Annotated in this window: 49 protein-coding genes and 3 tRNA genes (2 of these 52 cut by a window edge); 27 read left to right on the top strand and 25 right to left on the bottom strand. The window is 69.7% G+C overall.

Going from position 1 to position 57,671, the window contains the following annotated elements:
- The 8 genes in view from H286_RS0108055 to H286_RS0108090 are tightly spaced (at most 35 nt apart) and all read left to right on the top strand, a layout consistent with a single transcriptional unit that may run on beyond the window.
- Positions 1-1,321: the end of an Ig-like domain-containing protein gene (locus H286_RS0108055; protein ID WP_020097736.1), read on the top strand. Its footprint begins 4,784 nt before the window's first position; only the last 1,321 of its 6,105 coding nucleotides appear in the window; the start codon falls outside the window, past its left edge; it ends in the stop codon at positions 1,319-1,321.
- A gap of 35 nt (positions 1,322-1,356) precedes the next feature.
- Complete coding sequence (locus H286_RS0108060) at positions 1,357-2,331, top strand: AAA family ATPase (protein WP_018185813.1); 975 nt, start codon at positions 1,357-1,359, stop codon at positions 2,329-2,331.
- Positions 2,328-3,671 (top strand): DUF58 domain-containing protein, encoded by a 1,344-nt coding sequence (locus H286_RS0108065; protein WP_020097737.1) that lies wholly within the window; start codon positions 2,328-2,330, stop codon positions 3,669-3,671. The genes H286_RS0108060 and H286_RS0108065 overlap by 4 nt, the downstream gene beginning before the upstream one ends.
- Positions 3,668-5,980 (top strand): transglutaminase family protein, encoded by a 2,313-nt coding sequence (locus tag H286_RS0108070; protein WP_020097738.1) that lies wholly within the window; start codon positions 3,668-3,670, stop codon positions 5,978-5,980. The genes H286_RS0108065 and H286_RS0108070 overlap by 4 nt, the downstream gene beginning before the upstream one ends.
- The gene (locus H286_RS15215) at positions 5,977-7,041 is read left to right on the top strand and encodes an RDD family protein (protein WP_028497445.1); all 1,065 of its coding nucleotides are present in this window, start codon (positions 5,977-5,979) and stop codon (positions 7,039-7,041) included. The genes H286_RS0108070 and H286_RS15215 overlap by 4 nt, the downstream gene beginning before the upstream one ends.
- Positions 7,038-7,859, top strand: a complete 822-nt coding sequence (locus H286_RS0108080) for a PP2C family protein-serine/threonine phosphatase (protein ID WP_020097739.1) — start codon at positions 7,038-7,040, stop codon at positions 7,857-7,859. The genes H286_RS15215 and H286_RS0108080 overlap by 4 nt, the downstream gene beginning before the upstream one ends.
- Positions 7,859-9,274, top strand: coding sequence for an FHA domain-containing protein (locus H286_RS0108085; protein WP_020097740.1), 1,416 nt, complete (start codon positions 7,859-7,861; stop codon positions 9,272-9,274). Before H286_RS0108080 ends, H286_RS0108085 begins: the two co-directional genes overlap by 1 nt.
- A complete protein-coding gene (locus tag H286_RS0108090; protein WP_020097741.1) occupies positions 9,271-10,968 on the top strand; it encodes a serine/threonine-protein kinase in 1,698 nt (565 codons plus the stop codon). The genes H286_RS0108085 and H286_RS0108090 overlap by 4 nt, the downstream gene beginning before the upstream one ends.
- Positions 10,969-10,977: 9 nt before the next feature.
- Here H286_RS0108090 and H286_RS0108095 read toward each other — a convergent pair whose 3' ends face one another.
- Complete coding sequence (locus H286_RS0108095) at positions 10,978-11,412, bottom strand: hypothetical protein (RefSeq protein WP_018185806.1); 435 nt, start codon at positions 11,410-11,412, stop codon at positions 10,978-10,980.
- Between the two features lie 157 nt (positions 11,413-11,569).
- Between H286_RS0108095 and ypfJ the strand changes: the two genes are divergently transcribed.
- Positions 11,570-12,442 carry a KPN_02809 family neutral zinc metallopeptidase gene (gene ypfJ / locus H286_RS0108100; protein WP_020097742.1) on the top strand — a complete coding sequence of 291 codons (873 nt, stop codon included), beginning with the start codon at positions 11,570-11,572 and terminating at the stop codon, positions 12,440-12,442.
- Positions 12,443-12,634: 192 nt separating this feature from the next.
- Positions 12,635-14,191 (top strand): DEAD/DEAH box helicase, encoded by a 1,557-nt coding sequence (locus H286_RS0108105; RefSeq protein ID WP_020097743.1) that lies wholly within the window; start codon positions 12,635-12,637, stop codon positions 14,189-14,191.
- Positions 14,192-14,295: 104 nt separating this feature from the next.
- Here the strand turns inward: H286_RS0108105 and H286_RS0108110 are convergent, their stop codons facing one another.
- The 4 genes from H286_RS0108110 to H286_RS0108125 all read right to left on the bottom strand — a co-directional run bounded on the left by H286_RS0108110 (position 14,296) and on the right by H286_RS0108125 (position 17,218).
- Positions 14,296-14,706 (bottom strand): hypothetical protein, encoded by a 411-nt coding sequence (locus tag H286_RS0108110; RefSeq protein WP_020097744.1) that lies wholly within the window; start codon positions 14,704-14,706, stop codon positions 14,296-14,298.
- Positions 14,703-15,164, bottom strand: coding sequence for an adenylyltransferase/cytidyltransferase family protein (locus tag H286_RS0108115; RefSeq protein WP_018185802.1), 462 nt, complete (start codon positions 15,162-15,164; stop codon positions 14,703-14,705). Before H286_RS0108115 ends, H286_RS0108110 begins: the two co-directional genes overlap by 4 nt.
- Before the next feature lie 93 nt (positions 15,165-15,257).
- Entirely contained in the window at positions 15,258-16,196 is a 939-nt protein-coding gene (locus H286_RS14530) for a glycosyltransferase family 2 protein (RefSeq protein WP_020097745.1), read from the bottom strand.
- The gene (locus tag H286_RS0108125) at positions 16,193-17,218 is read right to left on the bottom strand and encodes a glycosyltransferase (RefSeq protein ID WP_020097746.1); all 1,026 of its coding nucleotides are present in this window, start codon (positions 17,216-17,218) and stop codon (positions 16,193-16,195) included. Before H286_RS0108125 ends, H286_RS14530 begins: the two co-directional genes overlap by 4 nt.
- 78 nt (positions 17,219-17,296) lie before the next feature.
- On the opposite strand from H286_RS0108125, the gene H286_RS0108130 reads away from it, so the two are divergent.
- Both H286_RS0108130 and H286_RS0108135 read left to right on the top strand, forming a co-directional pair.
- Positions 17,297-18,028: a CDP-alcohol phosphatidyltransferase family protein gene (locus H286_RS0108130; protein ID WP_020097747.1), complete on the top strand. Its 732-nt coding sequence runs from the start codon at positions 17,297-17,299 to the stop codon at positions 18,026-18,028.
- Entirely contained in the window at positions 18,025-18,936 is a 912-nt protein-coding gene (locus H286_RS0108135; RefSeq protein ID WP_028497446.1) for a glycosyltransferase family 2 protein, read from the top strand. Before H286_RS0108130 ends, H286_RS0108135 begins: the two co-directional genes overlap by 4 nt.
- Here H286_RS0108135 and H286_RS14535 read toward each other — a convergent pair.
- Positions 18,924-19,976, bottom strand: coding sequence for a glycosyltransferase family 4 protein (locus H286_RS14535; RefSeq protein WP_196800635.1), 1,053 nt, complete (start codon positions 19,974-19,976; stop codon positions 18,924-18,926). The genes H286_RS0108135 and H286_RS14535 overlap by 13 nt on opposite strands.
- 216 nt (positions 19,977-20,192) lie before the next feature.
- Between H286_RS14535 and H286_RS0108145 the strand changes: the two genes are divergently transcribed.
- The 5 genes from H286_RS0108145 (at position 20,193) to H286_RS14800 (ending at position 30,089) form a co-directional block, all read left to right on the top strand.
- Positions 20,193-20,756 (top strand): DUF4352 domain-containing protein, encoded by a 564-nt coding sequence (locus H286_RS0108145; protein ID WP_020097750.1) that lies wholly within the window; start codon positions 20,193-20,195, stop codon positions 20,754-20,756.
- Positions 20,756-26,170: a PKD domain-containing protein gene (locus H286_RS0108150; protein WP_020097751.1), complete on the top strand. Its 5,415-nt coding sequence runs from the start codon at positions 20,756-20,758 to the stop codon at positions 26,168-26,170. The genes H286_RS0108145 and H286_RS0108150 overlap by 1 nt, the downstream gene beginning before the upstream one ends.
- Positions 26,171-26,239: 69 nt before the next feature.
- On the top strand, positions 26,240-27,556 hold the full coding sequence (locus H286_RS0108155; RefSeq protein WP_020097752.1) for a hypothetical protein: 1,317 nt from the start codon (positions 26,240-26,242) through the stop codon (positions 27,554-27,556).
- Entirely contained in the window at positions 27,534-29,366 is a 1,833-nt protein-coding gene (locus tag H286_RS0108160; protein ID WP_020097753.1) for an ABC transporter ATP-binding protein, read from the top strand. The genes H286_RS0108155 and H286_RS0108160 overlap by 23 nt, the downstream gene beginning before the upstream one ends.
- Before the next feature lie 63 nt (positions 29,367-29,429).
- Entirely contained in the window at positions 29,430-30,089 is a 660-nt protein-coding gene (locus tag H286_RS14800) for an arsenate reductase/protein-tyrosine-phosphatase family protein (protein ID WP_196800636.1), read from the top strand.
- Positions 30,090-30,098: 9 nt separating this feature from the next.
- Here the strand turns inward: H286_RS14800 and H286_RS0108170 are convergent, their stop codons facing one another.
- On the bottom strand, positions 30,099-31,517 hold the full coding sequence (locus H286_RS0108170) for a polysaccharide biosynthesis tyrosine autokinase (RefSeq protein WP_020097755.1): 1,419 nt from the start codon (positions 31,515-31,517) through the stop codon (positions 30,099-30,101).
- 250 nt (positions 31,518-31,767) lie between these two features.
- On the opposite strand from H286_RS0108170, the gene H286_RS0108175 reads away from it, so the two are divergent.
- Positions 31,768-34,227 (top strand): right-handed parallel beta-helix repeat-containing protein, encoded by a 2,460-nt coding sequence (locus H286_RS0108175; protein WP_155900337.1) that lies wholly within the window; start codon positions 31,768-31,770, stop codon positions 34,225-34,227.
- On the opposite strand, the gene H286_RS0108180 is transcribed toward H286_RS0108175, so the two are convergent.
- The 7 genes from H286_RS0108180 to H286_RS0108210 all read right to left on the bottom strand — a co-directional run bounded on the left by H286_RS0108180 (position 34,164) and on the right by H286_RS0108210 (position 42,506).
- Positions 34,164-35,237, bottom strand: a complete 1,074-nt coding sequence (locus H286_RS0108180) for a DUF6492 family protein (protein WP_020097757.1) — start codon at positions 35,235-35,237, stop codon at positions 34,164-34,166. The two genes, H286_RS0108175 and H286_RS0108180, sit on opposite strands and share 64 nt — an antisense overlap.
- Entirely contained in the window at positions 35,234-36,307 is a 1,074-nt protein-coding gene (locus tag H286_RS0108185) for a polysaccharide pyruvyl transferase family protein (protein ID WP_020097758.1), read from the bottom strand. Before H286_RS0108185 ends, H286_RS0108180 begins: the two co-directional genes overlap by 4 nt.
- A gap of 61 nt (positions 36,308-36,368) precedes the next feature.
- Positions 36,369-37,601, bottom strand: coding sequence for a DUF1972 domain-containing protein (locus H286_RS0108190; protein WP_020097759.1), 1,233 nt, complete (start codon positions 37,599-37,601; stop codon positions 36,369-36,371).
- Entirely contained in the window at positions 37,601-39,124 is a 1,524-nt protein-coding gene (locus H286_RS0108195) for a sugar transferase (protein ID WP_020097760.1), read from the bottom strand. Before H286_RS0108195 ends, H286_RS0108190 begins: the two co-directional genes overlap by 1 nt.
- Positions 39,125-39,404: 280 nt before the next feature.
- Positions 39,405-41,093, bottom strand: a complete 1,689-nt coding sequence (locus tag H286_RS0108200; protein WP_020097761.1) for an aldehyde dehydrogenase family protein — start codon at positions 41,091-41,093, stop codon at positions 39,405-39,407.
- Between the two features lie 19 nt (positions 41,094-41,112).
- Positions 41,113-41,373, bottom strand: a complete 261-nt coding sequence (locus H286_RS0108205; protein WP_028497448.1) for a glutaredoxin family protein — start codon at positions 41,371-41,373, stop codon at positions 41,113-41,115.
- Entirely contained in the window at positions 41,373-42,506 is a 1,134-nt protein-coding gene (locus H286_RS0108210) for a glycosyltransferase (protein WP_020097763.1), read from the bottom strand. The genes H286_RS0108205 and H286_RS0108210 overlap by 1 nt, the downstream gene beginning before the upstream one ends.
- Before the next feature lie 135 nt (positions 42,507-42,641).
- Here H286_RS0108210 and H286_RS0108220 point away from each other — a divergent pair, with 135 nt between their 5' ends.
- Entirely contained in the window at positions 42,642-43,475 is an 834-nt protein-coding gene (locus tag H286_RS0108220) for a hypothetical protein (protein WP_231370918.1), read from the top strand.
- 4 nt (positions 43,476-43,479) lie between these two features.
- Here the strand turns inward: H286_RS0108220 and H286_RS0108225 are convergent, their stop codons facing one another.
- The 6 genes from H286_RS0108225 to H286_RS0108250 form a co-directional block, all read right to left on the bottom strand.
- Positions 43,480-44,328, bottom strand: a complete 849-nt coding sequence (locus H286_RS0108225) for an NAD-dependent epimerase/dehydratase family protein (protein ID WP_020097766.1) — start codon at positions 44,326-44,328, stop codon at positions 43,480-43,482.
- Positions 44,329-44,366: 38 nt separating this feature from the next.
- Complete coding sequence (locus H286_RS0108230) at positions 44,367-44,696, bottom strand: hypothetical protein (RefSeq protein WP_018185775.1); 330 nt, start codon at positions 44,694-44,696, stop codon at positions 44,367-44,369.
- Positions 44,696-45,103 (bottom strand): NAD(+)--rifampin ADP-ribosyltransferase, encoded by a 408-nt coding sequence (gene arr / locus H286_RS0108235; RefSeq protein ID WP_020097767.1) that lies wholly within the window; start codon positions 45,101-45,103, stop codon positions 44,696-44,698. Before arr ends, H286_RS0108230 begins: the two co-directional genes overlap by 1 nt.
- A gap of 22 nt (positions 45,104-45,125) precedes the next feature.
- Positions 45,126-46,370, bottom strand: coding sequence for an alpha-hydroxy acid oxidase (locus tag H286_RS0108240; protein ID WP_020097768.1), 1,245 nt, complete (start codon positions 46,368-46,370; stop codon positions 45,126-45,128).
- A 41-nt stretch (positions 46,371-46,411) separates the two neighbouring features.
- Complete coding sequence (locus tag H286_RS0108245) at positions 46,412-48,454, bottom strand: bifunctional rhamnulose-1-phosphate aldolase/short-chain dehydrogenase (protein WP_020097769.1); 2,043 nt, start codon at positions 48,452-48,454, stop codon at positions 46,412-46,414.
- Positions 48,455-48,515: 61 nt separating this feature from the next.
- Positions 48,516-49,268, bottom strand: coding sequence for a DeoR/GlpR family DNA-binding transcription regulator (locus H286_RS0108250; protein ID WP_020097770.1), 753 nt, complete (start codon positions 49,266-49,268; stop codon positions 48,516-48,518).
- A gap of 44 nt (positions 49,269-49,312) precedes the next feature.
- On the opposite strand from H286_RS0108250, the gene H286_RS15220 reads away from it, so the two are divergent.
- The gene (locus H286_RS15220; RefSeq protein ID WP_256335408.1) at positions 49,313-49,447 is read left to right on the top strand and encodes a hypothetical protein; all 135 of its coding nucleotides are present in this window, start codon (positions 49,313-49,315) and stop codon (positions 49,445-49,447) included.
- Positions 49,448-49,449: 2 nt separating this feature from the next.
- Here the strand turns inward: H286_RS15220 and H286_RS0108260 are convergent, their stop codons facing one another.
- Complete coding sequence (locus H286_RS0108260; protein ID WP_020097771.1) at positions 49,450-50,046, bottom strand: class I SAM-dependent methyltransferase; 597 nt, start codon at positions 50,044-50,046, stop codon at positions 49,450-49,452.
- A 42-nt stretch (positions 50,047-50,088) separates the two neighbouring features.
- Between H286_RS0108260 and H286_RS0108265 the strand changes: the two genes are divergently transcribed.
- The 3 genes from H286_RS0108265 to H286_RS15045 all read left to right on the top strand — a co-directional run bounded on the left by H286_RS0108265 (position 50,089) and on the right by H286_RS15045 (position 52,488).
- Entirely contained in the window at positions 50,089-50,844 is a 756-nt protein-coding gene (locus tag H286_RS0108265; protein WP_020097772.1) for an MBL fold metallo-hydrolase, read from the top strand.
- A gap of 187 nt (positions 50,845-51,031) precedes the next feature.
- Positions 51,032-52,300 (top strand): GmrSD restriction endonuclease domain-containing protein, encoded by a 1,269-nt coding sequence (locus H286_RS0108275; RefSeq protein WP_020097774.1) that lies wholly within the window; start codon positions 51,032-51,034, stop codon positions 52,298-52,300.
- Positions 52,301-52,341: 41 nt separating this feature from the next.
- A complete protein-coding gene (locus H286_RS15045; protein WP_020097775.1) occupies positions 52,342-52,488 on the top strand; it encodes a hypothetical protein in 147 nt (48 codons plus the stop codon).
- 93 nt (positions 52,489-52,581) lie between these two features.
- Here the strand turns inward: H286_RS15045 and H286_RS0108285 are convergent.
- From H286_RS0108285 to H286_RS0108295, 3 genes are all read right to left on the bottom strand, one after another.
- Positions 52,582-52,654: transfer RNA gene (locus H286_RS0108285), tRNA-Phe, on the bottom strand.
- An 82-nt stretch (positions 52,655-52,736) separates the two neighbouring features.
- A tRNA-Asp gene (locus H286_RS0108290) sits at positions 52,737-52,810 on the bottom strand.
- A 21-nt stretch (positions 52,811-52,831) separates the two neighbouring features.
- Positions 52,832-52,904, bottom strand: a tRNA-Glu gene (locus H286_RS0108295).
- A gap of 212 nt (positions 52,905-53,116) precedes the next feature.
- Between H286_RS0108295 and H286_RS0108300 the strand changes: the two genes are divergently transcribed.
- Entirely contained in the window at positions 53,117-54,580 is a 1,464-nt protein-coding gene (locus H286_RS0108300) for a M23 family metallopeptidase (RefSeq protein ID WP_020097776.1), read from the top strand.
- Between the two features lie 65 nt (positions 54,581-54,645).
- Here the strand turns inward: H286_RS0108300 and H286_RS0108305 are convergent, their stop codons facing one another.
- Positions 54,646-55,179: an inorganic diphosphatase gene (locus H286_RS0108305; protein ID WP_020097777.1), complete on the bottom strand. Its 534-nt coding sequence runs from the start codon at positions 55,177-55,179 to the stop codon at positions 54,646-54,648.
- A 172-nt stretch (positions 55,180-55,351) separates the two neighbouring features.
- Between H286_RS0108305 and tilS the strand changes: the two genes are divergently transcribed.
- From tilS to ftsH, 3 genes are all read left to right on the top strand, one after another.
- Entirely contained in the window at positions 55,352-56,347 is a 996-nt protein-coding gene (tilS, locus tag H286_RS0108310; RefSeq protein ID WP_020097778.1) for a tRNA lysidine(34) synthetase TilS, read from the top strand.
- Positions 56,348-56,356: 9 nt separating this feature from the next.
- Positions 56,357-56,908, top strand: a complete 552-nt coding sequence (hpt, locus tag H286_RS0108315; protein WP_018185762.1) for a hypoxanthine phosphoribosyltransferase — start codon at positions 56,357-56,359, stop codon at positions 56,906-56,908.
- Positions 56,909-56,977: 69 nt separating this feature from the next.
- Positions 56,978-57,671: the 5' portion of an ATP-dependent zinc metalloprotease FtsH gene (gene ftsH / locus H286_RS0108320; RefSeq protein WP_020097779.1), read on the top strand. The gene runs 1,310 nt beyond the window's last position; only the first 694 of its 2,004 coding nucleotides appear in the window; the start codon lies at positions 56,978-56,980; its stop codon lies beyond the right edge, outside the window.

A 57,671-nucleotide genomic window follows, 5' to 3' on the forward strand; every position in this document is an offset into this window, starting at 1 on the left:
GCCTTCGGGCGTCGCACAGAAGACAGGCGTGACCGGGAACAAGCTGAAGTGGGACGGTCTGCAGAACGGTACCGAATACCAGGTCCGGGTTCGCGCGCATAACCGCGCACCCGAGCCGTCGGACTTCTCACAGTGGTCCGCGGGAGAGATCCCGGCCGCGCCGCCCGCAGCAGCGGGCGCTCCAACGGTGGCCCGCCTCGAGCCGGTCGGCAACCGGGCGCAGATGCGTGTCTCGTGGAACGCACCGGCCAACAACGGCGACGCCATCGCGGGCTACGAGCTGAGCGTCATCCGCGGCGGCAGCGTCATCCAGAAGATCTCCGTCGCGGCCGGCCAGACCAGCCAGGCGGTCGTCGTCGACACTTCCGAGACGAACTACACCTACAGCGTCCGGGCGAAGAACAAGGCTGGGTGGGGCAAGATGAGCCCGCAGTCGGCTCCGCGCCGTGCCTTCACGCCGCCGGGTGCTCCGTCTGGTGTCACCGCGGGCGAGGGCGACAACCAGGTCACAGTCCAATGGCAGCCGGCCGCGTCGAACGGTGCCACCGCGAACGAGATCCAATACCAGTACAACGTGAACGGCGGCGGGTGGCGTGCCGATTGGGTCGCGGGCGGCGGTTCAGGAACGTCCGGCACGATCGGCAACGGTGTGGTCAACAACAACGGCACATACACCGTTCAGATTCGGGCTGTGGCCACCGCGGACGGCACGACCTACGAGGGACCCGCGTCGGCTGCATCCAACCAGGTCGCGCCGTACGGGCAGATCGGCAACCCGGGAGCATCAGCCTCTGCCGGGGCTACCAACGTCAACGTGAGTTGGTCCCTGCCGACTGCGAATGGGCGTCCCGTCTCCGCCACGGTCAACATCAGCGGTGCAGTCAACGAGACGTTCCAGGTGACCGGCGACGGGTCGCGCTCGTACAACCCCGGGTACAGCAAGAAGGTCGAGATCAATGTCGTCGCCCGGTCCGATGGGAGTCGGGACACGAGCGCGACGGCGTCGGCTACGACTCAGGACGCGCCGCCGCCGCCGAAGCCTCGCGTCTGGGTCACGCGCGGCGATTATGTCTCGGGCTGCGTGAACGGATGCTACAAGTTCGTCGTCAACACGGAGAACTTCGACGGGGGACGGTACACCGTGGCCTGCAAGTACAGCGGCGGCAATGTCAGCGACAACTTCTACGCATACGACATCCCCTCTAACGGTTCGAAGCAGATCGAGTGCTGGCTCGGTGCCGACGGGTACGACGTCTGGGTCGACCTACAGGGCTGGGGTGGGGCCGTCGACACCGAGAAGCAACCCTGGCCGCGTGGATGACGTGACCAACGATTTCGAGAGCAAGGACTGAACGAATGAGCATGACCCCTGAACAGGCGGCCTGGTTCCGCGACACGTTCACGCGACTCGTCGACAACGTCGACCAGGCGCTGATGGGCAAGCGCGAGGTCGTGGGCCTCGTGCTGGCGGCGATGCTCGCCGAAGGCCACGTCCTCCTCGAGGATGCGCCGGGCACGGGCAAGACGAGCCTCGCGAAGGCGCTCGCGGCGAGCGTGCAGGGGTCGTCGACCCGCATCCAGTTCACGCCGGACCTGCTGCCCTCGGACGTGACGGGCGTCACGATCTACGACCAGCAGAACCACAAGTTCGAGTTCCACAAGGGTCCCGTGTTCGCCTCGATCGTCCTCGCCGACGAGATCAACCGCGCCTCGCCGAAGACGCAGTCGGCGCTCCTCGAGGTCATGGAGGAGTCCCGCGTGACGGTCGACGGCGTGCCGCACGAGGTGGGTCGACCGTTCCTCGTCATCGCGACGCAGAACCCCATCGAGCAAGCGGGAACGTACAAGCTCCCCGAGGCGCAGCTCGACCGCTTCATGATCAAGACCTCGATCGGCTACCCGTCGCTCGCCGTCGCCGAGCGGATCCTCGCCGGCGACGTCGACCGCAACCCGTCGGGCAAGCTGAGCCCCGTCATCACGACGAAGGCCGTCGCCGACATGGCCGACCTGGCCGCCACCGTGCACGTCGACCCGGCAGTCGCGCGCTACGCCGCGCAGCTCGTCGAGTCGACCCGCGAATCCGATGCCACGAAGCTCGGCGTCTCGGTGCGTGGCGCGATCTCGATGATGCGGATCGCGCGTGTGGTCGCGGCATCCCAGGGTCGTCACTACGTCATCCCCGACGACGTGAAGGCGCTGGCGGCACCTGTCTGGACCCACCGTCTCGTCCTCGACCCCGAGGCCGAGTTCTCGGGGACGACGTCCGAGTCGGTCATCGAGCGCGCCCTCGGCCAGGTCGAGGCGCCTCTCGCGAGGGCGTCCGCCGAATGACGATGACGCCGGAGACGGTCGCCGAGGCGCCGGACGCGCCCGGCCCCTCCGGCGCGCCCGCGGGCACCGCACCGGACGCCGCGGAGGACGCGGCGCTGCTCGCGCCCCGCGAAGCGACGCGGTGGGAGAAGCTGCGAGAGGATGCCGGGGTGTGGGCGCGCCGCGCGGGTTCCCGCGCGCGGATCATCGCCGAGGTGATCCAGCTCACCGGCTGGGTCGTCATCGCCGCCGCGATCATCCTCTGGATCACGGCGTTCTCGCTCGGCTGGCAGGAGGCGTTCGTTGCGGCGATCGTGGCGACGGTGCTGGCGCTCCTATGCATCGTCTTCCTCTTCGGGCGGACCGCGTACGAGGTCGACCTCGACCTCACCCGCACGCGCGTCGTGGTGGGCGAGCGGGCCGTCGGTGCGCTGAAGCTCGCGAACCTCACGTCCCGCTCGCTGCTGCCCTCCGAGATCGTCCTGCCGGTCGGTTCCGGTCGCGGCGTCTTCCAGGTGCCGCGGCTTCAGGCGGGGGAGGAGCACGAGGAGCTCTTCGCCATCCCGACGACCCACCGCGGCGTGCTCGCCGTCGGTCCGGTGAGCGTCCTCCGCGGCGACCCGCTGGGCCTGTTCGAACGCACGCACGACCGCCGTCAGGCCGTCGACCTTTTCGTACACCCGCGGACGCTGCCGCTCGAGGGGCTCTCGCTCGGGCAGATGCGCGACCTCGAGGGCCTGCCCGATCAGCACCTCGCCCGTGACGACGTCTCGTTCCACGCGCTGCGCGAGTACCAGCCCGGCGACGATCTGCGCCACGTGCACTGGAAGTCCACGGCGCGCACCGGCACGCTCATGGTGCGCGAGTACGAGCAGACCCGTCGCTCGCACTTCGTCGTGGCGCTGTCGACGCACCCCGGCGAGTACCGCGACCCCGAGGAGTTCGAGACCGCGATCTCCGTCGCCGGCTCCGTGGGCCTGCGCGCCCTCCGCGACTCGCGCACCCTGGACGTGCGCACGTCGGCCGGCAAGATCCGCGCCGAGACCGGACGCCGGTACCTCGACTCGCTCTCCGCGCTCGAGAGCACGAAGCCGCGCGACGGCGGGATCGTCGCGCTCGCCGGCATCCTGGCCGCGCACTCCCCGGATGCCGCCGTCGCGGTCCTGCTCTGCGGGTCGACGGTCGACGCCGGACAGTTGCGCCTCGCCTGCTCGCGCGTGCCCTTCGGCGTGCGGACCCTCGCGATCATCGCCGACAGTCGCCTCGAATCGCCGGTCCTCCGCCGCGTGGGCGACGCTGATGTCGTCGCCCTCGGCCACCTCGATCAGCTCCCCAACGCCCTCCGCAAGGTCCTCTCGTGAATCGGCTCGCCTTCCTTCTGCTGTCGGGCGCGACCTGGCGGCGCCTCGTCGCGGACATCGCCGCCGTCGTGCTGCTGCTCGGCGTCGGGATCGTCGGGTTCGCCGCGACCTTCGACGGCCCGGCCTACCTCGTCGCGACGATCGGCGCGCTCGTGTTCGGCCTGGCGCTCGCATGGGTGGGCGCCCGGTGGCGCTGGGGCATCCTGTCCCTGGCCGGGGCGACGATCGCGCTCTACTTCCTGCTCGGCGGTGCCCTGGCCCTGCCGTACACGACCTTCCTCGGGGTCGTGCCGACCCTTGAGACGTGGCGCCAGCTGGCGCTCGGCGCCGTCACCTCGTGGAAGGACCTCCTCACGACGGTGCCGCCGGTCGACCCGGGCGACGGCCACCTGATCGTCCCGTTCCTGATGACCCTCGTCGCGACGGTGCTCACGGCGTCCCTCGCGCTGCGCCTGCGTCGCGCGGCGTGGGCGCTGATCCCGGCATCCGTCTACATCGCCGGTGAGATCCTCCTCGGCACGGCGCAGACCGTGGCGCCGATCGTGCAGGGCGCCCTCTTCGTCGCCGTCGCCGTCGGGTGGCTCGCGCTGCGCACCATGTGGAGCCCGGAGCGCACGGCCGTCGAGGCCGCGACCCCCGGAGCCGACGCCTCGCGCGCCGCTCGGCTGCGCCGTCTGGTGTCGGGCGGGATCGTCCTGGCCCTCGCGACGGGTGCAGGGGCTGCGGTCGCGGCGACCGCCAGCCCGCCCACCCAGCGGTACATCCTGCGCGACTTCGTCGTCCCGCCCTTCGACATCCACGACTACGCGAGCCCGCTGCAGTCCTGGCGGAAGTACGTCCGCGACTTCAAGACCGACCAGCTGTTCACCGTCAGCGGGCTGCCGAAGGACGGCCGCGTGCGCCTCGCGACGATGGACGCCTACGACGGCGTCGTCTACAACGTCGCCGAGGACGGCGCCGGATCCTCGAGCGCCTTCACCTCGATCCGGTCGAACATGTCGCCCGAGGCGACCGGCACCGAGACCAAGGTGCGCGTCGACATCGAGGAGCTGTCCGGCGTGTGGCTCCCCTCCGTCGGATCGGCCCGCGACATCGAGTTCCAGGGAGACCGGGCGACCGATCTCCGTCGCGGCGCCCACTTCAACGATGCGACCGGCACCGCGGTGGTCACCTCGGGCGTCCAGTCCGGTGACGCGTACACGATCGACACGATCATCCCGCCCGTGATCAAGGACGAGCAGCTCGCCGAGACGCCCTTCGCTCCGCTGAAGATGCCCAAGCAGACCGGCATCCCGCAGGCGCTCAGCGAGATCGCCTCGGATGCGACGGAGGACGCCGAGACGCCCATCGACCAGGCGCGCGCGCTCGAGAGCTACCTGAAGACCGACGGATACTTCAGCCACGGTCTCGCCGATGACGTGTACTCGCCGTCCGGTCACGGCTCGGCACGCATCTCGATGCTCGTGAACAACGACCAGATGGTGGGCGACGACGAGCAGTACGCCGTCACGATGGCGCTCATGGCCACCCAGCTCGGCATGCCTGCCCGTGTCGTCATGGGCTGGCATCCCGATGAGGGTGAGAAGGATGCCGGGGGTGTCTTCACCGCGACGGGCGAGAACATGCACGCCTGGGTCGAGATCGCCTTCGAGGGCAAGGGGTGGATCCCCTTCGACCCGACTCCCGACGAGGACAACGAGCCGAGCCAGCAGAACACGAAGCCGCGCGCCAACCCGAAGCCGCAGGTGCTGCAGCCGCCGCCGCCTGCGCAGGAACCGGCCGATCAGCCGCCGGCACTCGCCGAGGAGCGCGATCAGGATGAGGACGAGGAGCCCGGCCCGGACTGGCTCGGACCCGTGCTCCTCTGGACGGGCGTGGGACTCGGCGGCATCCTGCTGCTGATGTCGCCGTTCCTGGTGATCGGGGGGCTCAAGGCGGCTCGTCGCACCCGGCGACTGCGCGCGGAGCGCACCGCCGACCGCGTGTCAGGTGGCTGGGACGAGCTGGTCGACCGTGCGGTCGACTACCGCGTGGCCGTGCCTCCCGGATCGACCCGCGCCGAGAGCGCAACGGTCGTCGGCGACGCGTTCGACGGTTCTCGCGTCGCGACACTCGCGCTGCAGGCCGACGCCGAGGTGTACGGCCCCGGTGACCCGACCCCTGAGGACGTCGACGCCTTCTGGCGCGAGGTCGACGAGATCGTCGCGGGCATGGCCGGCGGTGCCACGTTCTGGCAGCGTCTTCGGGCCCGGCTGAGCCTGCGATCGCTCCGACGCAGTCGGGCGGGTCGATCGGTGCGCCGGCGATGACCGTGGGTGCCCCCGCGACGATGCCTCACCGCGTCGGCGCCGTCGTCATCGACTCCGTCATCGGAGCGGCGGTCGTCGCCGCGGTCGCGGGGGGCGTCCTGGCCGCGTCCGTCCTGTCGGCCGGCGTCGTGGGGATCCTGGTCCTGCTCCCCGCCGTGGCGGGCGCCTCGCTCGGCTGGTTCCTCGTCCACACCGCCCTGCAGGGCGGTCGGGGCTCGATCGGCATGCGCGTCATGGGGCTGCGGCTCGAGCGCGCCGACGAGGGCGACGGGCGGCTCGGCTTCGGCCGCGCACTCGGGCGCAACCTCGTGTGGACGCTCACCTGCAGTGTCGTCGTCGGTCTCTTCTCACCCCTGTTCGACTCGTCTCGGTGGCGGCGGGGATGGCACGACCTGGCTGTGGGGGCCGTCATCGTCCACCCGGCCGACGTCCCGGCGGTGACGCCCGCCGCGCCGGTCGAGCCCGAGCCTGTCGAGCCCGCGCCCGCGACATCGGTCGAACCCGCGCCCGTCCTCATCCCGCAGACCGCGGCGGCCGCGACGGCGCCCGCTCCCCGGCCCGTCGTCTCGGCGGCGGCCACCGGCCACGGCGACCCCCTTCCTGCGCCGTCGTGGGCTCCGGCATCCGTTCCGGCGAACCGGCCGATCCCGCGGACGCTGCCGGTCGACGTGATCTCGACCGTCCCCGGGGTGCCGCACCGCGACGGCCGGCCCGCATCGGCCGAACGGGTCTCGCCGCCCGTGATCGCGATCCTGCGCTGGGATGACGGGACGCGGCACACGATCTACGAGCCGACGCTGTTCGGTCGGGGGCCCGGCCAGCAGGCGGGGCGTCGCAGCACACCCGTCCGCGACGAGACCCTGTCGCTGTCGAAGACGCACTTCGAGGTCGGCGCCGACGAGCGGGGCTCGTGGGTCGTCGACCGTCACTCGCTCAACGGCGTCGTGATCGTCCGCGCCGGTCAGCCGCAGCGGCTCGTCCCGGGTGAACCGGCGCGCATCTGGTCGGGCGACGTCCTCGAACTCGGCGATCGACGACTGACGGTGGAGTCCGCGCGATGATCGCGATGGACGTGCAAGTCGGGGCGGCGACGCACCCGGGCCTCCGTCGACGCGTGAACGAGGACTCCCACCTGGCGGAGTATCCGCTCTTCCTCGTCGCCGACGGCATGGGCGGCCACGATGCGGGCGCCGCGGCGAGCTCCGCCGTCGTGGCGGAGTTCCGCGCCCTCGTCGGTCAGGACTCCGTCGGGATCGACGAGATGCGGGCGGCGCTCGCGCGTGCCCGCGCCGCCGTGCACCGCATCGGTCACGAGGGGCGGGCCGCCGGCACCACCCTCACCGGCGTCGCGGTCACCGAAGTCGGCGGCCATGGATACTGGCTCACCGTCAACGTGGGCGACTCTCGCACCTACCGCTTCGCGGACGGTGAGCTCGAGCAGATCAGCGTCGACCACTCCGTCGTGCAGGAGCTCATCGACGCGGGCGAGCTGACCGGCGAAGCCGCCGGACGGGATTCGCGCCGCAACGAGATCACCCGGGCGATCGGCGCGGGCAGCGGCGGCGAGGCGGACTTCTGGCTCATCGCGGCCGAGCCGGGCGATCGCATGCTGATCTGCTCTGACGGCCTGTCGGGCGAGGTTCCCGAGGACCGCATCAGCGGCATCCTCCGAGAGGTCGTCGACCCGCAGGATGCCGCGACCCGCCTCGTGCACGAGGCGATGCTCCACGGCGGTCGCGACAACATCACGGCCGTGGTGGTCGATGCCGTCCGCGTGGCGGGGCAGGATGATGATGCGTACGACACGGCTCCCGCGGGGGGCGCGTCGTACGCCGAAGAGGACACACGGCCGCGAGCAGCGGCAGGAGGAGACGCCTGATGCGCGCAGTGCGATATCGGCCCGACGGCGCCCCGGAAGCCTGGCGTGCCGCCGTGACCGGCTCGGCGCTCGCCGTGCTGCCCCCGGCTGTCACCCCGCACGCCGTCGAGGGTGTGTGGCGCCGGCTCGAGAACGGCGGGATCGGCGCCGTCCTCGAATCCCTCACAGGGGCGTTCGGCACGTCGCTCGCGGCGATCCCGCCGTTCGGTCTCGCCGTCGCGGAGGGCGACGGGGTGCGCGTCGCAGTCCGCGGTCCGGTGACCCTCGTCGTCGAGACCGCCGACGGCGTCGATGCGGTCTCGGGTGCCGGCGTCGCGACGTGGACCGAGAGGTTCCTGCCGGGCGTCATCCGCGTGAGCGTCGACCTCGGGACAGCCGCGGATGCCGACCTGTTGCCGATCGAGTCGGGCGTCGTCCCCGTCGCCGAGATCATCTTCGACGTCGCAGAGCACGAGACCGCCGCGCCTGTCGCAGCGCCCGTGACGGCGGGGGAGCCCCTCGCCGAGCCGGAGCCGGAACCAGTCGCCGAGCCCGAGCCGGAGCCTGTCGCCGAGCCCGAGCCCGAGCCCGAACCCGAGCCCGCACCGGAGCCCGAGCCCGAGCGAGAGCCCGAGCCGGAGGCATCCACCGTGGCACCTGACGATCTGGGCGAGACCGTCGCCTCGCCGCGCACCCTGGCGAAGGAACCTGAACCGGAATCGGAGCCGGAGACCGAGACGCCGGGGCTGGTCACGGGGGTTCCACCGATCCACACGCTCGGCGGCTCGCCCGTCTCGGTCCCCGTGCCGCACGATGCGCCGCGGCCGCCGGACCCCGGCGAGACGATCTCCGGGCCGGATGAGGACGCCGTCCTCGGGGCGACGATCGTGAGTTCCCGGGTGGCGCCGCAGGGCACCGCGCCCGTCCCCGCCCTGCCCCCGTTCGTGCCGCCGCACCCCGCGCCGCCCGTACCACCGGTTGCGGATGCGTCGGCGCTGGGCGACCACGACGGTGCGACCGTATCCGTCGCCGAAGCGCGCGCGATGCGGTCGGCATCCTTCGATTCGATCGAGGACGTGCCGCCGCGGAGCCCGTCGCGGGGCCGCGTCCGCCTCGCCGACGGCCGCGTCGTCGAACTCGAGCGCACAGTCATCATCGGCCGCCGACCGCGCTCGACGCGACCGGCCGAGAACGAGCTGCCGACCCTCGTCGCCGTGGACGGCCCACAGCACGACATCTCGCGCAACCATGTCGAGATCCGCGCGGAGGGTGAGCACGTGCTCGCCGTCGACCTCGCGAGCACGAACGGCACCGTCCTGCTCCGGGGCGGCCACGACCCGGTGCGGCTGCACCCGAACGAGCCCACCATGGTGATCGACGGCGACGTGCTCGACCTCGGCGACGGCGTCACCCTGACCTTCGAGGACCTTCCGTGAGCTCGAAGCGAGCCCCCGCCGCGCCACCGGAGCTTCCCGGCTTCTCCTACGTCCAGGTGCTCGGCTCCGGCGGATTCGCCGACGTCTACCTGTACGAGCAGGCGTTGCCCAGGCGTCGCGTCGCCGTCAAAGTGCTCCTCGCCGACAAGATGACGAGCGGCGCGGCCGAGCAGTTCCAGGCCGAGGCGAATGTCATGGCGATGCTCTCGACGCATCCCGCGATCGTCACGATCTACCAGGCCGGTGTCGCCGGCGACGGCAGGTCGTATCTCGTCATGGAGTACTGCTCCAAGCCGAACCTGCAGGTCCGCGCCCGCTCGGCCCCCATCTCGGTGGCCGAGGCGCTGCGCGTCGGTATCCAGGTCGCGGCGGCGGTCGAGACCGCTCATCGTGCCGGCATCCTGCACCGCGACATCAAGCCGGCGAACATCCTCGTCACCGAGTACAACCGGCCCGCCCTCACCGACTTCGGCATCGCGACGACGGCGGACGGCATGGATCCGTCTGCGGGGATGTCGATCCCGTGGTCGCCGCCCGAGTCCTTCGCGGACGCGCCGGACTTCACCGTGCGCTCGGACGTGTGGGCACTGGGGGCGTCGGTCTACAACCTGCTCGCGGGACGGTCGCCGTTCGAGGTGCCCGGTGGCCGCAATGGCGGCGCGGACCTGATCCGCCGGATCGAATCCGAGCCACTCGCCCGCCTCGAGCGGGCCGACGTCCCCGCGTCGCTCTTCCAGGTGCTCGAACGGGCGATGTCCAAGCGCCCGGCCGACCGTTTCGAGTCCGCCGTCGCGTTCGCCCGTGCGCTGCAGAAGGTGCAGATCGAGCTGGCCCACTCGGTCACCCCGATCGACATCCTCGACGACGCCCCTCCCCTCGAGGAGCAGGAGGAGGAGGGCGAGCTCACCCGCGTCCGCGGCATCGTCAGCATCGACCCGCACACCTCCCCGGCGGCAGGACCCACGTGGGAGCGGACCGCCCTCGCGGCGGGTCTCGCGACCGGGACGGATGCCACGCAGCACCGCGACACCTCGGGGTGGGCCCCCGGTGCCACGGCCTCCGCGACGGGCGTCGACTCGACCGTCCTGCGACCGCCGACCGCGATCCCGCCGTCGGCCCCCGCCACTGCGGTGTCCGAGCCGGATGACGGCACGATCGTCCGGGGGTCGCAGCGGATCGCTGCCGGCGAGACCCCTCCGGCGACATCACCGACCGCGCCGCCGGCGTCGGCCGGTGAGACCGTCGGTCGGACGGCCGCGCCGGCTCGGTCGCGTCGGGGACTGTGGGTCGGGCTCATCGCCGCTGCCGTTGTCGTCGTCGTGGTGGTCGGCGCGGTCGTCGTCGCATCGCTGCTCGCGCCGCCCGCGACGGAGGCGAAGCCCGCGCAATCCTCGGCCCCGACTCCGAAACCCCAGGAACCCGACGCGGAGTTCATCGCGGCGCCGACCGACGGGTCGAGCCGCATCCAGAACGGCAAGGCGGTCTTCCGGTGGGTCAACCCCGACCCGCAGGACGGCGACACCTACCTGTGGCAGCAGGTGCGCCTCGACGGCGCTGAAGCCACCCCCGCGAACGCCCCCAAGGCGCGCGTGTCCGTTCCTCTCGGGGACGAGACCCAGATCTGCATCGACGTCAGCGTGCGCCGCGAGAACGGCGCGACGAGCGACCCGCTGCGCATCTGCGCGACATCCTGACGGCGGGGATCAGCCCCGGTCGAGCACCTTCACGATGACCGACCGGCGGCGGAGCTCCGCGACCGTGCGGGTCTCCTCGTGCGCGTCGCGGCCGAGGGCCTTCACGTCGGTGACGACGAGCACGTCGCCGGCGCCGAGGCGCCCGAACAGGCGCGTGAGACGTTCCTCCCAGGTCTCGCCGATGTCGGGGGCGGGATGCCGGAACCCCTCGATCGGCACGCCGAACTGCGCGAGCGCGTCACGCTGGGCGACGACGCTCGGCATGTCGGGCCGCGAGACGACGAGCCCCACGAGTCGTGAGCCGGCGGGGAGCGCCAGCCACCACTCCGGGCTGGGGTGCAGGGCGGCGAAGCCGGGGGCATCCGTCGTCGGATCGTCGGGGATCGCGATGAGGCGCGATTCCGCGTAGTCCCCGGGTGCCGGTTCGTCCGCGTGTGCGTCCACTGTGATCTCCTCCGCGAGCGACGATGCGGTCAGCCCCGTCGAAGTCCATTGTGACCGATCGCCCCATTCTGGCCGACGCGCGACCGTCCCGAACACGGTTCGCGGCACGAATGCAACCCGTGTGCCGTGACGTCCGGGGCGGAGTACGGTCCCGGGCATGACCTTCAACCCGAATGCCGACGTGCGGGGCAAGAGCGCGACTCGCCGCGGGGGCCGCGGCGCCGTCGTCGCCGGCGGGGCCGGAGTCGGCGTCATCGGCATCGCCGTCCTGCTGATCAGCCTCTTCACCGGTCAGGACTTCAGCGGGCTCCTGGGCGGGTCGCCCGGCGGGGGCACCGGCTCCGAGGGCGAAGCGCTGCAGAACTGCAGGACAGGCGCCGACGCGAACAACGACGACGCGTGCCGGCTCGACGCCGGCGAGGAGGTCATCAACTCGTACTGGCAGAACGAAGTCGAGGGGTACCGCGCACCCGATCTCGTGCTCGTGGAGCAGCAGACGTCATCGCCCTGCGGCACGGCATCCAATCAGACCGGTCCGTTCTACTGCCCCACCGACGAGACCGTCTACATCGATCCGACGTTCTGGTCGATCCTCCGGAACCAGCTCGGCGCCGAGGGAGGCGAGTTCGCACAGCTGTACGTGCTCGCGCACGAGTACGGCCACCACGTGCAGCACCTCACCGGGATCTTCGAGGACCACCCGCGCGACGGGACCGGCGAGGACAGCAACGCGGTCCGCACCGAGCTGCAGGCCGACTGCTTCGCCGGGGCGTGGGCGGCTGAGGCGCCGAATCAGAAGGATGCCTCCGGTCAGTCCTTCCTGCAGAAGCCGACGCAGGCCCAGATCGACGATGCCCTGTCCGCGGCATCCGCCGTCGGCGATGATCACATCCAGCAGCAGTCCGGACGTGTGAACCCCGAGAGCTGGACGCACGGGTCGAGCGAGCAGCGCCAGCGCTGGTTCATGGCCGGATACACGGGCGGATCCGGCGCCTGCGACACCTTCTCCGTCTCGGGCCAGCAGCTCTGAGAGGCCGGTCCGGGAGCCACCTGATAGGCTGAAGGGGTTGCGGCGCCTTTCCTGGTGCCCCTCGCGTCGTAGAACGCATCATCCGCTGCCGATCCATCGATCGTCGCTGGCGACTCCTTCTCACGGCGAACCCGTCTGCGCACTCGCACTCGGGACACCGATCCGGGCGATCACGCCCGAGTTAGTTCTCTCATGACTGAACCCACGTTCGGCACGCTCGGCGTGCCCGCTCCCCTCGTCGCCGCGCTGGCTGCCGACGGCAAGACCACCGCGTTCCCGATCCAGATCGACACGCTCCCCGACACGCTCGCCGGTCGCGACGTGCTCGGCCGCGGTCGCACCGGCTCGGGCAAGACCCTCGCCTTCTCGATCCCCATGGTCGCCCGCCTCGGGCAGGAGCTCGCCGGCGGCACCCGCCGCCGCGGCCGCATCCTCGGCCTCGTGCTCGCCCCGACCCGCGAGCTCGCGACGCAGATCGACCGCGTGCTCGCTCCGCTGGCAGCCGCCTACGGTATGAAGACCGCCACCGTCTTCGGCGGTGTGAACCAGAACCGTCAGGTCGAGGCCATCCGCGCCGGCGCCGACATCGTCGTGGCCTGCCCGGGCCGCCTCGAGGACCTCATGCAGCAGAAGCTCGTGAGCCTCGACGCCGTCGAGATCACCGTCATCGACGAGGCCGACCACATGGCCGATCTCGGCTTCCTGCCCGGGGTCACCCGCATCCTGAACGCGACCCCGCAGGGTTCGCAGCGCCTGCTGTTCAGCGCCACGCTCGACAACGGCGTGGACAAGCTGGTCAACCGCTTCCTGCAGAACGAGGTGCTCCACTCGGTCGACGAGGCGCACTCGCCCGTCACCGCCATGACCCACCACGTGTTCCACGTGCCCGGCTCCGACGAGAAGAAGGAGCTCGTGCGCTTCCTCGCCTCGGGCACCGGCCGTCGCATCCTGTTCCTTCGCACCAAGCACGCCGCGAAGAAGCTCGCCAAGCAGCTGACGTCGCAGGGCATCCCGTCGGTCGACCTGCACGGCAACCTGTCGCAGCCGCAGCGCGACCGCAACCTCGCAGCCTTCTCCGCCGGCACCGCCCGTGTGCTCGTCGCGACCGACGTCGCCGCCCGCGGTGTGCACGTCGACAACGTCGAGCTCGTCGTCCACGTCGACCCGCCCATGGAGCACAAGGCGTACCTGCACCGTTCGGGCCGCACCGCCCGCGCCGGCGCCGAGGGCGCCGTCGTCACGATCGTCCTGCCCGAGCAGCGTCGCGACGTCGAGTCGCTGCTGCGCAAGGCCGCGATCTCCGTCACGCCCGAGACCGTGACCGCGGCATCCGCCTCGGTCGTCGAGCTCGTCGGCGAGGTCGCCGCGCACGTCACCCCGGCACCCGAGCAGCCGCAGACCCGCGGCGGCGGTCAGAGCCAGGGCGCGAACGCGCAGCGCAAGCGCGCCGCCCGCGAGGGCCAGGGCGACCGCGGTCGCTCCGGCCAGGGCGGCGGACGCGGCGAGGGTGGCCGTGGCCGTGGCCAGGGTCGTGCCGCCGATGCGGCGCGCCGCTCCGCCGACGCGCCGCGCCGTGACGGCCAGCCCGCTCGCACCGCCAGCTCCGGCCAGACCGCGTCGCACGGCGCGCCCAAGGCCGCCCCGGCCGGCGGCGCTCGTCGCACCGGTCGTCGCGCCAGCGGTGGCGGTGCGCTCACCGTCGGGTCGGTCGTCCGGCAGAACGGTGCCGGCCGCCGCAGCGGTCGCTGACCCGCAGCATCCAGGTCGAGAGCCGCACCCCGTCCACAGGGGTGCGGCTCTCGCCGTCTGTCCCGCACGACGGTGGGCGGGACAGGTCTCGAAAAGTCCGGGGCTCAGCCGGCGGCATCCATCAGCGGATCGATGACGGCGCCGGTGACGGTGACCATGCGGCCGGTGATGGAGGCGACGCGGAAGACGGTCGCCTGCGGCGGGGTCGAGGCGTCGAGGGGGAGGATGACGACCTCCACCCGGTAGTCGCCGACGGTCAGGATGCCGTGGCCGGGCGCATCGGCGAGGACGACATAGGTCCGCGCTCGAGCCCGCGCCCAGTCCTGCTCGGCGCGGGAGGAGGCTCTCGGGTCACGGGAGCGGGGGAAGATGCGGCGCAGCGGCGGAGGGTCGAGTCCGCTGGTCGGTCCGCCCAACACCCGCAGGGGGTAGAGGGCGAGGACCTGGCCGACGAACAGTTCGATGACTTCGTCGGGACCCTCGGATCGCGCGCTGTCGTCGCGCGCCGTGGTCACGCCGACTCGGAACGCAGCTCGCGGTCGTACAGCGTCTCGGCCGAGGCGACCTCGAGCGCACGACGCAGCTGGGTGCTCGAGGTGTGCGCCGTGTACGGGAAGTAGACGACCTCGACCCCGACCTCGGCGAACTCCCGTTCGAGACGGTTGCCCTTCTCGGTGCCGCGCCAGTCGTCGCCTTTGAAGAAGTGCGTGAAACCGACCTCGCGCCACACGGCCAGCTTGTCGGGCACGCGCTCGATGTGGACGTGATCCACGAAGCGGATGCCGCGCACGATGTCGGCTCGCTCAGCCGTCGGGATGAACGGGTCGACGCCCTTCACCTCGTGCAGCATCTCGTCGCTGACCACACCGGCGACGAGCATGTCGCAGTTGTCCCTCGCGTGGCGAAGGATGTTCAGATGTCCCACGTGGAACAGATCGAACGCCCCCGCGGCGTAACCGATACGCACAGTCATAGCAAGCTCCCCAGCCAGCTAAATCGAGCCCCAACTCGAACCGAGCCCCCAAAGCCCGATGCGGAGGACACTACACCACGACGGGCGCGGTCGTCACGATCCGGTGCGGGGACGGTACTCGAGGTAGCGGAACCCCACTCCGCCGGCAGCCATGCCGGCGCCGCGGGCGACGAGCCTCGCGCCTCGCGCCCGATGCGTCGTCGAGCGTGTCACGACCCCGATGAGCCAGCGCCCGGCCCCCGCCGCGGAGCGGGCGAGGCCGACGATCAGCCAGCGGGCTCGGCGGACGCTCCGTCTGCTTCTCCCGTCGGTGAGGTGGATGTCGCCGCGGGCGGTCGTCGTCCCCACCCGGAAGGCGCGCCGGAGCACCCATGACGGCGTCGCGCGTTCGGTGGGGACGTGATCGGTCACGAGTGCGTCGGGTGCCGCGACGATCCGCGCGCCACGGCGCGCGAGCGCGGAGGTGAAGTGGATGTCCTCACCCCCGGTGCGACCGAACTCCTCGTCGAATCGGATGCCGGTCGTGCGGAGGGTCCCGACGTCGATCAGCAGGTTGTTCGTCGGGGCCGCGGGCATCCGCTCGCCCGCAGAGAATCCGACTCGCCGGAAGAATCCGCCGGCCACGATCCATGGGTCGGGGGTGACGTCGAACTCCGACTCGACGCGTCCCGACACGAGCTCCGCCGTGCCGGACGACCAGGGGGCGAGGAGGGCTCGGAGCCAGCCCGAGGCGGGCACCTCGTCGTCGTCGATGAAGACGACGGCATCCACGTCGTGAGCGATCGCCTCGTCCAACGCCCGGTTTCGGACCGCCGCGAGCCCGGGTCGTGGCTCCAGCCGGTAGAGGGCCTGTGCCGCCGTGGCAGGCTCGGCGGCGCTGCCCTCCGGGTCGTTGTCGATCACGACGACCTCGACCAGCGTGGGGCTGACGTCGTCGCGCTGCTCCGTCAGGGCCGCGAGCAGCCTCGCGAGTCGATCGGGGCGGCGGTACGACGGGACGGCGATCAGCACGCGGGGGTCGGTTCTGCTCATGCGACGGCTCGCCGGTTTCGGATCGCTCGCTCGTAAGCCTCGCGGTGACGGATGCCGACGAGCGACCATCCGCGATCGTCGAGTTGCGGGTCCGCCTCGGGACGCTCGGTCACGGCGCTCGCGAACCGCTCGAGGTCGGCCGCGGTGAGGTCGCCGTCGAACATCGACACCCAGCCGTCGCCGACTTCCTCGGCCAGCGCCTCGTTGACCTCGTTCCGGGGGACCAGCACGGGACGCGCGAGCGAGAGCGCGGCCAGGGCGGTGCCGGAGTTGTGCATGAACCGGTAGGGCAGCACCACCCCCGTCGCGGACATGACCGCCCGGGCGAAGTCCTCCTCCGAGAGGTATCGGAGATCCAGCGAGATGCGCTCGTCGCCCGACGCGAGCCCGCAGATCTCGTCGGCGAGCTCGCCCGTGGAAGGGTTGCCGGCGATGCGCAGGGCCCAGTCGGGCAGACGTGGCGACGTCTCGCGAAAGCAGGCGATGAGCGACTCGACGCCTTTGTAGCGTCGCACGAGTCCCACGAATCCGAGCGACCGTGGGACGGGCGGCACCGGGTCGACGGAGGCGAACCAGTCGCGGTAATGACCGTGCGGGATCACTGCCGACGGGATGCCGCTCCGCTCCGGGGTCGAGTCGTTGAGACGGATGTGGAAGTCGGCGCGACGGTCGATCCACCGCAGGAGCAACCGCTCCCACCGGGAGTCGACGTCGGGGAGCTCGACGTTGTGCACGGTCCGGACCACGGCGACCCGAGTGAGGCGGAGGCGGACGACCAGAGCAGTGCCGAACAGGCGGCGCACGAACCTCTTCACGGGCGTGGCCCCGCCGAAAAGCGTCTCCGGCCAGTGGAAGTGCAGTGCGTCGTACCGGCCCACCAGGGCGGCCCGGCGGTCGAAGCGCAGGTGCTCCACCCCCGGATCCGCGGTGAGCGCGGCGTCGAGCATGTGGACGTACGGATTGGAGGTGGGCCGTGGCGCACCGAAGGACTGCATCACCCGCAGGCGCTCACCGGTCGACATAGCGGACAGTCTGGCAGGTCGGCGGATCCCCTATGCTCAGTCCCGGGGACATTGCATCCAGTCTGGGGGACGGAGCATATGCGTACATTCGGGGACGCGTACGGACGGTTGGCCGCGGCGCAGAAGGGCCATGCTCGGGGGGCGCCTGCGTACTCGGTCTACGTCAACAGGCGGATCGGCCGGGTCCTGGCCGCTGCCGCCTATCGATGGGGGTTCACGCCCGACGGTGCGACCGCCATCAGTGCCGCGCACACGCTCGCCGCCCTCGTCATCCTGGTGGTCGGGCCGGCCGAATTGTGGACCGGCTTCATCGTGGCGCTGCTGCTCGTGCTCGGCTACGCGTGGGATTCGGCGGACGGTCAGCTCGCCCGGCTGCGCGGAGGAGGGAGTCTCGCGGGCGAGTGGCTCGACCACTTCGTCGACGCTTTCAAGACGGCATCCCTGCATCTGTGCGTACTGGTCGCGCTGTGGTGGCACACCGATGCTCGCGACACGCTCTGGCTCGTCGTTCCGCTCGCGTACTGCGTGATCGCCGTCGTGACGTTCTTCGGCATGCTGCTGAACGATCTGCTCAAGGGCAAGAAAGGCGTCGACTCGACCCACGCGAGGGGCGGCGGTACCGCACTGCGGTCCACGATCCTGCTCCCCACCGACTTCGGGCTGCTGTGCGTCGTGTTCGCGCTGTGGGGCGCTCCGGATGTCTTCCTTGCCGTGTACACGTTGCTCATGATCGCGAACGCGGTCTTCTTGGCGGCCGCCGCGGTCAAGTGGCATCGCGAGATCCGGGCGCTGGACGGAGCGACGGCGTGACGCCGCGGACAGCGGTGGTGATCGTGAACTACGGTGCCGTCGGCATCCTCGAAGCCAACGCGCTGCGGGTCGTCGCCCCCGGCGACGGGTTCGTCATCGTCGTCGACTGCTTCAGTTCCACTCAGGAACGCGAACGAGTCGAGGAGGCATGCGCGCGCCATGGGTGGATCCCCGTGCTGCTCTCGGAGAACGCGGGCTTCGGTGGGGGGACCAATGCGGGCGCGACCGTCGCGGTGCAGCGCGGCGCGGAGGTCATCGTCGGGCTGAATCCGGATGCCTCGATCGATTCCGAGAGCCTTGCGACACTGGCCGCCGCGGCATTCGAGGATCCCCTCGCTCTCGTGACACCGACCATCGTCGACGGCACGGGGTCGGTGTGGTTCCGCGGCAGTGATCTGTATCTCGACGATGGATCGATCGCCGGCGTCTCCCGCAGAGCCGAGCGGGCCGGGAGACCGCGTCACGAATGGTCCACGGGCGCGTGCTTCGCCGTCTCGGGGAGACTGTGGGAACTCCTCGGCGGGTTCGACGAGGACTACTTCCTCTACTGGGAGGATGTCGACCTCTCCCGCCGGGTGCTCGACCTCGGCGGCTCCCTGCGGACGCTCGCCGTCACGGCGGTCCACGACGAGGGGCAGACGCACCCCGATGCGGTCCGTGGCCGCGCCAAGTCCGAGACGTACTACTACCACAACATCCGGAACCGACTCCTCTACGCCGTGAAGCACGGCGACGGTGAGATGGTCGAGCGCTGGTGGCGCGCGACGCCGCGGGTGTCGTGGCAGATCGTCCTCCAGGGCGGTCGTGCGCAGTTGCGGTCGATCGCACCATGGCGCGCGCTTGCGCGCGGGATGCGAGACGGCCGGCGCGCTGTGGTCGACGCGCGCAGCCGACGTCAGAGTCGCTGAGCCGCCGCCCGCAGCCGCTGCACGGCGGAAGACCAGGTGTGGCGGTTCGCCGCATCGTCACGGGCCGCGGCATCCGGTCGTCGTCTCCATGCCCCGTCGATGGCCTCGGCGACCTCTCCGGGAGGCGCCGTCGGTGTGACGAAGTGGGCGTACGAGCCGACGGTCTCGCGGAAGACCGGGATGTCGCTGGCGAGCAACGGCGCACCGAACCAGGCGGCTTCCACGGCGGGGAGACCGAACCCCTCGTCGAGGCTGAGGCTGATGACGAGGGATGCCTCGGAGTAGAGCCAGGCGACCTCCTCATCCGGCAACGAGCCCAGGAACACCACGCGTCGCTCGTCGACGGCGGCGCGCAGGGCCTCCGGGAGCTCCGCGCTCACACCGGAGTGAGCGGACCCGCCGACGATGTACAACGGACTGTGCGGCGTGATGGACGAGGCGAGACGTGCTCCGTCGATGATGGCAGCGAGGTTCTTCCGCACGTTCAGGCGGCCGACGGTGACGGCGAACGCCGTGCCGGCAGGGACGGCATCGGGTCGTCGACGGTGTGCCTGCGTCAAAGCGGTGGGGACGCCGAGCCCGACGGCGAGGGGGGAGAGCGTCGGCGCCAGGCGGGCGATCCGCTCCGCCTCGGTCTCGCTGGAGGTGGTGACCACGGTCGCCTGCTTCGCCCATCGGAGCATCGGCGCGAAGTACAGACGTTCCCGACGAGAGAACCATTCCGGGTTGTCGTGGAACATCGCGTCGTGTACGAAGACGATCGAGCGCCCGGTACGCGGCGCGTAATTGTGGACGATGCTCAGGTCGACGCGAGCGGCCCTCGCGAGGCGAGGAAGTTGCCATCGGTTCGCCGCTGCATGGGGCCAGAGAGTCGTTCGCACGATCTCTGAGCCCGGCGGGACATCCGAGGGGTCAGCGTCTCGGCGCAGCGCCAGGACGATCTCGTCATCCGGGAACACCGCTGCCCAGGCATCGATGAACTCCCTCTGGACCGTCCGGTTCGCACCGGGTCCGCGTCCCCACCAGAATGCGTCGAACATCACCCGCATAGTCGCCCCCTAGGGGTCATCCTATGAGGCTCGGCCCGCTCTGCGGACACACCGCACTTGCGCTGGCGGGCCGTTGGACGTAGGTTGTGCTCGATCCTGCTGGGGGCGGGGTCTCTCGTTGGGGAACGAGAAACGACTTGGGGGTCGGGGATTCTCTTGGGGACTAATGATGCTCGGCGTATCGTGCGCCGATCGAGGCTCGGATCAGTGCTCGCGCTCGCGGGTCTGGTGCTTTTGAGCGGCTGCAGCGCGGTGACGGCTGCCGAACCGGTCGCGGTCGAGGGCGAGGCGACCGCACAGCCGACGCCGATCGACACCGATGCGCCCGCTCCCGAACCATCCGCGGATGCGGATGCGCCGACGAAGGCACCGGCGGCCGATGTCGAAGACGGTGCGATCGACGACTCCATCGCGCTGTCGACAGGACTCGTCATCGACCTCGACTCGGTGACGTCGACGACCGTCGATGCGGAGACCCCGGGCGAGGTATCGGGATCGGCTGTCATCGTCCGCGTGACCGCGCGAAACGACTCGCGCGAAGCAGCCGACCTCGATTCCGCGGTCGTCACGCTCACCGCCGCCGACGGCGAATACGGGGTCGGCACGACGGCCGGTCCTGACAAGCCGCTCTCCGGCGAACTCGAGCCCGGGCGGTCAGCGTCCGGCACCTACGTCTTCATGCTGGAGCGGGCTGCGGATCGCAGTGTGGTCGTGAGCGTCAACTACTCGGCGGGACAGCCTGTCGCCGAATTCTCGGGAAAGACGGACTGATGATGATCCTCGCAACGACTCGGAAGCCGTCGAAGCGCGCGCGGGTGCTCAGCATCCTCGCGGCCGCGGTCCTCGTCGGGACCGGCGTCCTGGCTGTGGCGCCCGCCGCCCAGGCGGCCGATCCGCTCCCGTCGTCGCCGGCGCCCCTGCTGCAGCGCGACACTGACGTCGCCACCGCGGACGCCCTCCCGACCGTGCAGATCGACGACGGATACGTCTGGGCGCAGACGACCATCGGGACCACCGTCTACGCAGCCGGCTCGTTCAAGAACGCACGCGCCGCTCTGGCCGCGCCGGGAACGAGCCTCACCCCGCGGACGAACATCCTCGCCTACGACATCACGACGGGGAACCTGAAGCCGTTCGCGCCGCAGGTCAACGGCGTCATCAAGTCGATCGCAGCCTCACCCGACGGCCGAAGGATCTACATCGGCGGCTCCTTCAGCCAGGTCAATGGTGCGACGCGGTACAACTTCGCCGCCCTCGACGCGTCGTCGGGAGCTCTCGTCGCCGGTTTCGCGCCGTCGGTGGGCGGCTCGGGGGTCTACGGCATCGTCGCCACGGGTGACACGGTGTACGTCGGAGGCCGGTTCACACAGGGCAACGGTGTCGCACGCGCCAACCTCGCTGCGTTCAGCACGACCAACGGTGCCCTCCTTTCCTGGACGCCCTCGACGGACCTCCAGGTCGACGCGATGGTGATGGAGCCCGGCAATCAGAAGGTGATCATCGCCGGCCGCTTCTACACCGTCAACGGTGTCGGCGGGCAGCAGCGAGGTATCGCGGCTCTCGACCCGGCGACCGGTCAGACCGTGCCCTGGGCCGTGACCTCGATCATCAAGAACGGGTGGGCCGAGGGCGGGAACGCCGGGAAGAGCGGCATCTTCACGCTGGCCACGGATGCGGGCGGTGTGTACGGAACAGGATGGACTTTCGCCGATGTAGCCACGGGCAACATCGAAGGCACGTTCGCGGTGAATGCCGGCGCGGGTGACCTCCGCTGGCTCGCCGACTGTCATGGCGATCACTACGGTGTCTGGTCGACGGGGAAGGTCGTCTACTCGACCAGTCACACCCACCAGTGCGACACGGTCGGTCTCTGGCCCGAGCAGCCCACTCGCCAGTACCGCTACCTCGAGGCGTACACGGCCGACGCCCGAGGCACGCTGCCCCGCACGCCGAGCGAGAGCTCGATCTACAAGAACTGGGCGGGCACACCCTCGCCGTCCGCCTACGCCTGGTACCCCGACTTCACGGTCGGAAACACGTCGGGGCTCGGACAGGCGGGCCTGTCGATCACGGGTTCCGGGGACTTCATCTCGGTCGCGGGCGAGTTCGGCAGCGTGAACAACGGTCGCTACCAGGGCATCGTGCGGTTCTCCACGAAGCCGTCCAGCGGTGCGAAGCAGGGACCGCGCGTCGCGACGGCCGCCTGGACCCCGAGTGCACGATCCATCGCCGCGGGCGAAGCCCGCGTGCAGATCCTGGCCAACTGGGACAGAGATGATCTGAACCTCACCTACGAACTCCGCCGCAGCGGACGCGCGACCCCTGTCGCGACGACTTCGGTCGCATCCACGTGGTGGCAGCGCCCGGGGATCGTCCTGAAGGACACCGACGTCACCGCGGGACAGACGTACGCGTACACGGTCGTCGCGAAGGACGCGAACGGGAACACGGTCCAGAGCTCTCCTGCCAGTGTGACGATCGCCTCCGAATCCGCATCGGCGTACGCAACCGCGGTCATCGAGGACAGTGCTGCCCACTATTGGCCCCTCGGAGAGGACTCGGGGTCGGCTGGTTTCGACTGGGCCGGCAGTGACGACCTCACCGTGAAGGGCGCGACCCGGGGTGCACCGGGGCAGAATCAAGCCGCGAGCACCACGACGACGGAGTTCTCCGGCACGGATCAGTCGTTCGCCTCGACAGTCACCTCCGAGGCAGGGCCCAACACCTTCTCCGTCGAGGCGTGGTTCAAGACCACCAGCACTTCCGGCGGAAAGATCATCGGCTTCGGAGACAACGCGGGCGGGACCTCGGGCAGTTACGACCGTCACGTCTACCTGAGCAACGACGGCAGGGTGACGTTCGGCGTCTACCCGAACAGTGTGCAGACGCTCGAAAGCGGAACGGGATTCAACGACGGTGCGTGGCACCATGTCGTCGGAACGCTGTCGTCCTCCGGGATGACTCTGTACCTCGACGGCGCGCTCGTCGGCGGACGAACAGACGTCACTTCGGCCCAGGGCTACAACGGCTATTGGAAGGTCGGCGGCGATAACACCGGCGGCTGGCCGAACGGTGGAAGCAGCAACTACCTGGCGGGCGCCATCTCAGACGTCGCCGTCTACCCGTCGGCTCTGAGCGTCGACGCGGTCAACCGGCACTACCTGGCGAGCGGCCGCGGTACCGCACCCGCGGCGGCTCCGACAGACGCCTACGGTGCAGCTGTCTACGCCCTGAAGCCCTCCGTCTACTGGCGTCTCGACGAGACGTCGGGTGACGCCGCAGCGGACGCGAGCGGGGCGGGATACACCTACCCCGGCACGTACTTCGGCGGCGTCACGAAGGCCGCCCCCAGCGCCCTCGCGACGGGGGCGGGTACGTCGATCCAGTTGAGCCCGAACGGGCAGACGGGCGTCACCGGCAACAAGCAGGTGTTCAATCCGTCGACCTACTCGATGGAGACCTGGTTCAAGACGACGAGCAGGGACGGCGGGAAGCTGATCGGCTTCGGCAGCAACCGCACGGGGGAGAGCGGCAGTTACGACCGGCACGTCTACATGAACGGCGACGGAGTGATCAAGTTCGGTGTCTGGAACGGCTGGGCAGGGATCATCGAGAGCGCTCCGGGGTTCAACGACGGTTCCTGGCACCACGTGGTCGCCTCCCAGTCCGCCGCGGGTATGCGTCTCTACTTGGATGGTCAGCTGGTCGCCCAGAATGACATCACGACCGCGCAGAACTACAGCGGCTACTGGCGAATCGGCGGCGACAACGGGTGGGAAGGCGCGACTTACTGGACGGGTTCGCTGGATGAAGCGGCGGTCTATCCGACAGCGCTCACCGCGGCGCAGGTGACGGATCACTTCCGCATCGGGTCCGGGCAGCAGCCGCCGAACGGCCAGCCGAGGGACGCCGCTCTCACCGCCGAGGCAGCCGGGCTGACCGTCGCCTTCGCCGGGACGGCGACCGATCCGGACGGCGATCCCCTCACCTACCAGTGGAACTTCGGGGACGACGCATCGGACACCGGTGCTACGGTGTCCCACCGCTTCGCTGCCGCGGGCACGTACCGGGTGACGCTCACCGTGACCGACGGACGCGGCGGCTCGACCCAGCGCGCGGAAGACGTCACGGTGACGCACGCAGCGCCGGTGGCGAAGTTCACGTCCACAACGGACGAACTCGCCGTCGCGACGGACGCCTCGGCGTCGGCGGCGTCCGACGATGCGACCCTTACCTACGACTGGAACTGGGGGGATGGGTCCGCTCACTCGAACGGCGCGACCGCATCGCACGTCTACGACAAGGACGGTGACTACACGATCACCCTCACGTTGACCGACAGCCTCGGAGGCACGTCGACCGCGGAGCGTTCCGTCTCGGTGGCGAAGATACCGGCGCCCGCGTTCGTGGCCGCGGATGCCTTCGGTCGCACCACGTCGTCCGGCTGGGGAACCTCCGATGTCGGCGGCGCTTGGTCGATCCTCAGCGGCAGTGCATCGGTCGCATCGGTTCAAGACGGCAGGGGGCAGCTGACCCTGCCCGCGGGTCAAACGCGCAATCTGGCGCTGACGTCCACGGTGCGCGACTCCGAGAGCCGCGTCGATTACACACTGGTCAACGCGCCGTCCTCGGGAGCCGGCTACGTCGGGCTCGGCGCTCGCCGCATCGGGGCGAATTTCTACACCGTGCGCGTGTGGCATCGGGACACGGGGGCGGTGTGGCTCGTTGCACAGCGCGGCACCACAGTTCTCACGTCGAAGCAGGTCAGCGGCCTCACCTGGGGGGCAGGGGACAGCTTCTCGCTTCGACTGGATGTCACCGGGGCCAATCCGACGGCCATCCGCGCCAAGGTGTGGAAGCAGGGCGCCACCGAGCCTGCGGCGTGGCAGCTCGAGACGACGGACTCAACCGCCGGCATGCAAGAGGCCGGTGCACCTCTCCTCCACTACGCAATGGCGGGAACCGCGACGGCACCCGGAACGGTGAAGTTCGACAATCTGACGGTCCGCGACACTCAGGTCGCGCCCGCACCCAACCAGGCACCGGTCGCCGCCTTCTCGTCATCGGTCGCGGGCCTGACCGCCTCCGTCGACGCATCCGCGTCATCGGATGCCGACGGATCGATCGCGTCGTACTCATGGAACTGGGGGGATGGGTCGCCGTCGTCGACGGGCAAGACGGCGTCGCACGTCTACGAGTCGGCGGGTGACCATGTGATCACACTGACGGTGGTCGATGACGACGGCGCCTCTCACACCGTCACGAAATCGGTGACCACCACCGCGCCCGCGCCGAATCAGGACCCGGTGGCGAGTTTCACCTCCTCCGCCTCCGATCTCACCCTGTCGGTCGATGGCTCCGGGTCCTCGGACGCGGACGGTTCGATCGCCGCGTATTCCTGGAAGTGGGGTGACTCGTCCGAGAACGGGGTCGGCGCGAAGACCTCGCACTCCTTCTCGGCAGCCGGTACCTACGAGGTGACCCTGACCGTCACCGACGATGACGGCGCGACTCACTCGGCGAAGAAGACCGTGACGGTAACCGCCCCTGCCCCCACGGACGTGCTGGCACGCGACGCATTCGAACGGACTGCGGCGAACGGGTGGGGGGCGTCCGACCTCGGCGGCACCTGGACGATCAGCGATGGGGCGGTGAGCGCGGCAAGTGTGGGCAATGGAGTGGGCAGGTTCGCTCTGAATGCGGGCAGCACGCGCACCGCGTTGCTGGCCCAGACGCCGGTCCGCAACTTCACGGCGACCGCTGACTTCACAGTCGACGTGTCGTCCGCGAGCGGATCCGGCTACGCCGGGATCGTTCCGCGGCGATCTGGAAGCAACTTCTACGCGGTGAGCGCGTGGCTCCGATCGGACGGCAAGGTCTGGCTCGTCGCCCAGCGCGGCTCGACCGTCCTCCAGACCACGACGGCCACGGGTCTCACCTACAAGGCGGGGGACAGCTTCTCTCTCAAGGTGGAGTCCTCGGGAGCGCCCGGCACGACCGAGCTCCGGGCGAAGCTGTGGCAGAAGGGCGCGACGGAGCCCGCCGCGTGGCAACTCGTCGCTTCCGACACGGACGCTGCGCTGCAGGCAGCGGCACCGGCTGGTCTGCGCGCCTCGCGCGCGTCGTCCTCGACCAGCGCGATGACCGTGTCCTTCGACGAGTTCCGCATCGCGCCGATCAATTGAGAAGACTGATGCCCGCCGGACCGCGGAAGCGCGTCCGGCGGGCATGACCGAACCGGGGAGGGGGAACGAGTGCCGAGTGCGATAGTCATCGCTGCGGGGCTCACGGCGTGCGTCGTCGCGGGCCTCGCCGCTGTGTTCCTCGCCCGCGCGCCGCGCCTGAGCTTCGTGGTGTGGATCCTCTCGGTGTTCCTTCTGCCCATCTGGGTGGGGGTGAACGTCGGGTTCTTCATGTCCGCGATCACCCTCCTGACGGTCGCCTTCGTCGCCCTTCACAGCGGCCGTTTCCGGCTCTCGGGGCCGGATGCCTTCATGCTCCTCTTCCTGGGGCTCGTCGTCATGCTCTTCGCCGCGAAGCAGGTGGAGCTGACCTATCTGGTGTCGGGGACCCTGGAGCTGGTCCTGCCGTACTTCTGGGGCCGAATCGTCTGCGAGCGCGTCGGTTCGGCGACCATCACCGCGTGGGTGGCGGGGGCAGCGGTGGGCGTGGCTGCACTGGCCATCGTCGAGTTCGCCACCGGGACGAATCTGTTCGTCGCCATTCCCGGGTACGAGCCGCTCAAGGAGACGTGGGCGCAGCTTCAGCCACGCGCAGGATTCCTGCGCGTGGAGGGCGCTTTCGGACACTCCATCGCGCTGGGTGGTGCCCTCGCCATGTCAGCGGCGTTCGTGCTGGCATCGCGCGCGAAAGCGTGGATGAAGGCGGTGGGCCTCGTGATCGTCGGCTTCGCGGTCGTCCTGACGTTCAGCAGGATCGGCATCATCACCTTCGTCCTGACGGTCGTCCTCTCGCTCGTCTTTCTTCGCAGTGTCGGGGCATCCACGCGATGGCTGGTGGGTGGGCTCGTCGTCGTCGCAGCGGCGGTCCTGGTTCCGTTCCTCGACACGGTCTTCGCCGACGCCGGCGGTGAAGCGGGGGGAAGCGCGGATTATCGCGGTGGTCTGACGGTCCTGCTGGGCCAGGTACGACTCATCGGCGGTGCCTCCGGGTGGGAGGATCTCGTCGTCGGCGACGTCTATCTGGGCAACTTCCGGGCATCCATCGACAATGCGTTCATCGCGGTCTTGTTGCGATACGGCTATCTGCCGACGGCGGCCCTCTTCGCGGTCTATGCCATCGCCATCGTTCTCGCCGTGCGATCCAAGGCGCTGTCGCCCGGGCTCGTGGCGATCGTCGCGCAAGTGCCAGGACTGTTCGCCGTCGCGTTCATCACGCAATACGGGATGCTGCTCTGGTTCATCGTCGGCGTCACCGTCGGGCGCGCAAAGACGAGTGCGGGGGTGGCCTCATCGGTCGAAGCGCCGCGTCAGCAATTCATGATCATGGACGACGCCATCAACGGCGGGTCCGCAAGGGGGAGAAGAAGTGTCGCGACGTCCGGAAAGTAAATTCAGAAGGTCTCCTCTGACGACCGCGAGGGAATCGCTGGCCGCGTGGCGCCGTATCGCGCCGTTCTTCTCGAAGTCCCGGGGCAAGATCGTCCTGATCTCCATCGCCTCCGTCGTAGCCGGACTCCTCGAGGCCGTCCTCCTCACGCTGATCGCGGCGCTCGCGCTCGCCCTCGCCGACGGTCGCGACGTTCGCATGGAACTCGGAGGAATCGGCCTCGACCTGACGATCCCTGTCGCGCTGGGACTGGGTGTCGCCCTGGCGGTGCTGCGCGGGATCCTGCAGCTGTGGGTCGTCTACCTCCCCGCCGTCATGGGTGGACAGGCCATGGTCGACCTGCGGACCCGCCTCTTCGACGCGTTCGTCGGCGCTGCGTGGCCGTCGAAGGCGTCCGAGCGAGACGGTGGGTTCCAGTCCGTCATGCTGAATCAGGTCCGCGCGACGTCCGAGACCATCGTCCTCATCGCCGGCATCATCTCCGCTGCGCTCATGTTCGCGAGCCTGCTGGCGTCTGCGGTCGTGATGAGCCCCGCGGCGGCGGCCGTGATCACCGTCGTGTCGCTGGTGCTCTTCGCCGCTCTCCGTCCGCTTTCGAACTCCCTGCGAAAAAGCGCGACCACTTTGAGCTCAGAGAACATCGAGTACGCGAAGACCACGCAGGAAGCCGCCGCGCTCGCCGAAGAGACAGAGGTGTTCGGTGCGAGCGCCGCCTACCGCGGACGTTTCTACTCCCAACTGCGGGCCGTGCAGGTGCCGTCGCAGCGCGTGCGCTTCCTCTCGGCGGCGGTCCCGTCGCTGTACCAGAGCGTGGCGCTCCTGGTCCTCGTCCTCGCGCTCGGCGTGGTGGCGCTCCTCGGGGCCGGCAACGTCGCCACACTCGGAGCCGTCGTCCTGATCCTGGTCCGCGCCGTCACCTACGGACAGCGAGTGCAGACGGTGGTCTCCTCCGTCGACGAAAAGCTGCCTTTCGTGCACCATCTGGCTGATGCGATCGAGCGCTACGAGTCCCAGCCGCAGGATCCGGGTCGTCAGGGCGCCGATCACATCGGCGACCTGACCATGAGCGGCGTCGGGTTCCACTACGAGGGTGGCGCCGATGTCCTCCGCGACGTGTCCTTCTCCGTGAAGAGCGGTGAGACGATCGGCATCGTGGGTCCCTCGGGATCCGGCAAGTCGACCTTGGTGCAGCTCCTGCTCCGGCTCCGCGAGCCCACCGAGGGAACCTACTCGGTCAACGGTGTCAGTGCATCAGATATCGACCGCGAGGATTGGCGTCGGATGGTGACGTACGTTCCCCAGTCGCCGCAGCTCTTCTACGGGACGGTGCGCGAGAACATCAGGTTCTTCCGAGACGACATCGACGACGCGGCTGTCGAGGATGCCGCACGCCGCTCTCACCTCCACGACGACATCCTCCGACTTCCGCACGGGTACGACACCATCGTCGGCGCACGGGCGTCCTTGGTCTCCGGTGGGCAGAAGCAGCGGATCTGTCTCGCCCGCGCCCTCGCAGCCCGTCCGTCGGTCATGATCCTCGACGAACCGACGAGCGCGCTGGACGTCAAGTCCGAGGAATCCGTCCAGGAATCGCTGCGGGATCTGGCGGGCGACTCCGTGGTGTTCTTGGTCGCGCATCGTTTGTCGACGCTCGCCATCTGCGATCGGGTCATGGTGATCGCGGACGGCGCGATCGTCGGGCTGGACACCGCGGAGAACCTCATGGACAACAACACCTACTTCAGAGAGGTCAGCGAGATCTCGAGCCGCGCCGCCGTCCAGGGCTCCGCGCGTCGGGCGGAACGGGGCTGACCGCATGAGCCGGGTGTCCCACGATCGATCGCCATGCGACCGCAGGTTCTCGAGGAGGGTCGGATGACTGCCGAGGTGCTCTTCATCTGCCACGCGAACGTCTGTCGCTCGAGGCTGATGGAGCATGAGTTCCGAGCTGCAGAAAGGACGGTTGGTCCGGAGCGGTGGCGATCGTCGAGCGCGGGAGTGGCGGCCGCTGCGGGGCATCCCCCCTGCGAAGAGGTGCTCCTGCTCGCCGCGGCTTCGCCGTTGGGAGCAAGGCCGCGGCGAGCGGATCGAGGCGCCGTGCAACTCGACCGCGACCTCCTTCAGAAGGCCGGACTGGTGATCACGGCTACGCGTGCGGAGCGCGCGGAGGTTGCGCTCCTCGATCCGACCATGCGGTCTCGTACTTTCACTCTTCGTGAGGCGGTCGCGCTCGCCCACATCGAGCCCCTCTCAGCGCCGGCGCAGATGGACGCGAACGCCGATGACGTGCTCGCTGCCTTCGCCGAGTCGCTCGACCGTCATCGCGGCAGTGTTCGGGTCGAAGAGATGTCTCCCCGTCGTCGCTGGCCGCGCCGTCGCGGCGGCGCGACGGACCTCGATCTCGACATCGCCGATGCGCACAACAGGCGCCCTCGTGATCATCACAGGGTGCTCGGCGTCGTTCAGGCGCAGTCCAGAGCCCTCCATGGCCAGCTGTCCCTGTTCGCGGGTCACCGCGAACCCCTGGCTACCTGATCACGCCGATCAGCCGACGGGCGCGTCCGACCCCGACCCGGGCTTCTCGATGCTCGCGGCGCGAACCGGGCTGACCGGACCGTAGTACTCGCCCGACTTCTTGTCGTGCCGTGCGCGGTTCAGGATGCTTCCGAGGACGCGCGCTCCGGCGCCCTCGAGCAGTTTGATCGCCTTCGCAGCGTTCGGCCTGCTGGTCTTGGTCGCGTCGGCCACGAACAGGACGCCGTCGACGGACGGGGCGAGAAGGCTCGCGTCCGCCACGTTCAGGACCGGAGGGGCATCCACCACGACGAAGTCGTATCGACTGGCCGACTCCTCCAAAAGATCCGCCAGCGCTCGAGAGGCGAGGATCTCCGCAGGGTTGGGCGGAGTGCCGCCGGATGGCAGGACGTCGAGCGTCGATGACCGGAAGGGGTATTTCGCGGTGTCGAAGTCGTGCATCTTCAACAGCACGGACGTCAGCCCGACGGCATCCTCGATACCGAAGAACGCGTGCACCTGCGGTCGTCGGAGATCCGCGTCGATAAGCAGGACCCGGTGATTGAGGTCGGCGAGGGTCAGCGCGAGGTTGACGGCGACGGTCGACTTCCCCTCGCCCGGCGAGCTCGACGTCACGAGCAGGGTCGAGACGCGTGAGCCGACATTCGCGTATGTCAGCGCAGACCTCAGCCGGCGGAACTCCTCTGCCGATCGGCCCAGGGGCTCCTGCGCGATTCCGGCGGCGCGGTGCGACAGGAGGGGGGCGCGTGTGACGACGCCGAGGACGGGCGTGCCGCTGACGCGCGCCAGGATCTCCTCGTTCCGGACGCGGGTGTCGGCGGCGCTGATGATCAGGGCGACGGCGATCCCCAGGATGCCGCCGATGAGCAGTCCTACCAGTGCATCCCGCGGCTTGTTCGGCGACGACTGCGACGTGGGCACGACAGCCTTGTCGATGGTCTCGGCAGCAATCGTGGGGGCACCTGCGGCGCCCTTCGGTGAGATCTCCAGCACGACCTCGGCGAGTTCGGCGGCGATCGCGTTCGAGAGAGCCGCCGCCCGTTCGGCGTTCGTCGTCGTGGAGGTGATCCGCAGGATGACGGTGTCCTGCGGGATCGTCACGTCGACGGAGCGAGCCAGATCCCGAGGGGTCGTGTCGATCCCGAGGTCTTGGATCACCGGTTCGAGGACCCGCGACGTCGTCGCCAACTGAGCGATCGACAGCATCTGATTCTGCGTGTACGTCGAACCCTGGTTCAGGTCGGACGCGCTGGCCCCCTGATTGAGGGCGAAGTAGAGCGAGGATGTCGACTGGTACTGGGGGGTTTCGAGCGCGGACACGCCGAAGGCCGCTGCGCCGCCGACGACCGCACAGGCGGCGATTCCCCACCAGAACTTCCGCAGCGCGTTCAGCAGCCAATGACCGGACCAGGGCGTTGTTTCCGCCATGGCTCCCCTTCCCCCAGAATCCTCCTACTCTATCGGCGCGCAGGCCATCACGACAGCGAACGACGGTCTCGAGACGACGACGCGCTGCGGTGCCGACGCGCATCGCAGGCGAGCACCGCGACCGCATGAGGGAGCTCTCATGCGGACGGAGCCGATCTGAACGCCCTGATACCTTCAGCGGGATTCCGCCAGCAGGTCTACCCGACGTTCCCTGCCGGCGTCCCGACCTCCCCGCTCGAATCGAGACCTCATGTTCCGACGCTTCCACCCCACTAGAACTGGTGCCCTCCTCCTGGCTGTCCTCCTCGGCATCGGGGTCGCTGGTGGCCCTGGTGAGTCCGCCTCCGCTGCGACCGCGGTGTACGTCAAGGACGGCATGGCACGATCCGTCGCCTCCGGATGGGGGACCTCCGAGGTGGGTGGTCCCTGGACGACGGCGCCGGGATCCGTGGCATCCGTCCGCGACGGCCGCGGCTGGGTGTCGAGCCCGCAGCCCGGACGCACGTCGCGGGTCTCCCTTGCGGGCACGATGCAAGACGTCGACTCCACCTTCTCGCTCGCGGTTCCGACCCTGCCGACATCGGGTACCGGGTTGTATCTGTCGCACGGCGTGCGCTCGACCGCCGGCGGCGCGTACATCGTGGGTGCCCGCATCATGGTCGGCGGCGTCGTGGAGCTGAGCCTCCAGAAACGAACCGGTGTCACCGTGGGTACTTTCGCGTCGGTGCGTCTGCCGGAGAGGATCCGGCAGGGGGGAACGGTCGATGTCCGGATCCAGGCGACCGGGTCGACGACGGTCGCCCTCATCGCCTCCGCCCGCGTCGCGGGCTCCGCGGACAGCGCCGCGCGGACGCTGAGGTACTCCGACTCGTCTGCGAAGCGCATCGCCGGCTCCGGTGGGACCGAGTTCTCGCTGTACACCTCGTCGTCGACCGCGCTGCTTCCGGTCGGAGTCGACGATCTCTCCATCGCGGCGCCCGGGGTCTCAGCGCCGCCCCCCGGGCCGGCACCTGCACCGGGCCCCGCGCCCGCTCCTGGACCCGCACCCGGAGTCGGACAGGTGGTCACCGGTGCCCGGGCGGCTGCCGGGGCCAGCGCCCCGGGCTCGGTCGCCTACAAGGTCCCGTCGAACGCGATCATCGTTTCGCCCGGTGGTAACGACTCGGCAGCGGGTACGGTCGCGGCGCCGGTCCGGACGATCACTGCCGCCCTGCGGAAGGTCCCCAACGGGGGGACCATCGCCCTTCGCGGCGGGGTTTATCACGAAAGCGTCATCGTCGCGCCCCAGAAGCGCGTCACACTTCAGCCCTACGGCTCCGAAGCAGTCTGGCTGGACGGCGCGGAGCCGGTGTCAGGCTTCCGCGCATCCGGCAACGCGTGGGTCCGTCCCGGATGGACCCAGCAGCTGGATGCCAGTCCGACGTTCGTTCGAGGAGCGTCGGACGGTCCGGCCGAGGGATGGAGATTCGTCGACCCCGCATATCCGATGGCAGCCCATCCCGATCAACTGTGGATCGACGGTCAGCAGCTCACACAGGTGTCCTCGCGGTCTCAGGTGGCACCGGGGCGCTTCTTCGTCGACGCGGCGGCGGATCAGCTCGTCGTGGGGTCGGACCCGAATGGGAGGCGAGTGGAAGCGAGCACACTCGTCAGCGCTCTTTCCGTCCGTTCCGAAGGTTCGGTCGTGCAGGGCATCGGCGTGCGCAGGTATGCCACGAGCGTTCCGGACATGGGCACCGTCATCATCGCGGCCAAGGGCGTCACGCTCTCCAATGTCACGATCCGGGACAACTCGACCACCGGGCTCTACACCTGGGCCAAGGACACCACCCTCTCGCAGGTGTCCCTCATCGGCAACGGACTCCTCGGCGCGGGCGCAGCCCACGCCGACGGGCTCGAGATCCGCGGAATGCTGTCGTCCGGGAACAACAGGGAGCGCTTCAACAGGGCGCCCGTCTCGGGTGCGCTGAAGATCCACAGCTCCTCTGGCGTCACGGTGGCCGACAGCGTGTTCGCGGACAACTACGGACAGGGTCCGTGGTTCGACGAGTCGAACAACGGCGTGGTCTTCACCGGCAACGACAGCCTCCGCAATACGGGGAACGGTCTCGTGTTCGAGCTCTCCGAGCGTGCTGTCATCGCGGACAACGTCGTGGCCGACAACGGGATCAACGGGATCTACATCGTGAACGCGGGTTCCGCGTCGATCTGGAACAACACCGCGGTGGGCAACGAACGGAACATCGCCGTCACCCAGGACTCGCGTCGCTCGAAGAACCCGACCATCCCGTGGATGAGCAAGAACATCGTGATCGCCAACAACGTCTCCGCTGACCCGGAGGGAACGTGTCTCGTCTGCATCGACGACTTCTCGCGGGTGCTCACCGGTGCGCAGATGGTGACGCGGGCCGAAGGCAATGTGTATCACCGCACCTCCCCGTCCGCACCGCGGTCATTCGCGATCTACGCCCAGGGTGCCTCAGGATCGTCGAGGTACTTCGGAACGCTCAGTGACTTCGTCGCGGCGACGGGCCGTGAGAAGCGGTCGGTCCTTCTCGAGCAGACATCGTCACCGGTGAACGCCGACTACTCGCTCCGTTCCATCTCCCCGGAACGACAGAGCACCATCGCAGTTCCCGTGCCCGATCAGATTGCGGATGTCTCCGGTCTGGCGTCCGGTGAAGTTCGGCTCGGCGCTCGGTTCCCCTGAACGGGATCGGCTCGCTCCTCCGATGTCGAGCGCGCCCGCCACAGCTGAAGCGAGCGGCGGGCGCGCTCGACACCGCGGACCCACACGAGTGAGGGCAGGTATCGGCGGCGGAAACGCCGGATGAACGCCTGCGCGGCGGGGGTGTCGGTGAAGAGTCCGAACGACACCCACTGGATCGCGATGAGTTCGAGCGCGGCGGCATCCGCCTTGGCGAGAGCTTGTCGGTGGACGGCGAAAACGGCGGCGCCGTCGCGAGCGTGCTCATCGATCGCCGACCGGACGCCCTCCTCCGACGCGGCCTTCGGCCACACCGTCGGCGACGGGATGGGAACCTCATCGCGCAGTTTGCGGAGACCCCGCCCTCGCGTCTCGTTCCACGCCGCATAGAGGAAGAACTCCAGCAGCTTGTGACGTTCGAACTCCTCGCCGAAGGGGAGACCCGACCGCTCTTCGAGATCGAGGATGAGCGCGCGTACCGCCGCGGTGTCGAACACGAAGGGCGTCGCGGTCGGCGGGAATGACTTGACTGCCCGGGCGATCACGTCCGGCTCGGCGTGGACGTACTGCAGCGTCGTCACGAGGGAGGCTCGCAGCGGGTGCGATTCGTAGGAATGCGGATGACCGTGGGCCCGGCTGTCCGGACCGACGAATTCGGTAGCCGATGTCGCCCGCGTGAAGTGGTTCTTCGCATCGAGCACCACGTAATGGGGTGTCTTCACCTGCGAGGCGATGGCGAGCTTCGCGGCCTGTTGGCTGCGCCATCCCCCCGCAGCGCGAGGGTCGATGACAGCGGTCGTCCGGACGATGCGGACGCGGCCCTGCAATCGGCCGTACGCGCGCAGAAGCCTTCGCCGCGTCCATTCGCCCATGCCGAGAACGCAGTTGTCGAGGACGAGGATCTCATCGACCTCCTCTGCGTCGAGGTGCAGCGACATCGAGCGCGCTTGAAGCTCGAGGAGGTGCGTCTCCGTCTCGAACACGACGGTGACGAACGTCAGCGCGGAGCTCATCGTGACGATCCGACGAGCTCCGCCGCGCCGGCGAGCATGTGCTGGCCGCGCGCCTGCGCACCGCGCGCCTGCGCGGTCAGCTCTGGATCGTCGACGGCGGCGAGGATGCGGCCGACGGCGTCCTCCGACCTGCCGGCATCCACGACGTGAGGCCACTGCAACTCGCTCATGAGGGGAGCGAACTTCCGCGAGTAGGCCATGGCGATCGCCGGTGTGCCGGTGGACAGGGCGTTCAAGCACGCATGCATCCGCGCTCCGATGACGACGCGTGCGCCGGCGATGAGTGCTCGTGCGTGGTCGAGGTCGCGAGGGATCACCAGACCGAGACGTCCGTCGTACCGATCGTGCAACTCGATGGCGAGTGGAACGTCGTTGTCGACGTCGGCCGAATCGAGGACGTGCGGGAAGAGCGTCACCGATCGTCCACGATCCAGCAGCCCGTCGATCACGCCCTCGATCTGACGCCGGTACACATGAGGATCGCCGTGGTGAAGCGACCGCCAGAGCAGCCCGGACACATTCAGGAGGACGTCGTTCCCGGGCTCGGGGACGGGCTGGTCTATCCCGAATACGAGATCCGTGGTCGTCAGATCGACGGGGCGCCCGAGCGACGCCGACGCTCGGGCGCTCATCGGGTCGCGGGCGAGCACCAGTTTCGAGCGGTGCACATCCCTCCGTGCCAGCAGCCGGGAGCGACGCGACCCGAAGGGGCCGATGGTCTGCGGGGCGAGAATCGTCGGCACGTGACTGCGCGCCGCGAACTCATGGATGAGCGACATCGTGGTGTGTCGAGGCAGGCCGTAGATGTCCGAGAAGCTGTCGCCGGAACGGGTATCCCAGTAGAGATCGAATCCACCGAGCCAGTCGCGCATCCCCCGCCTGCCTGTCACCCATTCGCGGATCAGCCCCCGGGGCGACCAGGTGACGGCGTCGGGCTTCGTACCGTAGTTCATGTAGGTGAACTCCGCCTCGGGCCAGATGCGCTGAAGCAGATCTTGCGACCCGCGCCCGAGAGCCCGTACCCCCAGGTTGGGTGAGGTCTCATCCGCCCAGGCGAGCAGTATCCGCATGGATTGTCCTTTCCGGTCGTCGCACCGCGGTGTCCTGCACCAGGGAGACGCGAGGTCGATGTCAGAGGACGTCACTCGCGCGCCGCCGCGCGCGACGGCCGAGTCGGTGCATGGACTCGCGCCCTGCGAGGCGCATGGCGAGGTCTTCGTACGCGCTCGTCACGTCATCCCAGTGGAAAGCGAGGGCCGCTCGATTCTTCGCGGGGCCTGCGAGCCTCGCAACGAGCGCCGGATCGCGGTCGAGCGCATCGATGCGACGCGTCAGCTCGGCGGCATCCGCGAAGAACAGGCCGTACTCGTCGAGGGTCTCGTGGTTGAAGCCGACGTCGTAGGCGAGCACGGCGGTGCCCGCACCCATGGCGCGCAGGAGCGAGGGGTTCGTCCCGCCGACCGAGTGCCCGTGCACGTACGTTGTCGCGTGGAAGTACAGCGCGTCGAGCAGGTCCTGGTCGTACACGCCGCCCAGGAAGCGGATGCGGGGGTCGTCGCCGGCCGTGGCGCGGATGCGCTGCGTGTACTCGGCGGCGTACGGCGCCGAGCCGACCACGACGAGCGGAGTGGTCGCAGAGCTGGCCCGATAGCCGGCCACGATCTCGAGCACATGGTTCTCGGGCTCGAACCGCGCGACGACCAGGTGGTACCCGCCGGGGGTGAGATCGAGGGCGCGGATGCCGTCGGTCGGTGCATCGTCCAGGATGGGCGCTCCGTAGCGGATCAGCTCCGTCGGGACCCCGAACTCGCGATCGTAGTACTCGCCGATGCCGGGGGCGTCCGCAATGAGGGCGTCGGCCGTCCGCACGCCGAACTCCTCCGCCCAGCGGTAGTAGGCCTTGCCGCGCCGGCCCCACTTCGAGCGCTTCCATTCGAGACCGTCCATGTGGAGGGCGGTCGGGATGCCGCGGGCACGCAGGACCGGGAGGAACGGCGAGTTCGCGGCGTTGAACACGAAGGCCGCATCCGTCCGCCGGCCGAACACGGCGTGCACGGCGGAGAGCCCGGTGTGGCTGAGGGTCTCGAGCTGCTTCACGGGGACGGCCGGAAGGCGGACGACCCTCATGCCGAGGTACTCCGAGGTCCGGGTCCCCGCGCCCCGCGAGTAGACCGTGATGTCGTGGCCGCGTTCGACGAGGCGACGACCGATCTCCTCGACCGCCGTCTCGAAGCCGCCGTAGCAGGCCGGCACCCCCCGGGTGCCGATCATCGCGATGTGGAGCGTCCGCGTCTCGAGGGTCTGCGTCCGGTGCCGACCGCGGTCGGCGTCGGTGTCGAGCGGGCGCGGGATTTCGATGACCATCAGTACGCTCCCTCACGTGTGACCATGACTTTGGCGGTTCGCCACATCAGGACGAGATCGGTCATGACGGTCCAGTTCTCGACATAGCGGAGGTCGAGGCGGACGCTCTCCTCCCAGGAGAGGTCGCTCCGTCCGCCGACCTGCCACGGTCCGGTGATGCCGGGCTTGATGTAGAGACGGCGGAAGACGGTGCCGTCGTAGGCGGTGACCTCGGCGGGCAGCGGCGGGCGCGGCCCGACGACGCTCATGTCGCCGCGTAGGACGTTCCAGAACTGCGGCACCTCGTCGAGCGAGAACCTCCGGAGGATCTGGCCGACGCGGGTGACCCGGGGGTCCTGCTTCAGTTTGAAGAGCGGGCCCGAGCCCTCGTTGCGGGCGAGCAGTGCGGCGAGTTCGGACTCGGCATCCACCCGCATCGTCCGGAACTTCAGCATCGCGAACTCGTGACCGTCGCGGCCGACGCGGGCCTGGCGGAAGAAGACCGGGCCGCCGTCGTTCGTCTTGATGGCCAGAGCGATGACCGCCGCCACCGGTGCGAAGGCGAGGAGGGCGGTGGCCGACACCAGGACGTCCAGCGCCCGCTTGACGTAGAAGGAAGCCCCCTCGAAGGCCGGGATCTTCACGTGGATGAGCGGCATCCCCTCGACCGGCCGGAGCGACATCCGCGGTCCTGCCACGTCGGCGAGCCGGCTCGAGATGACGAGCTCGGCAGCGGTGCCCTCCAGCGACCAGGAGAGGCGCTTCACATACGTGGGATCGCCCGCCGGCTGGCTCGCGACGACGATCGTGTCGCTTCCGTAGATCTCCGCCGCGCGGAGGACGGCGTCCTCGCCGTGCATCACCGGGTAGTCGACACCGTCGACGCTCACGCGCTCGCCGGTGCCCTCGAGGAGCGCGACCCCGACGACGAGGTAGCCGAGCTGGCCCGCGGGCCCGAGGGTGCGGATCGCGTACTCGACGTCATCCCGCGACCCGACGACGACGGTGCGCGAGGCGAACCTGCCCTCGGCACGCTGCGCGACGAGCCACCGCCGCCATGCCCATCGCGAGAGCAGGAGCGCGAGTGTCCCGAGGGGGAGAGCGGTGAACAGCTGCGCCCGGATCCCGCCCCATTCGAAGACGACGAACATGATCGCGAGCAGTCCGAACGCGAGCCCGGTCGCGTGAGCGACCCGGGCGTACTCGACCGAGCCCGAGCCGATGACGCTCGCCGACCGGGTGTTGAACAGCATCAGCGCGACGAGCCAGAGCGTGCCGGTCGCGAGCGCGATCGCGACCGCGCTGTACGGGACCGGGGCGACGGCGCCCGACGCCGTCACGCGCACGGTCGCGAACGCGCAGGCCACCGCGACGATCGCCGTGTCGCTGGTTCGCAGCCGCACGCGGAAGCGACGCTCCCACTGCTGACGGCTGACCAGCGCGGCGGATGCCCGCGGCGCTTCGCCGGCCCACGTGCGCACGGTCGTCAGCGGGCTCAGCCCTGGCAGCGACAGGCCGGGCGAGATGCCCTCGACCGCGCTCATCGTGCGTCCCCACACACATCGGACGGTGTCCGCATCATGCCCCCAAGCAATGTGCGATCACTGCACCCGCCCCCAAGGCGGATGCATAGTTCCCCAATGAGCTTCGCGGTCCCCCAAGAACCTCCGCGCGACCCCCCGGCCGCGCGATCCACTCGATGGCAACTGTAGCGTGCGACGAACGGTCGTGCGAGCGCGGGGCGTTAACTCGATGTAAACCGACGCGTCATGTCGTCAGAGCCCCCGCGCCTGCGATCCCCGGCTGCGCCGCCGGGCGCCGAGCTCAGGCGCCGAAGGCGCGGGCGAGAGTCACGACGAGCGGGCCGATGCGGCCATCGATCCGGAACCGGGCGAAGCCCTCCGACACCGCGCGTCCCGTGCGCGAGGTCACGAACCACGGCGGTTTCGGCAGCACCGAGAAGCGCCCGCGGCCGAGGGAGCGGGGGAAGGGACGGAACGGTCCGCGGACGACGCTCCGCTCGACCTCGTCCAGCAGGAGTGCGTTATGAACGATCCCGATGCCGCTCGGCGCGTCGTCGACGGTGCCGCCCGGAAACGCGCCCCACGTCGCCGTGGGGGTGAGGAACCCGAACGCCGTCCACGCGTTGACGGCCACCGTGCCGTAGCGCAGGCGAGCCATCGCCTCTTCGAACGGGGAGCCGAGGCGGTGCTGGGTGACGGGGTCGACGAGGACGTTCGCGCCGAGGGTTCCGGTGAGTCGTTCGTTCGCGTGCGCGACGGCGGCATCGACGAACGCGGCCCCCGTGCCGGGCAGGTCGACGATCCCGAGGACCGGGGCGAAGTACTCGGTCGTCTCGATCTCACCGTCACCCACTGCGATCGCCCGCGTGCCGTCGGCGAACCACTCGGCATCGGGGTAGACCTCGCGCACGTGCTCGAGCCGCGCCGCCGCGTTCGGATACCAGACGGGCCGCTTCGGCGTCCGCGCGAAGGCGCGGCGCAGCTCGCGCTCGAAGTCCTCGCGCTGATCCCAGTCGCGGCTGAGGAGCACGACCTGACCGGCGATGCAGTTGTGCCCGCTGTTGTGCAGCCGCATCGTGGCGACGTGCTCGGCCTGGAACCGCAGGTCGGCCTTCGTCCAGCGCCCCGGCACGACGATGATCGGCGACACGCCGCCGAGCTCGGCGGTGATCGGCACGCGCAGACGATCGTCGCCGGAGCCGACGATGGCATGGAAGGTCGTCTCCGACCCGGTGATGTGGACGTGGTCGATCTCGGGATGCCGCGTCAGGTAGGCCCCGACGTCACCGCCTCCGCTCACGACTGCGGCGAACCCGGCCTCGATGAGGGGCGCGAACGCCCGCTCGAACACCGGCACGAGCGCATCCTGCGTGGGGTTCACCTTCAGCAGTGCGACGCGCCCCTCGGCGAGCAGCTCGTACAGCACGTCGAGGAAGGGGATCGAGGTCACGTTCCCCGCGCCCAGGACCAGGCCGACCCCGCCGCTGCGGAGCGGATGCCGCGAGGCGAGGCCCGAGGCATCCCTCGCCTCGTGCGCGGTGACGCCCGGCTGCAACCAGACCTCGGTCGTGTATCCCGAGAGGAGGATCCGGTCGGCGGCGTTCAGCGGCGAGGTGTGGACGACGGTGCGACTGCCGGGCGCGGTGCCGGTGCGGACGCCGGCGAGCGGACTGCGCCCGCGGGCGAGCGCGTCGAGCGTTCCGATGTACGCGTCGAGCGCGACGATGGCGGCGTACGGGCCGGCGAGCCACTCTTCTCCGGCGAGCGGATGCCGCGGCTCGAGCCCTTTGCTCGCGGCGGCGATGCGCGCCCAATCATCGGCGGCGCCGGCGACGGCGGAGCGGATGCGCCGGAGCAGATCACGACGCCCGGCAGCGGTGAGTGCGGTCCACTCGCTCGAACCGGCGCGCAGCCGGGTGAGGGCGGAGTCGAGATCGGTGCGGGCCTCGGGGGAGTGCTCATGCGGCGTGGCCGGTGACGTCGTCGTCATCGTCGCTGTGCCGGTGGACTCAGATGAGCGACAGTTCGCGGAGCTTGGCCGCGACGTCGTCGTTGCTGGGCTCGACGTGATGCGTGGCGTCGGGGTACACGACGACCGGGATGTTGGTGCGTCCGGAGATCTCGCGGGCGATGTCGGCGGCGTCGGGCTCGGCCTCGAGGTCGACGTACCGGTAATCGACTCCGAGGCTGTCGAGCTGTGCCTTCGTGCGGCGGCAGTCGCGGCACCATTCGGCGCCGAACATCGTGATCTGAGTGGACGTGTCGGTCATCACTCCAGGGTACGCCCGCCCGCTGCTGCGGGCTCGGATTCCTGGGCCGCGACGGCACGTCCCGGCCGGCGCGGTGCGTAGACGACGAGTGCGTGGAAGACGAAGCGCAGGACGAAGGCGGCCACGAGCGTGAGAGCCGCGGCCAGCACGGCGGGGATGTGGGTGGCCTCGACGATGATCGACAGGACCGGGATGCGGATGATCGCTTCGAGGCCGTTGAAGGAGAACGACTTGAGGAACCGGGTGAGCATCCGCCCCGACTCGGACCGCATGTCGGCGAAGACGAGGTACTCGAGCAGCAGGAAGTTCGTGATGATCGTGATGACGCTCGCGACGATGGCCGCCGGCACGTAGTCCATCCCCAGCCGGATCAGACCCCACATGATGACGAGGTTCGCGATGGCGCCGAACCCGCCGACGAGGGCGAACGCCGACATCCGACCGAAGCGCAGCATGGCGAGCTGGGTCAGGAAGCGGACGCCCTGCGTGAAGGTCGCCTTCGAGGTGCCGGCGTGGCGTGAGGCGAAGTCGAACGGGACCTCGTCGACCCGCAGCTGACGTCGCGCGAGGACTTCGAGCAGGATCTTGAAGCCTCGCGGGCGGAGCGCGCCGACGTCGACGGCGTGGGTGTCGAGCAGGAAGAACCCGGTCATCGGGTCGGAGCAGTTCGCGAGCTTCCGCGGGAACATCGCCTTGGTCAGCGCGGTCGAGGCGCGCGAGACGGCGGTGCGGGTCGCATCGGCGAGGCCTTTCGACGTGCCCCCGGACGCATAGCGCGAAGCGACGACGACGTCGACGTCGCCTCGGTCGGCCCGCTCGATCAGTCGGGGGATGTCTTCGGGTGGATGCTGCAGGTCGCCGTCCATGACGAGGCACCAGCGCGAGGTGGCCGCCTGGAATCCCGCGACGACCGCGCCGCCGAGGCCGGCATCGGCGTTCTCCCGATGGATGAGGCGCACGGGGAACGGGGCGCCCTTCGCCGCGGCCGCGATGACCTGGGGGGTGTCGTCCGTCGAGTCGTCGACGAAGACGACCTCGAACACGCGCCCCTCGAGGCTCTCCCCGATGCGACGCAACAGCTCGTCGATGTTCGGACCCTCGTTGAAGGTCGGGACGATGATCGACAGATCCATGGCGGGGCTCGCGATGCTCGGCGGGCACGGGGACGTCTCAGCCTAGCCGGGACCGGGCGCACCGGACTGAGGATGTCCCCGGCGAACGACAGGGATCCGCTGACGGGGTCCCGGGCCGTCTGATAGACAGATCAGATGATCTGGGGGGATGCCGGTGCGCCGCGCACGCGTCGAGGCGCGAAGGCGGCCGTGATCGCGGCCGCGGTGGTGATGCTGTCGGCAGGATGCGTGTCGACGGTGGTGGAGCCCGCGGGAGAAGCCCGGCCGACGGTGGAGGCGCCGGTGGTCGCACCCGCGCCGGCGTCACCGACGGCCGAGGCGGCCCCGGCGTCGCCGACGGTGATCGCGACGCAGGCGTTCTCGGGCACCGGGCCCAGCCCCGTCGCCCTCGACGTGCCGGCCGGCACCCAGTCGGTGCTCGTCCAGCTGACGTGCGACCCCGCGGAGCGATTCACGGCGGAGCTCGGCGATTCGATGATGCTCGGGCAGGCGCCGCAGTCCGGATCCTGCGATCCCGATCGCGTCCTCGCCTGGCCGTGGGAAGCCCGGTCGGCGCCGGAGCTCACGCTCGGCCTGGCCCCGGAGGCCGAGTGGGCGGCATCCGTCTCGTATTCATCGGCCCCGTTCCCGCAGGACGCCGCGCTCGCCGAGGAGTGCGAGCTGTTCTCGGGCGTCTACAGCCAGGTCACGAACGCCGACGAGGGCTACGGCTTCTACGCGGCCTTCGGCGCTGATGAATGGAACCGCCGGGTGGATGCCGCGGCGGATGCGGCGGACACGCTCGCCGCGTCGTCGACGACCACTCTCGCTCCGTACCTGCGGTCGATCCACACGGTTCTCGCGGAGCGCTCGCCGATTCCCGGCGGGATGACCGAGGTGCAGGAGTTCTGGGACGCCCAGAATCCGATCGCCGAGATCTGCGCGGTGAATCACAGCGAGGTGTACGTCCTCGCCGAATTCGGCGGCTGAGCACTCAGCCCACGGAGTCGCGCCACGAGTGCTGCGGCCGGTAACCGAGCACCCGCTGCGCCTTCGCGGTCGAGAACAGCGAGTCGTTGACACCGAGGTCGCCGCGGAGCTCGACGCCGGGGAACACCTCGGCGACCAGTTCGTCGTTCGGGCGGCTCATGACGGTGTCGGCCGCCGCGATGAGGAAGTGGTCGAAGCCGGGGCCGGCGACCTCGAGCGCGCGTTCGATGGCCTGCGATCCGTCGCGGGCGTCGATGTAGCTCCACAGATTCCACTTGCGCTGCCGCGCGTCGGCGTCGAACGAGGGGAACTCCGCGTAGTCCTCGGGCCACATGACGTTCGAGAAGCGGAGGGCGGTGATGGATGCCTCGGGGTACCAGCGTGTGAGCTCGATCGCCATCTGCTCCTCGAGGTGCTTCACGAGCGAGTAGACCGATTCGGGACGCGCCGGGTAGTCCTCGTCGACGGGGATGTAGGGCGGCGGTGTCTCGAACGGCAGTCCCTGAACCGTCTCGCTCGAGGCGTAGACGATCTTCGTGATCCCGAGGCGGAGCGCCGCCCAGAACACGTTGAACGTGGTCGTGATGTTGTTGTGGAAGGTCGCGACATCGGGCCGGATGCCAGGGGCCGGGATCGCGGCGAGGTGGACGAGGGCGTCGATGCCGTTGTGCTGATCGCCGACGCCCGTCAGCGCGTCGACGACCTGTCCGTGGTCGGTGAGGTCGATCTGCACGAAGCCGGGGCCGCGGGTGCCGTGCTGGTCGAAGCCGATCACCTCGTGGCCGGCGGCGGCGAGTTCGCGGACGACGACGGACCCGAGTTTTCCGGACGAACCGGTGACGGCGATGCGCATCCCGTCAGCATGGCACGCGCGTCGGACAGCGAGGGCCGTCACCACCCGTGGGTGTTGAGCCATTCGCGACGACGCGATGCCTCGGCATCCGTCTCGTCCTCGTCCGAGCTCACGTGCTCCTCGAGCAGGCCGTCCACGAGGGGGACGAAGCGGTGGCAGACGGGGCACAGGGCGCGGCCGTGCGGCCACCCGTCCGCGAGCGCGGCGGCGGGGGAGCTCGGCTTGCTGGACCCGGGGCAGCGGGACGGGTCGGCCGCGGCATCCGTCCACATGATCGTGCGGTGGCGGTGCAGACCGGGGTGGTCGAGCGGGCGCGTGCAGCGGCGACCGGCGTTGCGACTGCGGCAGAAGCGGACGACGTCGCTCATCAGTTGATGATCTCGCCGCCGGACTCCTCGATCGCGGCGATGCGGCGCTTCCAGTCCGCGAGCGCCTCGGGGCTGAGGCGCGGCCAGCCGGCCTCCTCGCCGACGACGCGGAGCGGATCGGTGCTGCGATACGAGCGCGTGGGGTTGCCGGGGAACTTCTTGTCGGTCACGTTCGGGTCGTCCTCGAACGGGCCGGTCGGCTCGACGCGGTAGACCCGCGGCTCACCGTCGCCCGCCGCGAGCTCGGCGGCGAGGCCGGCGCCGTCGCGCTGCGCGGTGAAGTAGATGTGGTTCATCACGATCGACGGCCGGTAGTTCGAGCGTCGCCCCGCCGTGAGCAGATCGCCGACGTCGAGGTCGGCTTTCGTGCCGTGGAAGAAGGGACCGGTCTCGTCGGCTGCGCTCACCGCGCCAGGGTAGCGCGGCGGATCAGGCGTCGGAACGGGGCATCGGCGCGAGGCGCGTGAGCTGCGTGACGTGCCGCGGCTCGAGCTCGGCGATCGAGGCGACGCCGAGCAGCTTCATGGTGCGCTCGATCTCGCTGCGGAGGATCTCGATCGTCTTGTCGACGCCCGCCCGCCCGCCGGCCATGAGGCCGTAGAGATAGGCGCGGCCGATCAGGGTGAACTTCGCCCCGAGCGCCATCGCGGCGACGATGTCGGCGCCGTTCATGATGCCGGTGTCGACCATGATGGTCGCGTCCTTGCCGACCTCGCGCACCACGGTGGGCAGCAGGTGGAAGGGGATCGGCGCGCGGTCGAGCTGGCGCCCGCCGTGGTTCGACAGGATGATGCCGTCGACGCCGTGGTCGATGAGGCGCTTCGCGTCGGCGACGTTCTGCACGCCCTTGATGACGATCTTGCCGGGCCAGATGCCGCGGATGATCTCGAGGTCCTCATAGCTGATCGTCGGGTCCATGGCCGCGTTCAGCAGGTCGCCGACGGTGCCGCCGGTGGCTGAGAGCGACGCGAACTCGAGCTTCGGAGTGGTGAGGAAGTCGATCCACCACCACGGCCGCGGGATCGCATTGACGATCGTGCCGAGGGTCAGCTGCGGCGGGATCGAGAACCCGTTGCGCTTGTCGCGCAGGCGTGCGCCGGCGACGGGGGTGTCGACGGTGAACTGCAGGGTGTCGAACCCGGCCTCGGCCGCGCGCTTCGCGAGGCCGTAGGAGATCTCGCGCTCGCGCATCACGTAGAGCTGGAACCAGTTGCGTCCGTGCGGGTTCGCCGCCTTCACGCCCTCGATCGAGGTCGTGCCGAGGGTCGACAGGGTGAATGGGATGCCGGCGGCCCCCGCCGATCCCGCGCCCGCGACCTCGCCCTCGGTCTGCATGAGCCGGGTGAACCCGGTCGGCGCGATGCCGAAGGGGAGCGCGGACGGTCCGCCGAGGATCTCGACGGACGTGTCGACGTTCTCGGCGGGCCGGAGGACGTCGGGGTGGAACTCGACGTCCTCGAACGCCTGGCGCGCGCGGGCGAGCGAGGTCTCGCCCTCCGCGGCCCCGTCCGTGTAGTCGAAGGCGGCCTTGGGGGTGCGTCGCTTCGCGATCGTGCGGAGGTCCGCGATCGTGAACGCGGCATCCAGCCGTCGCTTCGTGCCGTTCAGCTCGGGCTTCTTGAACTGCATGAGCTCGAGCAGCTCGACCGGCTTCGGGAATTGACGCTGCACCATGGCAACCATCCTCCTCTGGAGTGATTCGACGCGGGCCGGGATTAACGCAGGAACGCGGCGGCGACGCCGGAGTCGACGGGGATGTGGAGCCCGGTCGTGCGTGAGAGTTCCGGTCCGGTCAGCACGTAGACGGCGTCGGCGACGTTCTCGGGGACGACCTCGCGCTTGAGGATCGTGCGGTTCGCGTAGAACTGGCCGAGGTCCTTCTCCTCGACGCCGTACGTGGCGGCGCGGTTGGCGCCCCAGCCGGCGGCGAAGATGCCCGAGCCGCGGACGACGCCGTCGGGGTTGATGCCGTTGACGCGCACGCCGTGCTCGCCGAGCTCGACGGCCAGCAGTCGCACCTGGTGGGCCTGGTCGGCCTTGGTCGCCGAGTAGGCGATGTTGTTCGGGCCGGCGAAGACGGAGTTCTTCGACGAGATATAGATGACGTCGCCGCCCATCTTCTGCTCGATGAGCGCCTTCGCGGCGGCTTTCGCGACGAGGAACGAGCCCTTCGCCATGACATCGTGCTGCAGGTCCCAGTCCTTCTCGGTGGTCTCGAGCAGCGGCTTCGACAGCGACAGGCCCGCGTTGTTGACGACGAGGTCGACACCGCCGAAGGCGAGGACGGTCGCATCGATCGCGGCCTGCACACCCGCGGCATCCGCCACGTTCGCGGCCACGCCGATGGCGACGTCCGTGCCGCCGAGCTCGGCGGCTGCGGCCTGTGCCTTCTCGAGGTCGAGGTCGGCGACGACGACGCACGCGCCTTCGGCGGCGAGACGCGTGGCGATGGCCTTGCCGATGCCCGAGGCCGCGCCCGTGACGAACGCGATGCGCCCCTGGTGCGTCTTGGGCTTCGGCATCCGCTGCAGCTTCGCCTCTTCGAGTGCCCAGTACTCGATGCGGAACTTCTCGGCGTCCGAGATGGGGGAGTAGGTCGAGAGGGCCTCGGCGCCGCGCATGACGTTGATCGCGTTGACGTAGAACTCGCCGGCGACGCGGGCGGTCTGCTTGTTCGCTCCGTAGCTGAACATGCCGACGCCGGGGACGAGGACGATGAGCGGGTCGGCGCCGCGGATCGCGGGGGAGTCCGCCGTTGCGTGCGCGTCGTAATAGGCCTGGTAGTCGGCGCGATAGGCCGCGTGCAGTTCCCGAAGGCGCGCGATCGAGTCCTCGACGGACGCGGATGCCGGCAGGTCGAGGATGAGCGGCTTGACCTTCGTGCGCAGGAAGTGGTCGGGGCAGCTCGTGCCGAGTTCCGCGAGCGCGGGAGCCTTCTCGGAGGCGAGGAAGTCGAGGACGACGTCGCTGTCGGTGTAGTGGCCGACCATCGGCTTGTCCGTCGACGCGAGCCCGCGGATCGTCGGGGCGAGCGCCGCGGCCTTCGCGTGACGCTCTTCCTCCGACAGCGCCTCGAAGCCGGAGCGGATGCCGCCGAAGGGCTGCGCCGCACCGTGGGCGTCGATGTGCGCCTGGGCGGTCTCGATGATCCAAAGGCTGTTGCGCTCGGTCTCCTCGGACGTGTCGCCCCAGGCGGTGATGCCGTGTCCGCCGAGGATGCAGCCGATCGCGTCGGGGTTCTCCGCCTTGATCGCCGCGATGTCGAGTCCGAGCTGGAAGCCGGGACGGCGCCACGGCACCCAGGCGACCTTCTCGCCGAAGATCTCGGTGGTGAGCTTCTCGCCGTCGGCGGACGTGGCGATGGCGATGCCGGCGTCGGGATGCAGGTGGTCGACGTGGGCGGCATCCACCAGTCCGTGCATGGCGGTGTCGATCGAGGGAGCCGCCCCGCCCTTGCCGTGAAGGCAGTAATCGAAGGCGGCGACCATCTCGTCCTCGCGCTCGACGCCGGGGTAGACGTCGACGAGGGCGCGCATGCGGTCGAGGCGGAGGACGGCGAGCCCTTCGGGCTTCAGGGTGCCGAGGTCGCCGCCGGAGCCCTTGACCCACAGGAGCTCGACGGGCTCGCCGGTGACGGGGTCGGTGTCGGTGCCCTTGGCGGAGGTGTTTCCGCCCGCGTAGTTGGTGACCTTGGGGTCGGATCCGAGGCGGTTGCTGCGCGCGATGAGTTCGGCGGCGGCCGTGGGCGTGGGGGACATCGACTCTCCTGCGAGGCTCAGGCGTGAAAGATCTTGTGAAAACTTTCACAATCTAACAGGCTCAGCGGATGTCGACCAGCCCCCGAAAGGCGGAGAGCCGCTCGTCGGCGGGGTCGAGCTCGGTCACGAGCAGGTCGACGTCGGTCCAGGCGAGGGCGCGCGCGACGGCGAGTCGCTCGAGTTTCGACGAGTCCGCGAGCACGACGGTCTCGTCGGCGTGTGTCGAGAGGACGCGCTTGACCTCGGCTTCTTCGAGGGTCGTCTCGCTCGTGCCGAACGCCGGGTCGAGGGCGGCGGCGCTCGTGAAGAAGCGGTCGTAGTGGAACCGGCTCGCGCTCTCGCACGCCTGCGCGCCGACGAAGCTCCCGGTGCGGGGTTCGAGGCGGCCGCCGAGGAGGATCGCGTCGACGCCGGGTCGCCCCTGGGCTGCGCGGAGGTTGTCGTACGAGTTCGTGACGACGAGCAGTTCGTCACTGTCGTCGAGGGTCGAGATGAGTGCGCCGACGGTGGAGGAGGCATCCATCGCCGCGGCACCGCCGTGGGGGAGCAGGTCGTGCGCTTTGCGGGCGATCTCGGCCTTCGCGCCGCCGCGCGCGGCGATCCGGGCGGTGAAGTCCTGCGGGACGATGGCGGCGACCGCGCCGCCGCGGACCCGCCGCGCGAGCCCTTCGCGGACGAGGTCGTCGAGGTCGCGCCGGACGGTCATCGCCGAGACGCCGAGCGCCTCGGCGGCCGGCTCGAGTCGGACGCTGCCGGACTCGGCGAGCATCTCGAGGAGGAGCGACCGCCGTTCGGCGCTGAGCAACTGCGGCATGCGATCAGGGTAACCGGGTGCCGCGGCGACCTTAGGCTCGAATGGTGAGCGAGCGTCCGGGGGTCATGTGCCCCACCTGCGGGGATCCGCTGCGGTTCGAGATCCTCGACGACGAGCGGTTCACGGTCGCGTGGTCGTGCCTCAACTGCGGGCTCGTGCGCGTGACGGAGCCGCGCTGAAATCAGCGGCGGCGCTCGGCGACGATCGCCGCGACGGGTCGCGCTCCGCGCTCGGCTCGGCGGTGGACGGCGACGACGTCGAAGCCCGCACTCTCGAGAATGCGCTGCAGGTCGTCTGCGTTCCATCGGAACGCGCGCAGGACGGCGTGGTCGAACGCCTCCGTCTCGTCCGCGTCGAAACAGCCAAGCAGCAGCGATCCACCCGGACGCAGCACGCGCGCGAACTCGGCGAGCGGAACCGCGATCGTCGACGGCTCGTGGTGGATCGTCGAGAACCAGGCGAGGATGCCGCCGAGCGCGGCATCCGCCTCATCGATCGACTCGATGCTCTCGACGTCGAACCGGATGCCCGGGTGGGCCGCGCGGGCGTGGTCGATGAACTCCGGCACGAGATCGATCCCGCGGATCTCGGCGCCCCGCTCGGCGAGGTGCTGCGTCCAGTGCCCCGGCCCGCAGCCCGCGTCGATGAGCCGACCGGATGCCGCGGCTCCCCACGTCTCGATAAGGTCGCGATCCGCGTGGTGCATCGCGCTCACCGATCCCAGCGCGTCCGCGTACTCCGTCGCCCGGCGGGAGTACGCGGCGGTCGTGCGAGTCATCCTGCGAGGCTATCGAGGCCGCCCACGTGAGACGATCCCGGGGTGAAGATCACCCAGGTCCGCAACGCCACCATGCTGCTCGAGGTCGGCGGCATCCGCGTCCTCGTCGATCCCATGCTGGGTGCACGGGGCTCGCAGCCCGGCTTCGCCAGTGAGCGCCGCAATCCGCTGGTGGACCTCGTCGTCCCGCTCGCGGATCTGCTGGCGCCAGACATCGTGGTGGTGACGCACACGCATTCCGATCATTGGGATGCCGCGGCCGCCGCGCTCCTGCCGCGTGAGGTTCCCGTTCTCGTCCAGCACGCCGAGGACGCCGCGGTGATCGGTGATGCCGGCTTCACTCAGGTGATCGTCCTCGACGAGCAGACGACGCTGGGCGGCGTGACCTTCACGCGCACGGGCGGGCAGCACGGCTCCGACGCAACGCTCGCCGCGGCCCCGCGACTGGGAGAGGTCATGGGGGTGGTCATCGCGCATTCCGCGGAGCCGACCCTCTACGTCGCCGGCGACACCGTCTACCACTCGGCCGTCGAGGCGGCGCTCACCGCCCACCGGCCGGACGTCGTCGTCCTGAACACGGGCGAAGCCGTGCTCCCCGGCCTGGACCCGATCCTCATGGGCGCCGAGGACGTCGTGCGGGTGCACGGCCTCGCCCCCGACGCCCGCATCGTCGCCGTCCACATGGAGGCGCTCGACCACTGCACCGTGACCCGCGCCGATGTGCGCGCGACGGCAGAGGCGCAGGGGATCACCGCGGCCGTCCACGTCCCCGAGGACGGCGACACGCTGACTGTCTGATCAGCGGGGGCGCCCGAACGGCGGGATACGGTCGAGTACGACGGGCTGCTGCAGCCCGGTCCCGGCGATGCCCGACCGTCCCACCCGACGACGCTCCGGCTTCTGCCGCTGCCACGGATCGGTGGCCAGTTCGCTCAGTACTCGCGCGCCCTTCGTGCGGTCTTCCCTCGCTCGAAGGAGCACCACCATGCCCTCGTCGACCCCGCCCCGTGCGGCCTCGAACACGGCGACCACGAAGGCGGCGCGAATCAAGGCGTTCCGGTGGATCGCTCTCGCCCTGGTCTTGGTGATCGCGATCATCGTCCTCTCGCCGATCATCTGCACCCTCGCCGTCGCCGTCGCGATCACCGCAGGAGTCTCGCTCGGCAAGAAGAACCCGACGTTCCTGCGGTTCAAGACGCCGGCGACCGCCGCACGTGCGCTGATCATCTCCGTCGTCGTCGCGCTGCTGTCAGCCGGGATGGCGAACCTCGTCCTGCCGCGGGCGGACACGACCGTGGACGAGGCGTCCGTCGCCTTCGCGCCGGCATCCCCGGCGGCCGACGAGGCGGTCGCGGTCGGTGAAGATCAGCCGGAGTCCCCGGCTCCGGCCGACACCGTCACGCCCGAGCCGGGTACGGCTCTGGCGGCTCTCGGGACCCTCGAGGTGACGGGGCGCGCGCCTAAGACGGGCTACGACCGCGACGAGTTCGGACAGCGCTGGAAGGACATCGACCGCAACGGATGCGGGCAGCGCGACGACGTCCTCGCCCGCGACCTCGCTGGCGTGCAGAAGGACGGTCGATGCGTCGTGACCTCCGGCATCCTCGACGATCCGTTCACGGGCGAGCGCATCGCGTTCGAGCGCGGCGAGGACACCTCGTCGCTCGTACAGATCGACCACGTCGTTCCCTTGTCGGATGCCTGGCAGAAGGGCGCGCAGCAACTCACCGCGCACCAGCGCGAGACCCTGGGGAACGACCCGCTCAACCTTCTCGCCGTCGACGGTGCCGCGAACGCGCAGAAGAGCGACAGCGACGCCGCGACGTGGCTGCCGAAGAACACGGAGTTCCGCTGCTCGTACGTCGCGAGGCAGGTCTCGGTGAAGGTCGCGTACGAGCTGTGGGTCACGCAGGCGGAGCGCGACGCGATGGAGCGCATCCTGACGGGGTGCCCGACGGAGCAGCTGCGGACGTCGGACTACGCCGCGGACGCCATGGCGATCGCGGAAGAGCCCGCGGCGAAGCCCCGCCCGAGCATCGCGCCGGCGCCGAATCCGCAGCCCACGCATGAGTCGAAGCCCGCGCCGGCGCCGAAGCCTCAGCCGACGCAGGAGTCGAAGCCCGCCCCGCCGGCGAACGTGTACTTCAAGAACTGCACGGCGGCCCGCGAAGCCGGGGCCGCTCCCGTGCGCGTGGGCGATCCCGGCTACGCGAAGCACCTCGACCGGGACGGTGACGGCGTCGGCTGCGAGTAGCGACGGTCGACAGACGAGTCGGTGGCGACCACACTGGTCGCATGGATCCCCTGACGAGCGCCGTGCTCTTCGTCACCGTGTTCGCCGCCGGCTCGTACGTCCTCTACTGGGTGATCCGCAAGGCCGTCGCGCACGGCATCCAGGAGGCGCGTCTGGCGGCGGAGAGCCAGCGGGTCGATGCGGGCTGACGGGACTCGGCGCGGGCCGCGCCGGAAAAGGCGAAACCCCCGCGAATAGAAGCTTCGCGAGGGTTCCTAGAACCGTTGTAACGACGGTTCGTGTGGCTCCGACGGGCGTCGATCCCGTGACCTCACGATTTTCAGTCGTGCGCTCTACCAACTGAGCTACAGAGCCGCATGGCATCAGAAGTGCCATGTCCTAGACGAAAGGCCCGTGAATTCAACAGAAGCTGAAGACAAGGGCCTGTCGCTCGGAGCGACCCTGACGGGACTTGAACCCGCGACCTCCGCCGTGACAGGGCGGCACGCTAACCAACTGCGCTACAGGGCCATGCTTATTAAATTGTGGGAGTGACCCCAACGGGATTCGAACCCGTGCTACCGCCGTGAAAGGGCGGCGTCCTAGGCCGCTAAACGATGGGGCCGAGCGACCCCGGGGGGATCACGCTTACCGAGGGTCAAGCATATGCGATCCCTCGCGAATGTGCGAATCGAGGGCGCGCCCACCGTTCCGATGGGGGAATCGCGGGCAGGATGGCGGTGCCTCTCTCGGTCTCGACCTGTGACGAATGTGAACAGTGTTGCTACTGTGATGGGCGGATCAGCACGCCATCTGGCCGAGGGAAGGGTGTGTGCAGTGACCGACCTGCCCGAAGCGACCGGAGCCGACTGCGGCTGCGCGCCCACCGCCGAAGAGACGCGCTCGTTCTCGTCGCGCATCAGCCGCCGGAACGCGCTGGGCCTCGGCGTCCTCGGTGTGGCCGCGGCATCCACCGGTCTCGGCTTCGCCCTGCCGGCGTTCGCCGCGACGTCGTACCCCAGCTGGGATGACGTCCAGAAGGCGCGTCAGAACGAGGCGTCCAAGGGCACCGAGATTACCCGCATCCAGAACCTCATCTCGTCTCTCGAGAACGACGTCACCGTCAAGCAGGCCGAGGCCGAGCGCTTGGGCGCCGAATATCAGGACGCCCTGATCGCGTACGAAGACGCTGCAGCGCTTGCGGATCAGCGTCAGGCGCAGGCCGACGCCGAGGAGAAGCGCGCCAAGGCCGCCGCCGGCAAGCTCGGTGTGCTCGCCGCCGAGCAGTACCGCTCCGGCAAGGGTGATGCCACCCTCGAGCTCTTCTTCTCGGATTCGTCCGCGAGCGCCGACGACCTCCTCGGCCGCCTCGGCACGATGGATCGCCTCGTCGATGCCAACCGCGATGTCTATGCCGAAGCCGTCGGCGCGCGCGACAGCGCGAAGAGCCTCGCTGATCAGGCCAAGGTCGCCCGCGACGAGCGCGACAAGCGCAAGGTCGAGGCCGAGCAGAAGATGCAGGCCGCGCAGGATGCCGCGCAGGCCGCACAGGCTGCCCTGGCTGCGCAGAACGAGCACCGCGAAGTGCTCGAGGCGCAGCTGCAGGCCCTGCAGGACACCACCGCGAAAACCGTCACCGCGTACAAAGCCGGCGTCGAGGCCGAGCGCAAGCGCCGTGAAGAAGCCGCCCGCAAGGCCCGCGAGGAGGCCGCTCGCCGAGCCCGCGAGGAGGAAGCGCGTCGTCTCGCGGAAGAGAAGCGTCGCCGCGAAGAAGAGGCCAAGAACAACAACAACGGCGGCGGATCCAGCGGCGGCGGATCGTCGTCGGGCGGTTCCTCCGGCGGCGGAAGCAGTAGCGGCGGCAGCGGTGGAGTCGTGCAGCCATCCGGCTGGGTACGCCCCGCCCACGGCTACATCAGCTCCTGGTTCGGCGTCCGCGGCAGCATCTGCACGCCCAGCGGCTGCACGGCCAGCGGCCACCGCGGCATCGACTTCGCCAGCTCGTGCGGATCGCCCATCTACGCGGCTGCCTCCGGCACCGTCGTCTTCGCCGGCTACAGCGGCGGCTGGGGAAACTTCATCAAGGTGCGCCACAGCGACGGCACCATCACCGGCTACGCGCACATCATCGACGGCGGCTACGCAGTCGGATACGGCGATTACGTCCGTGCCGGCCAGACGATCGCCTACATCGGCAGCACCGGCGCCTCCACCGGCTGCCACCTGCACTTCGAGGTCTACCGCGGCGGCATCCGCGTCGACCCGGCACCCTTCCTGCGCGCCCGCGGCATCAGCGTCTGACGCTCAGCGTCCCGAAACGACGAAGGTCGGATGCCGCGCGACATCCGACCTTCTCGTTGTGAGCCTCAGAGGCTGTTGGGCGCTTCGCCTTCACCCTGCGTGCGGGTCTCGCCCTCGTGCTCGTCGAAGCGCGTGAAGGCCTCGGACACGAGACGCTCGGCCTCAGCGGCACCGGCCCACTCGTCGACCTTGACCCACTTGCCGGGCTCGAGGTCCTTGTAGCGCTCGAAGAAGTGGCCGATCTCTCCCTTGGTCCACTCGTCGATGTCGTCGACGTCCTGGATGTGCGACCAGCGTGGGTCCTTCGCGAGGACCGCGACGACCTTGTCGTCGCCGCCGGCCTCGTCGCTCATCTTGAGGACGGCGACGGGACGGACCTTGGCGAGCACGCCGGGGTAGATCTCGCGGTCGAGGAGGACGAGCACGTCTAGCGGGTCGCCGTCCTCGCCGAGCGTGTTCTCGAAGAAGCCGTAGTTCGCGGGGTACCCCATGGGGGTGAACAGAACGCGGTCGAGGAAGACGCGGCCCGTGCCGTGGTCGACCTCGTACTTCACGCGGCTGCCGCGCGGGATCTCGATGACGGCGTCGTACGCGCCCATACCTGTGCTCCTTTGAAAGTCCGGTGGGATGCGGGCACAAGCCTACTTGCGCGGGTGCGTGTGCCCAACGCAGGGTGAAACGCTCGGGGACGGCGGTCCCGGCCCGTCAGGGTGCGATTTCTCCTGCACTCGGCACGCCCGGTGGTGGAGGAGCGCTCGGTACGGTGGAGCGGTGCCGTCCCTGCATCCCGCCGTCGCCGAGGTCCGCCGTGCCGTCCGCTCCGCACTGACCGGCCTCCCGGAGGGGTCTGTCGTCATCGTCGGGCTCTCGGGCGGCGCCGATTCGCTCGCGCTCGCCGCGGCGGTCGGCTTCGAGGCGCCGAAGCTCGGGCTGCGCGCGGCATCCGTCACCGTCGACCACGGTCTGCAGCCGGACTCCGCCGAGGTCGCCTCGGCCGCTGCGCGTGCCGCCGCGACGCTCGGCCTCGATCCGCTCATCGTGCGGGTGGAGGTCGGCACCGAGGGCGGACCCGAAGCGGCGGCGCGCGATGCGCGATACGGCGTGCTGCGGGATGCCGCGCGCGACGTGCGTGCTGCGGCTGTGCTCCTCGGGCACACGCTGGACGACCAGGCCGAGACGGTGCTCCTGGGCTTGGCCCGCGGATCCGGTGCGGGCAGCCTGCAGGGAATGGCGGCGGCATCCGATCTCGACGGCATCCCTCTGCTGCGACCCCTGCTCGAGGCGCGCCGCGGGACCACCCGGGACGCCTGCGCGGCGCAGGGACTCGAGCCGTGGGACGACCCGCACAACCGCGACCCGAAGTACGCGCGGGTGCGCGTCCGCGAGACGGTGCTGCCGATGCTCGAGGCCGAACTCGGACCCGGCATCGCCGAGGCGCTGGTGCGCACGGCGGCGCAGCTGCGTGAGGACGCCGAGGCCTTCGACGAGATGATCGACGAAACGATCGAGGACATCGTCGAACCCGCCGAGGCCGGCATCGCGGTCTCGGTCGCCGCGCTCGCCGCCAACCCGCCCGCACTCCGTCACCGCATCATCCGGCACGTGGTCGCCAGCGAGTTCCACGTCTCGCTCACCCGCACGCAGACGCTCGAGGTGGCGCGCCTGGTCACCGAGTGGGCAGGGCAGGGTCCGATCGACCTACCCGGATGCCGCGCCCGCCGCGCGGGCGCCCTGATCGAGTTCACGGGGGCCGGATCCGGTCTTTAGACTTCTGCAATGCGCGCAGCCGAGATCGCCGACCAGCTCACCGATGTCCTCGTCACCGAGGAGGAGATCCAGGCGAAGCTCGAAGAGCTCGCCCGTCGGGTGGAGGCGGACTACGAGGGCAAGGACCTGCTGCTCGTCGGTGTGCTGAAGGGCGCGGTCATGGTGATGGCCGACTTCGCCCGTTCGCTGAAGCGCCCCATGGAGATGGACTGGATGGCCGTGTCGTCCTACGGCGCCGGCACGAAGTCGAGCGGCGTCGTGCAGATCCGGAAGGACCTCGACACCGACATCTCGGGCAAGCACGTCCTGATCGTCGAGGACATCATCGACTCCGGCCTGACACTGAGCTGGCTGCTCGAGAACTTCGCCTCGCGCGGCGCGGCCTCGATCGAGGTCCTCGCATTGCTCCGCAAACCCGAGGCCGCGAAGGTCGAGATCGACTGCCGCTACGTCGGTTTCGACATCCCGGTCGAGTTCGTCGTGGGGTACGGATTGGACTTCGCGGAGAAGTACCGCAATCTCCGCGACGTGGCGGTCCTCGCGCCCCACGTGTACTCCTGAATTCGCGCGGTACGCCCAAAACGAACGCACAGACCCCGCATAGCGCCGCGGGGGTAGCCTGAACGCACAATGAACGTCAAGAAGCTCTCCCGCAACCCGTTCCTCTACGTGGTGCTCATCGGCGTGCTCTTGATCATCGGCATGACGCTGATCTCGAACCTCACCGGCGCCAAGAGCATCACCACGCAGGAGGGCTTGAAGCTCCTCGACGGGTCGACGGTCTCGCAGGCCACGATCACCGACGGCGACAACCGCGTCGACCTCACGCTGGACAAGGCGTTCGAGGGTTCGACGAACGTGCAGTTCTACTACGTCACCGAACGTGCGGACGCGGTGGTGCAGGCCGTCGACTCGGCCGCCCCCAAGGACGGTTACAACGACGTCGTGCCGCAGACCAGCTGGTTCGGCAGCCTGATCTCGATCCTCCTGCCCATCCTCATCCTCGGTCTGCTCTTCTGGTGGCTGCTCTCGAGCGCCCAGGGCGGCGGCAGCAAGGTCATGCAGTTCGGCAAGTCGCGCGCCAAGCTCGTGACCAAGGAGACCCCGACGGTCACCTTCGCCGACGTGGCCGGCTCCGACGAGGCCATCGAGGAGATGCAGGAGATCAAGGACTTCCTGAAGGACCCGGCGAAGTTCCAGGCCGTCGGCGCCCGCATCCCGAAGGGCGTGCTGCTGTACGGCCCTCCCGGAACCGGTAAGACCCTGCTCGCGCGCGCCGTCGCCGGTGAGGCGGGCGTCCCGTTCTACTCGATCTCGGGTTCCG

The organism is Microbacterium sp. 11MF (genome assembly GCF_000383475.1).
Classification (GTDB): domain Bacteria; phylum Actinomycetota; class Actinomycetes; order Actinomycetales; family Microbacteriaceae; genus Microbacterium; species Microbacterium aquilitoris.

Excerpts from the sequence above, each read along its gene's own strand:
- H286_RS0108060 (WP_018185813.1), top strand. The coding sequence starts at position 1,357 with ATGAGCATGACCCCTGAACAGGCGGCCTGGTTCCGCGACACGTTCACG.
- H286_RS0108065 (WP_020097737.1), top strand. The coding sequence starts at position 2,328 with ATGACGATGACGCCGGAGACGGTCGCCGAGGCGCCGGACGCGCCCGGC.
- H286_RS15215 (WP_028497445.1), top strand. The coding sequence starts at position 5,977 with ATGACCGTGGGTGCCCCCGCGACGATGCCTCACCGCGTCGGCGCCGTC.
- H286_RS0108080 (WP_020097739.1), top strand. The coding sequence starts at position 7,038 with ATGATCGCGATGGACGTGCAAGTCGGGGCGGCGACGCACCCGGGCCTC.
- H286_RS0108085 (WP_020097740.1), top strand. The coding sequence starts at position 7,859 with ATGCGCGCAGTGCGATATCGGCCCGACGGCGCCCCGGAAGCCTGGCGT.
- ypfJ (WP_020097742.1), top strand. The coding sequence starts at position 11,570 with ATGACCTTCAACCCGAATGCCGACGTGCGGGGCAAGAGCGCGACTCGC.
- H286_RS0108105 (WP_020097743.1), top strand. The coding sequence starts at position 12,635 with ATGACTGAACCCACGTTCGGCACGCTCGGCGTGCCCGCTCCCCTCGTC.
- H286_RS0108115 (WP_018185802.1), bottom strand. The coding sequence starts at position 15,164 with ATGACTGTGCGTATCGGTTACGCCGCGGGGGCGTTCGATCTGTTCCAC.
- H286_RS14530 (WP_020097745.1), bottom strand. The coding sequence starts at position 16,196 with ATGAGCAGAACCGACCCCCGCGTGCTGATCGCCGTCCCGTCGTACCGC.
- H286_RS0108125 (WP_020097746.1), bottom strand. The coding sequence starts at position 17,218 with ATGTCGACCGGTGAGCGCCTGCGGGTGATGCAGTCCTTCGGTGCGCCA.
- H286_RS0108130 (WP_020097747.1), top strand. The coding sequence starts at position 17,297 with ATGCGTACATTCGGGGACGCGTACGGACGGTTGGCCGCGGCGCAGAAG.
- H286_RS14535 (WP_196800635.1), bottom strand. The coding sequence starts at position 19,976 with ATGTTCGACGCATTCTGGTGGGGACGCGGACCCGGTGCGAACCGGACG.
- H286_RS0108150 (WP_020097751.1), top strand. The coding sequence starts at position 20,756 with ATGATGATCCTCGCAACGACTCGGAAGCCGTCGAAGCGCGCGCGGGTG.
- H286_RS14800 (WP_196800636.1), top strand. The coding sequence starts at position 29,430 with ATGACTGCCGAGGTGCTCTTCATCTGCCACGCGAACGTCTGTCGCTCG.
- H286_RS0108170 (WP_020097755.1), bottom strand. The coding sequence starts at position 31,517 with ATGGCGGAAACAACGCCCTGGTCCGGTCATTGGCTGCTGAACGCGCTG.
- H286_RS0108175 (WP_155900337.1), top strand. The coding sequence starts at position 31,768 with ATGTTCCGACGCTTCCACCCCACTAGAACTGGTGCCCTCCTCCTGGCT.
- H286_RS0108180 (WP_020097757.1), bottom strand. The coding sequence starts at position 35,237 with ATGAGCTCCGCGCTGACGTTCGTCACCGTCGTGTTCGAGACGGAGACG.
- H286_RS0108185 (WP_020097758.1), bottom strand. The coding sequence starts at position 36,307 with ATGCGGATACTGCTCGCCTGGGCGGATGAGACCTCACCCAACCTGGGG.
- H286_RS0108190 (WP_020097759.1), bottom strand. The coding sequence starts at position 37,601 with ATGGTCATCGAAATCCCGCGCCCGCTCGACACCGACGCCGACCGCGGT.
- H286_RS0108195 (WP_020097760.1), bottom strand. The coding sequence starts at position 39,124 with ATGAGCGCGGTCGAGGGCATCTCGCCCGGCCTGTCGCTGCCAGGGCTG.
- H286_RS0108200 (WP_020097761.1), bottom strand. The coding sequence starts at position 41,093 with ATGACGACGACGTCACCGGCCACGCCGCATGAGCACTCCCCCGAGGCC.
- H286_RS0108205 (WP_028497448.1), bottom strand. The coding sequence starts at position 41,373 with ATGACCGACACGTCCACTCAGATCACGATGTTCGGCGCCGAATGGTGC.
- H286_RS0108210 (WP_020097763.1), bottom strand. The coding sequence starts at position 42,506 with ATGGATCTGTCGATCATCGTCCCGACCTTCAACGAGGGTCCGAACATC.
- H286_RS0108220 (WP_231370918.1), top strand. The coding sequence starts at position 42,642 with ATGATCTGGGGGGATGCCGGTGCGCCGCGCACGCGTCGAGGCGCGAAG.
- H286_RS0108225 (WP_020097766.1), bottom strand. The coding sequence starts at position 44,328 with ATGCGCATCGCCGTCACCGGTTCGTCCGGAAAACTCGGGTCCGTCGTC.
- H286_RS0108230 (WP_018185775.1), bottom strand. The coding sequence starts at position 44,696 with ATGAGCGACGTCGTCCGCTTCTGCCGCAGTCGCAACGCCGGTCGCCGC.
- H286_RS0108240 (WP_020097768.1), bottom strand. The coding sequence starts at position 46,370 with ATGGTGCAGCGTCAATTCCCGAAGCCGGTCGAGCTGCTCGAGCTCATG.
- H286_RS0108245 (WP_020097769.1), bottom strand. The coding sequence starts at position 48,454 with ATGTCCCCCACGCCCACGGCCGCCGCCGAACTCATCGCGCGCAGCAAC.
- H286_RS0108250 (WP_020097770.1), bottom strand. The coding sequence starts at position 49,268 with ATGCCGCAGTTGCTCAGCGCCGAACGGCGGTCGCTCCTCCTCGAGATG.
- H286_RS0108260 (WP_020097771.1), bottom strand. The coding sequence starts at position 50,046 with ATGACTCGCACGACCGCCGCGTACTCCCGCCGGGCGACGGAGTACGCG.
- H286_RS0108275 (WP_020097774.1), top strand. The coding sequence starts at position 51,032 with ATGCCCTCGTCGACCCCGCCCCGTGCGGCCTCGAACACGGCGACCACG.
- H286_RS15045 (WP_020097775.1), top strand. The coding sequence starts at position 52,342 with ATGGATCCCCTGACGAGCGCCGTGCTCTTCGTCACCGTGTTCGCCGCC.
- H286_RS0108305 (WP_020097777.1), bottom strand. The coding sequence starts at position 55,179 with ATGGGCGCGTACGACGCCGTCATCGAGATCCCGCGCGGCAGCCGCGTG.
- hpt (WP_018185762.1), top strand. The coding sequence starts at position 56,357 with ATGCGCGCAGCCGAGATCGCCGACCAGCTCACCGATGTCCTCGTCACC.